Here is a 54,091-nt window from a genome sequence, read left to right on the forward strand (position 1 = left end):
CGCCCGGTTCTTCTTCCTCAAGGGCGTCGGTGCGCGCCTCCAGCTCGGGCTGCTGAACATGGCGATCCAGCAGGCCGTCGAGGCCGGCTTCACGCCGATGATCACGCCCGTGCTGGTCAAGCCCGAGGCGATGGCCGGCACCGGCTTCCTCGGCGCCCACGCGAGCGAGGTCTACCGGCTGGAGGCCGACGACCTCTATCTGGTCGGCACCAGCGAGGTGCCGCTGGCCGCCTACCACTCCGACGAGATCCTCGACCGGGCGTCGCTGCCGATGCGGTACGCCGGCTGGTCGTCCTGCTTCCGCCGCGAGGCCGGGTCGTACGGCAAGGACACCCGGGGCATCATCCGCGTCCACCAGTTCGACAAGGTGGAGATGTTCTCCTACTGCCGTCCGGAGGACGCGCACGAGGAGCACCTGCGGCTCCTCGCGTGGGAGAAGGAGATGCTGGAGAAGGTCGAGATCCCTTACCGCGTGATCGACGTGGCGGGCGGCGACCTCGGCTCGTCGGCGGCCCGCAAGTACGACTGCGAGGGCTGGGTGCCCACGCAGGGCCGCTACCGCGAGCTCACCTCGACCTCCAACTGCACCGACTTCCAGGCCCGTCGCCTGAAGGTGCGCTACCGGGACGAGGACGGCAAGCCCCATCACGTGGCCACCCTCAACGGCACGCTCGCGACCACCCGCTGGATCGTGGCGATCCTGGAGAACCACCAGCAGGCCGACGGCTCGGTGGTCGTCCCCAAGGCGCTGCGGCCGTACGTGGGGCTCGACGTCCTGGAGCCGCTGTCCCGGTAGACCCGCGGCCCTGATCGAGGACCTCCGGCGTGGTGCCGCCCACCACGTCCGGAGGTCTTCGTGTCTCACGGGGCGGTCAGCGGGCGGGTTCCCTCGGCGGCGAATGCCTCGGTTGTCGGACAGAAGTGCAATCTGCACCTTTGACGGCAGGGCGTCAGATGTGATGTAAATCTCTCGGTTCGGACGGCATCCGAGTGCGGAGAAGGGCTCCGCGCATGAAACTTTCATACGCGGAGGCTCGCCGCGGGTCCGCTCCCCGCGCCCGCGGCCGTACACCCCCGGGCATGCAAAAGGCGGGGCTCGCCACAGCGAACCCCGCCTTCGTCAAGTCAGGTCAGATGCCCCGGACGTTCGACGCCTGCGGACCCTTCGGACCGGCGATGACCTCGAACTCGACCCGCTGGCCGTCCTCGAGGTTGCGGTAGCCGCTGCCCGTGATGGCGGAGAAGTGCACGAACACGTCGGGCTCGCCGCCGTCCGGTGCGATGAAGCCGAAGCCCTTCTCAGCGTTGAACCACTTGACGGTTCCCTGAGCCATTACTGCTCTCCCTAAGGAAGTGAATCTTGGGGACCACACCTCGTGGACCCCGGGTGTGTCGCACAGCTCCCCGGGTGGCTCATACAGTCAAACTGGTTTTCGCTACGGGAACAGCTAATACAACGCCTTCACATCTAACACTATGTAGCCCGTTGGTGTTCCACGTCCGGGGGAGATTTCTCGCCCCGGGTGTGGCCGATGGCATGGCACGGCACGTCTCGGTGCACACTGGAACCTGTCATGACCTGCCCCCGCCTCGTCGCCACGGACCTCGACGGCACCGCCCTGCGCACCGACGGAACGGTCTCTCCGCGTACCGCCGCCGCCTTCGCCCGGGTGGAGGAGTCCGGCGGCACCCTCGTCTTCGTGACCGGGCGGCCGCCCCGGTGGATGCACACCGTCGCGGGAGCCGTACGGCACCGCGGGCTCGCGATCTGCGCCAACGGCGCGCTCGTGTACGACCTGCACACCGAGGAGATCGTCGAGTCGCATCTGATCGCCCCCGACGTGCTCGAAGAGTGCGTCGCCCGGCTGCGGCGGCATGTGCCCGATCTCGCGTTCTCCGTCGAGTACGAGGGCGGCTTCGCGCACGAGTCCGACTACGCCCTGGGGCGCTGGGACGCCCGGGAGCTGTCCTATGGGCAGATGGTGGCCATCGCGGCGCTGACGTCCCGGCCGTGCGCCAAGCTGCTCGCGCAGCACCCCTCGATGGACCCCGACGAGTTGCACCGCGGCGTGCTGGAGATCGTTGGCGACCTCGTGACCCCGACCCACTCCAGCGGGCGGGCGCTGATCGAGATGAGCGCTTACGGCGTGACGAAGGCCACGGCGCTGGCCACGCTGGCCGAGGAGCGGGGGATCAAGCCCGCAGAGGTGGTCGCCTTCGGCGACATGCCGAACGACCTGCCGATGCTGACCTGGGCCGGCACGTCGTACGCGGTGGCGAACGCCCACCCCGACGTGCTGGCCGCCGTCGATCACGTGACGGCGGCCAACAACGACGACGGTGTGGCGGTCGTGCTGGAGACTCTGTTCTGAGTCGGCGAGTACTGCGGGGGCGTCAGAGGTAGGGCCCGCCCGCGCGGTGGCCCTGGTCGTCCTGCGCGGCCTGGCTCATGCCGCCGGGGAGTGCGCGGCGCATCTGCTCCAGCTGCGCCCGGGCGGCCATCTGCTGGGCGAACAGCGTGGTCTGGATGCCGTGGAACAGGCCCTCCAGCCAGCCGACGAGCTGGGCGTGCGCGACTCTCAGCTCCGCGTCGCTCGGGGGTGTCTCGCTCTCGTCGCTGAACGGCAGGGACAGCCGTTCCAGCTCCTCCACGAGTTCGGGGGCCAGGCCCTCCTCGAGCTCCTTGATGGAGCTCTGGTGGATGTCCTTGAGCCGCTTGCGGCTGGCGTCGTCGAGGGGAGCCGCCCGCACCTCCTCCAACAGCTGACGGATCATGCTGCCGATCCGCATCACCTTGGCGGGCTGCTCCACCAGGTCGGCGACGGACCGCTCCTCGTGCTCGCCCTTACCGTTGCCGCCGGAGACCGAAAGGCCCTGCGGCCCCACGACCACGATCTGCGGCGTGCTCTCGTCTGCGTTCATCGATCGCTTACCACTCCTGATTGGCTTCGCTGGTGCACACCGTGCTCACCCGATCCAACCTAACTCACCTGACCAGCAGGAGCTTTCCGATGTGCTCACCCTCTTCGAGCATCCGGTGGGCGCGGGCGGCCTGGTCGAGGGGGATCCGGTCGTGCACCACGGGCCGTACGGCTCCGGCGGTGACGAGCGGCCAGACGTTGTCCACCACGCCCCGGCAGATCACGCCCTTGTCGTCGACCGGGCGGTTGCGCAGCCCGGTCGCGTGGATCGCCGCCCGCTTGGCCAGCAGTGTGCCGAGGTCGAGCTCGCCCTTCGCGCCGCCCTGCATCCCGATGACGACCAGGCGGCCGCCGGCGGCGAGGGCGCGCAGGTTCCCGGGCAGATACTTCGCGCCGATGATGTCGAGGATGACGTCGGCCCGGCCCTCGAACCGCTCGGCGAAGTCCTCATCGCGGTAGTTCACGCCCTCGTCCGCGCCGAGCTCGCGGCAGCGCGCGAGCTTGTCCGCGGATCCGGCCGTCACGAGCACGCGGGAGCCGAACGCCTTGGCGAGCTGGACGGCCATGGTGCCGATGCCGCTCGCACCCCCGTGCACGAGCAGGGTCTCGCCCTTGCGCAGGCGGGCGGTCATGAAGACGTTCGACCACACCGTGCAGGCGACCTCGGGGAGACCGGCGGCCTCGTCCAGCGCGATTCCCTCCGGCACCGGCATCACCTGCTGCCAGGGGACCGCCACCCGTTCGGCGTACCCGCCGCCGGCCAGCAGGGCGCAGACCCGGTCGCCCGGCGCGAGACGCGGGACGTTCTCGCCGACTTCGACGATCGTCCCGGAGCACTCGAGCCCGGGGATCTCGGAGGCTCCGGGCGGCGGCGGGTAGAAGCCGCGGCGCTGGAGCAGGTCCGCTCGATTGACGGCCGAGGCGGCGACCTCGATGACGACCTCACCTGCGCCGGGACGCGGGTCGGGCACTTCCTGCCAGGCCAAAACCTCAGGTCCGCCGGGTTCGGAAATCACGATCGCACGCATGTGACCTAAAGTAGCGTGGCGGAGAACTCGGCGGTTGCCCGCATTCACCGTATTACGTGGCGCTAATCTGCAATGTGTTTGCTACCCCATTAGCCCAGCCCGAGGGGGTACACGGTGGCGAGACATGATCGTGAGGATCCGCATTCTCTCGAGGACCAGCTGGCATGGCTTGACGCGATCAAGGAAATGCCCGACGAGGTGGAGATAGCGGTCAGCGCGGTCACCTCCGCCACGCTCGCCTCTCCACCGCCGCCACCGGCCGCCGAGCCCGAGCCCGCCTCGCCGTACCCCGCCGACCCCTGGAGCCTCGTCCCCTCCGAGCCCGCGTCCGGCGGGCTGCTCCGCGGCGCCGCCGACAGCGCCACCGGCTCCGCGTACGGCGCCCCGCCGCAGGAGGACGCGCAGACTTCGGAGGCGTCGTCCACCGGTCCCGTCCGCGATCCCCTCTTCGGCGCCAGCTATTCCGAGAGTTTTGGGTATGAAAGTGGCGGAAAGTCCGGATTTGGGTCTGGGTATGGCGCCGACTCGGCCTATGGCGAGACGAACTTCGGCGACACGACGAATGTGAGTGACACGGCGGCCTTCGGGGATACGACGGCCTTCGTGACCAGGCCCGAGCCCTCGCCCTCCGAGGAGCGTGAGGACGCGCCGCCTGCCGAGTCGCCTACCGCGAGCACCGCGTTCGGCACACCGCCGGAGACGAGGGGTGAGGAGTCCGCCACGTCGACCGGGCCGGTGAGCGCCCCGTCGTTCGGTTCGCCTTTCGGTTCGTCCTTCGGGGCGGCCTCCGAGCCGGCTTTCGGGCCGGCATCGGAGTCGCCCTTCGGCGGGTCTTCCGGCGCCTCTTCCGGCGCGGGCTCGGAGTCCCCGGAGGGGGCCTCGGACGCGACGCCGCAGACGCCGGGCGACGACCAGGAACCGGCGGAGGACGACGGCCGCCCCACCCCGCTCAGCGATCCCTCGCCCTTCACCACCCCTCTGTTCGGCGAACAGTCCTTCGGCGGCGGGGCCTTCGCCGGCTCCCCGGCGGACACCGACGCCTACAAGAACGTCGGCGCGTTCTCCGGCGGCGAGCCGGCCAAGCCCTTCGCCTCCCCGGCGTCCGGCACGTTGTCGCCGGGGAAGGAGCCGCTGCGGGGCTGGCTGGAACCCGCCGTGCCGGTGCCGGCCGCCCAGCAGGACCCCGCCGGCCCCGCCGAGCCGGAGGAGCCGCCCGCGCCCCCGGAGACCCCGTCTCCGTTCGCCGCCGCCCCACGGGCCGAGGCCGTGCCGGACTTCACGGACGACCGCTTCACCGGCTCGCTGCGGGAGGACTTGGCCGCCGAGGAGCGAAAGCCGTACGAGCCGGGTCCGGTCGCGGCACCGGCAGCGGCGCCCCTGCCTGCGCCTGCACCTACTCCCGCGCCCGAGCGTGCCCCGGCGCCTCAACCCGCGCCAGAGCGGGCTTCGGCGCCGAGCCCCGCACCGGACCAGGCGCCCGCCGTGGAACGGGACGCGGTGGCGGAGCGGGAGGCGTACCAGCCCCCGCGCCGGCCGGCTCCCCCCGTCTCCGCCTTCAGCTCGCCCGCGCGTACGACGGGGAGGTCGGCAGGCTCGAAGCCGACCGCCGACAGCCTCGACCCGGTCACCCTGCTGAGGGGGCGGCGGAACGCTCCCGCGACGGGCTGGCGGCGGCTGGTCTACAAGGCGTCCGCCGGGCTGATCAAGCCGGGTGAGGCCCCGGAGGTGCGGCGGCGTCGCGAACTCGTGCAGCGCGCCCGCACGCCCGTCGCCACCGGCCACCACCGGGTCGCCGTGCTCAGCCTCAAGGGCGGGGTGGGCAAGACCACGACGACCGTCGGACTCGGCGCCACGCTCGCTCAGGTGCGCGGCGACCGTGTCATCGCGGTCGACGCCAACCCCGACCGTGGAACGCTCTCCGACAAGGTCGAGCTGGAGACCGCGGCCACCGTACGCGACCTGCTGAACGAGCGCGCGCAGATCAAGCGGTACGTGGACATCCGGGCCTTCACCTCGCAGACGCCCTCGCGGCTGGAGATCCTGGCGTCGGACCGTGACCCGTCGGTGTCGGAGGCGTTCAGCGCCAAGGACTACCACGCGGTGGCGAACGTGCTGGAGAACTTCTACTCCATCTGCATCACCGACTGCGGCACCGGTCTCCTGCACTCCGCCATGTCGGGTGTGCTCGGCATGGCCGACCAGATCGTGCTGGTCAGCTCGCCGTCCGTGGACGGCGCCCGGGCGGCCTCGGCCACGCTGGACTGGCTGGAGGCGCACCACTACGGCGACCTCGTCCGGGCCGCCACCGTGGTGCTGTGCAGCGTACGGCCCCGGTCGAAGTCCACCGTGGACCTCGACAAGCTGGAGGCGCACTTCGCCGCCCGCTGCCGCACCGTGGTCCGCGTGCCGTACGACGCCCATTTGGAGGAGGGCGCGGAGATCGACCTGGACCGCCTCCAGCAGGCAACCCGGGACGCCTACCTCCGCCTGGCCGCCTCAGTGGGCGACGGCTTCGCCGGACCGCACGCACTGGCCGAGCCCAGGTTCTCGGAGATCCCGGACCACCTGTAGGAGAGGATGATCTCTTTCGCGGTCGCGGTCACGAGCCGGAGAGTGAGAGACTAGGCTGCTGCGTGGCGCTCCAGCATGGGGCGCCGGGGAGAGCTCGCCTAGTGGACGATGGCGGCGGTCTTGAAAACCGCTAGGCCGGGTGACCGGTCTCGTGGGTTCGAATCCCACGCTCTCCGCTCAACCAGCCAAAACGGCGTCTGGCCTGCGGGTTCACCCCGGTCGGACGCCGTTGATCGTTTCTGATATACGCCGATCGGCTGAGGGAACCGTCCCGGAGCCGCCGGGATCCGGCAGGGCAGGCCGGTGACGGTCCGGCCTGCCCGTGTCGCCCTGTAGGGCGGATTCAGTCGGCGGGCGAGTGCTCCCTGACGTAGCGGATCAGGCCGACGACGTCGTCGGGGACGAGGCGGCCGATCGCGCCGCTGGAGTAGACGCTGACGACGACCCGGCCGTCGGGGTCGAGCACGAAGCCGGTCGACTGGACATACCTGGGATCGTCGTTGACGAAAGCGCCGGTCGCGCGGGCCAGCAGGTCGGGGTCGGCGCTGTGGCCGACCGGGAAGTCCAGCCGGAGTGTGGCGGCCAGTTCCCCCGTCGTGGCCTCGTCGTCGACCGACAGGGCCACCACCTTGGCTTCCACGCCGCTGAGGGTGTCCAGTGAGCGCTGGAAGGCGCGCAACTGCGCCTTGCAGTAGGGGCACCACGAACCCCGATAGAAGAGCACGACGCCGAAGTGCCCGGCCAGCGCGTCGGGCAGGTGCAGGGTCTCCCCGCCGGGAAGGGTCACGGCCAGGTCAGGAAAGCGGTCGCCGGGGTGAAGCAGTGTCATGTCGATGTCCCTGTCGTCTCGGAAATCGGGTTTGTCACTGTCTTCGCGTCACCGCCGGCCGAGGTCTTACCTCCCGGGGGGTCAAATACCATCGGACGTATGGCGGCCGATCCCGGTCTCGGGGAGAACCAGGCCATCCTCGCCTCTGCCGACGCGGAGTCGGCCGAGTGGCTGCGTACGCTCGGCGGCGCCGGAGCGGAGCGGGAGGCGGCCCTGGAACGGCTGCACGCGATCCTGCTACGCGTGGCGGGCAACGAGGTGCGCAGACGCGCCCCGCGACTGCGCCTGTCCGGGCCCGAGTTGGACGACGTGGCTCACCAGGCCGCCGCCGACGCCCTGCTGGCCGTCACCGCGAAGCTCGGTCAGTTCCGCGGTGAGAGCCGGTTCACCACCTGGGTCTACAAGTTCGCCGTCCTGGAGGTGTCGGCCAAGCTCGGCCGCCACTTCTGGCGTGACCCGGGGGTGCCGCTGGAGGGTGAGGACTGGGAGCGCCTGCCCGACCGGTTCGGGTTCGACCCGGCGGAACGCCTCGAGCGGCACGATCTGCTCGTCGCGCTGCGCCGGGCCGTCGACGAGGAACTCACCGAACGGCAGCGCCGGATCTTCGTCGCGATCGTGCTGAACGGCGTCCCGTCGGACGCTCTGGCCGTCGAGCTGGGCACGAACCGCAACGCCGTCTACAAGGCGATGTTCGACGCCAGGCGGAAGCTGCGCGCCGCGCTCGTCGCGCGAGGCTATCTGGACATCGGCACTTCGAGGCGGTCATGAACGGCTGGGATGAGCTCGACCGGTTCCTGAGCACCGACCCGCGCGACGTGGGCTGCGACAAGGCGATGGACCTGCTCCACGTGTACGTCGAACTCGTGACGCGGCACCCGGAGGCCGCACGGCGGCGATATCCGGGGATCGCCGCTCACCTGCGCGCCTGCGGTCCCTGCAACGAGGATTTCGAGGGCCTGCTGGCCGCGGTGTCCGGCACCTCCGGCTAGCGCGACGCGTGGAGGCAGAGGTCGACCACGGCGGCGGCATCCGCGGCTGTCGGTGCAGGCGTTCCCCTCTCCCGGGCCCGGCCACCTCGACGCGGCGCTCGACCGCATCGGCCGATGGCACGAACGCACCACCCGGCCCGTCCTGATCGCCGACACCGGCAACCGGTGCCCGACGACGATGAGCCCGGGCCGTACGGGCTCCTGCCGGGTCCAGCGCGAGCCGCGGGCGTCTATCCACGCCGGCGCTTGGCCCGCAGCCGCACGGCGATCGCGGCGAGCGCCGTCACGAGCGCGACCAGGCCCAGGACGACGAGCAGGTTGCGCCCGTAGTCCAGCGGCAGGAGTGAGGGGTTGTCGGCCCGGCGGCCGAAACCCGTGACCATCGGCAGGGCGAGGAGGGACAGCACGGCCGCGACGGTCAGCCCGGCCCGCACCGGCGACGGCGCGCGCATCCTCCCGACGGCCACGCCCGTGAGCAGGACGAGCGGCACGAGCACCCCGTCGTGCGCCACGATCAGGCCGCCGAACCACAGGGCCCAGCCGAGCGGGTCGGTGAGGCGGGCGTCCACGACCAGGCCGGCGAGTCCGGTGACGATCAGGCCGCCGCCGAGTCCGTAGCCCAGCAGGCGCGGTGCGTTCACGCCGCCACCACCTTCGACACCCACTTGGTCTGGAGCACACCCGGCCGGTTCGGCGCGATCAGCCGTACGGGGAAACCGTGGTCGGGTGCGAGCGGCGCGCCGCCGATCCGCAGCGCCAGCAGCGTGAGCGGGTCGTTCCAGTGCGGCGGCCGCACCTCGCTCGACCGGTATCCCCCGCCCCTCTCCAGCGACTCGACCGTGAGTACGGCGTCCGGGGCGATGCCGGCCAGGGCGGCGAGATCACGCAGCCGGATGCCCGACCACTCGGCCTCGGCGCTCCAGCCCTCCACGCAGGCGATCGGCAACCGTACGGTGTGCTGGGGGAGCCGCAGCAGGTCGGCGTACGCCAGGGACAGCGGCGCGCGCACCGCGCCGGTCACGGTGAGCCGATATCCCGGATCGTGGATCACGGCGGTCACTCCCGCCGCCGCGGCGGACTTGTTGACCGGGAGGCCCTGCGGGCCGGTATGCGGGTCGCGTGGCGCCAGCAGGGCGAGCCCGGAAAGCGGCGCGTACGTCTCGCCCACCGTGAACAGGACGGTGAGGCCCGACGCGGCGGCCACGGTGCCGAGGAAGCGACGCCGCGCCGTCACCGCCTCCTGGGGTTCGACCTGCTCCCGTGTCCACAGCTGCCTGCGCACCTTCGCCCATTCGTTGACGACATGAATGATCAGTGCCCCGTACAGAAGATACGCCGTCCAGTAATGCGCGACCGGGAAAGAGAACGGCCACAGGTAAACGTACGAGACATTGAGCAGGCCGGTTATCGACTGGAACAGCGAAGCACCGACGAGAACGAGCACCAGGGCGCGTTCCACGGCGTGGGAGAGCGATCGGAAGGGCGGCCACTGCCACAGCTTCGGATAAACGGTCCAGAGCTTCGCGAGAAGCAGCGGAATCGTCGCCAGCCCGCCGATGACGTGGAGTCCCTGCGTGACCCGATAAAGCCCGACCGGCCGGGACGGCCACGCCAGGCGGCCGGGTGGATGCTGCGTGAAGTGGCTGAACAGGCCGGTGGCGAAGGCCACGGTGAAGCTGATCCCGAGCCACAGCCCGAGCCGGGCGGCAACGCGCTCGGAGTGCAGCACGCTGCCGAAACGGCCGGGCACACCTCGCAGAAGCGTTTCGACCCGTTCCCGCATGACAGAATCACGCACCATCGTCCGGCCTCTTTTCACGGCACGACGGCGAATCGCGATCCGCGCCGGAAAGGACATTCGGAAGCACAGTCGCGACCGTACCGCCGCCCGGCCCCGCGAATGCTTACGTATCCATGACGGGCCGGGAGACCGGCCGGCGCCGGTCCACCTCTTGGACGAGGACAACCCGCCGCACGTTATATGGCATTGTGCGGCGAACGGGGCCGCACTCGTGGAGTGCGGCCCCGTGCCTGTGTGCCGGTACGGTCAGTTGCGACCCGCGCCCGGGCCGGAGCGGTGCGGAGCGCCCGCGGCGAGCGCCAGGTCCTGCTGGAGCACGTAGTACTGCGACTTGGGCTGCAGGTTCCCGTCATACAGCAGGGCGGCGCCCTCCTGCGGGTCGTCGAACCAGCCGGGGATCCAGGAGTACGTGTCGCCGAATCCCCACGGGGTGAACGAGATGCACTCGCGCACCGCCAGGCAGGCCTGCAGGGCGCGGGACCAGTAGCTCTCCTGGGCGTACGAGGCCAGCGGGCTGGTCGGGGTGTTCACGTTCGGCGCGGCCTGCGTGAACGTGCGGACGTCCACCTCGGTCTCGGCCACCTTGAGGCCGAGATCCGCGAAGCGCTGCAGGTTGTTCTGCAGGTCGGGGAAGCCGTACTGGGTGTCCAGGTGGCCCTGGAAGCCGACGCCGTCGATGGGCACACGCTGCGCCTTCAGCGACCGTACGAGGTCGTACACGGCGTTGCTCTTCGCCCCGGTGAACTCGAGGTTGTAGTCGTTGTAGAACAGCAGGGCCTTGGGGTCGGCCTCGCGGGCCCAGCGGAAGGCGTCGGCGATGTAGCCGAGGCCGCCCCACGCCTTGTACCAGATGGTCTGGCGGGGCTTCCCGTCGTCGTCGAACGCCTCGTTGACCACGTCCCACTGCCAGATGTCGCCCCTGAAGTGCTTCACCTGGTCCTGGATGTGCTTCTTGAGCAGGGCCTTCAGCTCGTCGTTGGACAGGGTGGTCGTGTAGCCGTCGGAGGAGAGCCAGGTGGGCAGCTGGCTGTGCCACACCAGCGTGTGGCCGCGGACCAGCTGCTTGTTCTGCTTCGCGAAGGCCACCAGCCGGTCGGCGGCGGCCCAGTCGTACGTGCCGCGGGTGGGCTCCACCAGCTGCCACTTCATCACGTTCTCGGGAGTGACGCTGGAGAACTGCTCGGCCGTGATCCGGGTGTAGTCGGCGTTGCTGCCGAGTTCGTCCGTGTTCACGGCGGTGCCGATGCGCAGACCGACCCGGTCGCCGAGGGCGCGCAGCGAGTCCGCGGGGTACTTGACGGCCTGGGACTGTGCGGGGGCGGCGCCGGGTTCGGCCGAGGCCGAGCCGGTGAGAGCCACCCCGCCCAGCAGGACCGTGGCGCTCAGGAGGCCGATGGACAGTGCGGGACGAAGCAAAGGAACTCCTCGGGTTGAAAGGGGGATTTCGTGAGGTGGTGCGTTCAGGTCAGCCCCGGCGGGCGGGCAGCGACAGGTGCCATCCCTCCGACCGAAGCGCGGGGATGACCGTGTCGACGGCGTCGACGGTCTGACTCCGGTCCCCGCCGCCGTCGTGCATCAGGACCACCGCGCCCGGCGTGATCCCTTCTCGCAGGCGGCGGATCAGCTCGGCGGTGCCCGGCGGCTCCCAGTCGCCGATGGCCAGACGCCAGCCCAGCGCCTGCATGCCGAGATCGGCGGCGACGGTCGGCGTCTGCCCCCAACTGCCGTACGGGGCTCGGAAGTACGGGATGTGCGCCCCCGGCGCCGCCGCCCGGATGGCGGCGCTCGTCTCCAGCAGATCGGCGCGGATCCGCTCCGCCGGCCAGGTCGCCATGTCGTCGTGGCGCATGCCGTGATTGCACAGGGTGTGCCCGTCGGCGACGATCTGCCGGACGACCTCCGGGTGCTGCCGCACGTGATCGCCCCAGAGGCAGAAGACCGCCTTCACGTGGTGCTCCCGCAGCACGCCGAGCAGGCGCAGCGTATCGGGCGGATTCGGGCCGTCGTCGAAGGTGAAGCCGACCGACTGCCCCCCGCTGCGGGTCGAGTCGACGACCGTGGGGGTCGGGTTGTCCGCCAGGGCTGGACGGGCCATGCCCAGCAGCAGACCTATCGCGGCCAGCGGAACGGCGAGAAGACGTGGCCTGCGTGGGCGCCGGCTCCGGTTGACCACGATGACTCCATCTTCGACGAGAACGTCCGAAAGTTTCTGTGGCGTTACGAAAGTAATGCAGACCATAGGAACGTGTGTGATGTACGTCAAGAGGTCAAAACCACCCGTAAGTTCGCGCGAGGTGCGGCTGCTGGGATGCCGGACGCGGGAGCCGGCCCTCCTGCTGTCGAAAATCGAGCGCAAGCCCGTCCGAAACTTTTCGGCCTCTCCCTCCTCGCCGGGCAGGGAGGCGATCGTGCGAGGCGGCCTTTGGCGGGACCGCTGCGGCGTCCTGGCCGGGAAGGTGGAAGAGGCCCGGGAGGCCGGCGAGCGCCTCGAGGCCCACGTCCGTTGGCACCAGGGCGCGGGCGCCGCCCTGCTCGCGCCGGGGGCACGTGGTGATCCTCTTGGTCACCCCAGTGGCAGCCGAGCCTCAGGCTCACCGCAGGTGGTGAATCGTCCGTCGGTGAAAACCAAGTGACATTTCGGGTTACTTGCCGGGATGCTGGCTGCGGACGACGAGTTTTGTCGGTGGCGCCTGTCAGGCTCTCTATGACCGCAACTTCTTGGAGACCCGAGCTGGGGCCGGCATATGGCCTCGTCTTGTCCCGCCAACCCTGATCGAGGTGCCGTGTCCATCGCCCAGTCCGATACACCCGTGAAAACCGCGACGGCCGTCTCCCGCGGCACCCCGGCCGTGATCCGGCTGCTCGTGCTCGCCACGTTCGTGGTCGTCCTCAACGAGACGATCATGATCAACGCGATCCCCCGGCTGATGGACGCCATGCACATCACCGAGCAGACCGCGCAGTGGCTCTCGACCGCCTTCATGCTGACCATGGCCGCTGTCATCCCGATCACCGGATGGTTCCTACAGCGGGTGTCCACCCGTCGCGCGTACGCCACCGCGATGGGTTTGTTCCTGCTCGGCACGACGTTGGCCGCCGTCGCGCCGTCGTTCGAGGTGCTGCTGGGCGCCCGGATCATCCAGGCGTCCGGGACGGCCGTGATGATGCCGCTGCTGATGACCACGTTGATGCAGGTGGTGCCGGAGTCGGACCGGGGCCGCGTGATGGGCAACGTCAGCCTGGCCATCTCGGTCGCGCCCGCGATGGGCCCGGCGGTCTCGGGGTTGATCCTCCAATTCGGGTCCTGGCGGCTGCTGTTCGCCGTGGTGCTCCCCATAGCCGGGGTTATCACGTGGCGCGGCCTGAAGCAGCTCAAGAACGTCGGAGATCCCCAGACCGGCGCCATCGACTGGCTGAGCGTGGTGACCGCTGCCGCCGGCTTCGGCGGCCTGGTCTACGGGCTCAGCCGGTTCGAGGGCGGTGACGTCCGCGTCGCCGCCGCGATCGTCGCAGCGGGCCTGGTCGCCATCGCCGTCTTCGTCGTCCGCCAGTTGTCGTTGCAGAAGCGCGGGGTGCCGCTGATGGACCTGCGCACGCTGCGCCACCGCACCTACACGATCGCGCTGATCCTGATGTCGGTGGCCTTCATGGCGATGCTCGGTTCGATGATTCTGCTGCCGCTGTACCTGCAGAACATCCGTGAGCTCAGCCCTCTGGAGACCGGACTCCTCGTGATGCCGGGCGGCCTCGCGATGGGGCTGCTCGGCCCGGTCGTCGGTCGCCTGTTCGACCGTTTCGGCGGCCGGGTTCTGGTCGTTCCCGGCGCGATAGGGATCACGCTCGCGCTCGCCGGCTTCACGCAGGTCACGATGACCATGCCGTACTGGCAGCTCCTGGGTCTGCACGCGTTGCTGATGGTGAGTCTGGCCGCGGCCTTCACCCCCGTGTTCACCCTCGGGCTCGGAGCGGTTCCTCCGCCGCTCTACTCCCACGGCAGCTCGATCCTGAGCACGCTGCAGCAGGTGGCCGCGGCCTTCGGCACCGCGCTCGTGATCACTGTCATGAGCGCGCGAGCCGATGCCCTGAGATCCGCGGGAACCGCGGAGGTGCTCGCCAACCTCGAGGGCATGCGGCTGGCCTTCATCATCGGCGCGGTGCTGTCTTTGGCCGTGGTCGTCACCGCCGTGCTCCTGCCGGCCCGCGCGGCCGGCGTCGCCGAGATCGAGGAACCCGGCCGGTGAAAGGGGCGTGACGGCCGCCCGTCTCCGTCTCGTGTCACCCTCGGTGTTCACGCTGCCGTCCCCTCGGCCTGGGCCGGTGTGGGTTCGCGCAGCGTGCGTGACAGCAGCGTGCGTGACAACAGTCGCCGGGCAGCCGGGCCGTCGGCGGACCGCGTCTCTGCGCGTCCGGCTCCGGCAGGGTCAACCGCCGGGTCGTCGCCGGCCCCGGCGGATCGGCGGTGGCGGGCTACGAGAAGCTCACTGCGCCGACCTGCGAGACAACCGGTGGGAGAGGCACTTCGCCGCGGTCGGTTCTCGCGCTGTCACCTGACCAGGAATTCCGGCCACAATATAACGTGACGAAACAGTCGTGAATACGCCGAACGGATGAAACGACATTAGGTCTCTGGCCAGATTCCCGTATTGACATTGTTTGTCCATAATTGGCGCTCCATGGTGTCACCCCACAATGGAGGCCGTGTGCGAGCGCGAGCGCGATTAAGCGTCGTCGTCTCATCCCTCATCGCCGCCCTGCTTCCCCTCTCGCCGGTCGCCGCGGGCGCCGCCGAGCAGGGCGGAGGCGGGCCCACCCCATCCGTCACCTGGACGCCCTGTGCCGACGACCCCACGGCCGACTGCGGGACGCTGGCCGTGCCGATCGACTGGGCCCGGCCCCGCGGCGCGACCATCGACCTCGCGCTCGTCCGGCGCAAGGCGACCGACCCGGCGGCCAGGGTGGGGTCGCTCGTCATCAATCCGGGCGGCCCCGGCGGATCGGGCGTGGCGTACGGGCACTGTGGGCCGGCCTGATCGCCCGCGCCGACCGGGGCGAACTGCCGTTCCCCGGGGACCCGTCGGTCTCCCTCAACCGGATCTCCCTGCTGTCCCTGGTCTTCGGCGCCTTCTACGGGCCGGCCTGGTCGCAACTCGCGGATGTGCTCGTCGCGCTGGACAGCGGCGGCCGGCCCTCCGTGTCGCTGCCGGCCGAGCCGCGCCGGCAGGAGGACGAGGTGGTCGGGGACTGCACGACGGGGGCGTTCGACCGCTACCTGGTCGCGCGCACGCTCCCGGCCCGGGGCACCCGCTGCCCGGCGGTGCCGCCCGCCGAGGTCACGCTGCGTAGTGCCCCGTGGCCCGTGCCGTCCGGACCCATGCCCGGCCTACCCGGCTGGCGATTCCGGTCCTGACCGACGACACCGTCCCGGGCGCGGACCGTACGGCCCGCGCCGCCTGGGCCACGCGCAGCAGGGCTTGATTTGCCAGACACGACCTAGACTCGGTGAGGTGACGTTCGATCTTCACGGGCGGACGAGGCGGCTGGAGCTGGCCGACCAGGGCCTGCGGTCTTTCGAGGCCGTCGTGCTGGAGGCCACGCCGGACGGGATCGTCCTGGACCGATCGGCCTTCTACCCGGGCGGCGGAGGCCAGCCGCCGGACCAGGGCGTGCTGCTGTGGCAGGGCGTCGAGACCCGCATCGAGGGCGTGCGCAAGGGAGACGATCTCTATCTCGTCCCGGCCGCGGACGACCCGATCCCGCCGGCCGGCACGGTCGTGCGGGCGGCGGTCGCCGACGAGCGGCGCTCCGCGCTCATGCGCACCCACTCGGGCCTGCACGTGCTGTGCGGTGTCGTGTTCCGCGACTACGGGGCCCTGGTCACCGGCGGCAACATGGAGCCGATGACCGCGCGGATGGACTTCAACCTCCCCGAGGTGCCGCCCGGCTTCAAGGAGGCGGTCGAGGAGGCGTGCAACGCCGAGATCGCCGCCGACCGCCGGATCGACGTGCGGGTGCTGCCTCGTGCGGAGGCCTTCGCGATCCCCGACATCATCCGCACCGCGACGAACCTGGTGCCGGAGGACATCCCCGAGGTGCGGATCATCGACATCGTGGGCCTGGACACCCAGGCCGACGGGGGGACGCATGTCGCCTCGACCAAGCAGATCGGCAGGATCAAGGTCGCCAAGATCGAGAGCAAGGGCCGCGGGTTCCGCCGCCTCCGCATCGCGATCTCCGACTGACCGCGCCGAAGCTCGGCGGGGCGGTCAGAAGTCGATCCGCACGACGGCTCGCCTGAGGGTCGGCCTGCTCACCTCGGTGAACCCCGCGTCGAGGAAGACGTCGCGGCTGCCGACGTGGAGCTCGCCCCAGGTGATGTCGACGCCCGGCCGGGTGATCATCGGGTACGCCTCCAGGGCCCGGGCTCCCCGCTCGCGTGCGAAGTCGATCGTGGCGCGTGCGAGCGCGTACGTCACCCCACGCCGGCGAAAGCCCTTGCGGGTGACGAAGCAGGTCACGGCCCAGACCCCGTCGTCGGTCTCGTCCTCCTGCCGCCCGGTCCAGGGGACGCGGGTGCGCGTCAGCTGGGGGTAGGCCGTCCGGGGCTCGACCGCACACCACCCGACCGGCTCATCGTCCAGGTAGGCCACGAGACCGCTGGTCGACCGGGCTCCAGGGGTTCCGCAGCCGGTCTGCTCGCGCAGCCGCGCAGCACGCTCGGCGTCGGAGACCGAGCGCCACTGATAGGTGAAGATCTTGTAGCGCTGGCAATGGCAGTCGGTCGTGCCGAAGATCGCCTGCAGGTCGCCCCACGACGCCCGGTTGGCGGGGACGACGACGAGCCGATCGGCGGGAATGGGCTCGGTGTCGTCTTGCCTCATTCCGCCGGCTGGTCCTCTCCGACCAGGCCGTCGACGGACTCGCGGATGAGGTCGGCGTGCCCGACGTGGCGGGCGTACTCCTCGATCATGTCGATCAGTAGGCGGCGGAGGCTGGGCGACTCCCCGCGGGAGCCGGTGTACGCCGCGAGCCGCCCGAGGCCGCCCTCGGCCAGCGCCTGCCGTACGCCGGCCCGGGAGCGGGCCACCGCGTCCTGCCACAACGTCGTCAACCGCTCGGGAGTGTCGTCGGCGGCCGTGCGCCACTCCCAGTCGGGGTCGGCGTCGAAGTCCACCGTGTCCCACGGCGGCGCAGGCGGTCGCCCGAACAGCTTCTGGGAGAACATGTCGTCCTCCACCAGGGCCATGTGCTTGAGCAGCCCTCCCAGCGTCATGGACGAGGCGGCGGTGGTCGCCCGCAGTCCGGCCGCGTCGAGCCCGCCGCACTTCCACGCGAAGATCCGGCGCTGGCGGTCCAGGGAGCCCAGCAAGGTGTCGATCTCGTCGCCCGCGACCGGCGGCTCATGAAGGATGTTTTCGGTCATGGGGGACAGGCTACGGTGCATTTCGGACGATCCACTTCCGGAATGTGACGGGTTGCCGAATGACGCACGACCAGAGCCCGACCGCGCGGGCGCTCCTGCTCCTCGAACTGGTCCAGAGCAGCCCCGGCATCACGGCGGAACGGCTGGCGGGCCGGCTCGGCGTCTCCGAGCGGGCCGCCCGGCGATACGTCGGCATCCTGCGTGAGGCCGGCATCCCGATCGAGTCGGAACGCGGCCCCTACGGGGGATACCGCGTCGGCCGTGGGCTCCGGCTGCCTCCCCTGATGTTCACGCAGGCCGAGGCGCTCGGGCTGGTCATGGCCGTGCTGGACGGCCGCCATGACTCGGCGGACCCGGCCGATTCCGTGGGCGGCGCGCTCGGCAAGATCCTGCGGGTGCTTCCCGAGGAGGTCGCCGGGCCGGCCGCGGCGGTGCGGAGCCTGAGCACGAGACACCCCGAGCCCGGGGCCAGGACTCCCAGCCCGGAGACCACCGCCGTCCTCGTGCAGGCCTGCGCCGGGCGCCGCCGGTTGCGGGTCGGCTATCGCATCCGCCCCGGAGACGAGCGGGTCATGGAGATCGACCCGTGGGCTCTCGTCGTACGCCGTGGCCGGTGGTATCTCCTGTGCTGGTCGCACACGAAGAACGCCCGCCGGGTGCTGCGGGTGGACAAGGTGGCGGGCGTCGAGGTTCTCGACGTTCCGGCCGTCCCTCCGGCCGATCTCGACCCGGCGGAGATGCTGGAAGACCATTTGTCGGCGGGGTGGCGGCACCAGGTGGAGGTCGTCGTCGACGCGCCGGCCGAGGCCGTGGCCGAGTGGATCCCGCGCAGTCTGGGCCGACGCGAGCCGATCGACGCGACCAGCACGCGCCTGGTGGGCAGCACGGACGAACCGGACTGGTACGTCCGGCAGCTCACGGCGATCCGGGCGCCCTTCCGCATCGTCGGGTCACGCGAACTGCGGGAGGCCGCCGAGGCCCTGGGGCGCCGTCTCCTCCAGGCGGGAGCGTGACGCCGGCGTTTCAGGTCGGCATGACGATGGTGGACAGGATGCGCCGGGTGCGGCCCGGCGCGGGCTGGTTGGCGAGCCGCGCACCGAGCACTTCTCGCAGGTCGCGCAGGAGGTCCAGGAACTCCTCGTCGCTGAGATACATGGCGGCCTGCCGGAATCCCACGCCGTCGCGGCCGAGGTCGACGTCCTCGCGCGTGAGGTAGCGGTCGAAGTTGGCCAGCAGCGACGCGACGAACGTCATGAACGCCTGACGGTGCTCCTCCACGCCCAGCCCGGCCGCCTCCTCGGCACTGACGTTCGCGTTGGCCGTACGCAGCCGGTAGGTGCGTTCGAAGGTGCCCCGCACCTTGCGCTCCGCCGCGATCTCGAGAACCTCGCCCTCGACCAGCGCCGCGACCTGCCGATAAAGGGTCGCGGGCGGCACGTCGGGAAGCTCCGCGCGCAGGTCGGCCGTCGTCAGCATCCGCTCGCCCAGGAGCGCCTGGACGATGCGCAGCCGGATCGGGTGCAGCAGCAGCTCGGCCGTTGTCATGGCCTTACGTTCTCACATTTGACATCATTCTCATAATCGAGAACAATCGGCCTCACCACAGCGACGACAAGCGAGGAACGCCATGAGCACCGTGACCATCACCCCCGACGCCGTCGAAATCCGACTCACCGCCGCGGAGAAGGCCGCCGCTCTGCGCGCCGACCTACGCGTTCCGCGCTCGGTGGTCCGGTCGGCCGAGATCGTGGACGACGCGCTCGGCGCGGCCCGGGGCGTGCGCACCGGCCTCGGCGTGCCCGGATGGCGCAAGCTCGGCACCTGGCACAGCCGGTCGGGCAGGGAGTTCGTCGACGTGCGCCACGGCCGGCCGGCGGTGCGGATCCACCTCGACGGGCACGGCTACTCCTCGCTGCTGCTCAGCGTGGACGACCCGCAGGCCGTGGTCGCCACCCTCTCCGGCGCCTGAGACGACCGGCACGATGCGCGACATCGACCTCGCCTTCACCTCGGGCGGTGAGCGGCTCGCCGGCACGCTGACCCTGCCCGACGGCGACGGGCCCTTCCCGGCGGTGCTGCTGGTCCCGGGCTCGGGACCGGTCGACCGCGACTCCGACCATCGGCGCCTCCCCCTCGGCGTGACCCGTCAGCTGGCCGAGGCGTTCGCGGCCGCCGGGATCGCGTCGCTCCGCTACGACAAGCGGGGAGTGGGGGCCAGCACCGGTGGCTTCCTGACGACCGGGTTCCGCGACAACATGGACGACGCCGCAGCCGCGCTGGCCGCGCTGCGCCGGCGTCCGGAGATCGACCCCGGCCGCACGGCGCCGGTCGGGCACAGCGAGGGCGCCCTGATCGCGACGAACCTCGCGGCCCGCGACCCAGCGGTGGCGGCGGTCGTGCTGCTGGCCGGCACCGCCAGGAGCGGGGCGGAGACGCTGCGCTGGCAGGCCGCTCGCCTCGCGCCGACCATGCCGGCGTTCGTCCGCGCCGTGCTGCGCCTCACCCGCACCGACCTGGTCGCCAAGGTGACCAAGAACCACGAGCGCATCCGCCGTACGACGACCGACGTCGCCCGCATCGGCGGGGTCCGGGTGAACGCCCGGTGGACCCGCGAGTTCCTCGACTACGATCCCGCGGCCGATCTCGCCCGGATCCAGGCGCCGGTGCTGGCCGTCACGGGAGACAAGGACCTCCAGGTGAACCCGGAGGATCTGGCCCGCATGGCGGAGCTGGTGCCTGGACCGATCGAGACCCACGTGATCCCCGATCTCAGCCACATCCTGCGCAGGCAGCCCGGACCGCCGTCGCTGCGCGCCTACCGGAGTGAGGCGCGCGAGCCGATCGACGCGCAGGTCACGGAGCTCGTCACCGGCTGGCTCGCGCGAACGCTGCCGGCCCCGGCACGAGACGGCGTGCCGAACCCATGACGCCGGCCACATCCAAGGCCGGCGGGCTCCGGACGCGGCTTCAGCGCAGGCCGGCGAACAGGTCGTCTTCCTGGTCGGGCGCGGCCACCCGGGACGTCGTACGGATGAAGTACTCGCGGGAGAAGGCCTGGTGCTGGGCCTCCGGCGGCATCCTCAGGAAGGGGATGTTCTCGCCCTGGCTCGCGTGGGCCTGCAGGGCCTTCAGCTTGTTCTCCACATAGGGCGAGACGTCCACGACGCTGGTGATGAGCTCGTCCGGCGTGCCGAAGTCCTCGGGGAGCTCGAAGTCGTCCGGGGTCATGCCGTTCGCCCGCATGGACTCGAACATCTGCCGGATGCCCTCACGCGGCACGGCGGTGTAGTAGAACTTGTCCGGAATGCCGGTCTTCTCGGCCGCCGCGACCGCGATGCGGTGGGCCTGGATGTGGTCGGGGTGCCCGTAGTTGCCGTTCTCGTCGTAGGTGACGACCACCTGCGGGCGGTAGCGCTCCATCAGCGCGGCGAGCTTGGCGGCGGCCGTCTCGACCGGGACGTTCGCGAACGCGCCGGGGTGGCCGTTGCCGTCCCAGCCGTCCATGCCGGAGTCGCGGTAGCCCAGCAGCTCCACGTGATCGATGCCGAGGTGGGCGACCGACTCGCGCAACTCGGCCAGCCGCCGCTCGGCGACCGCGGCGTCGTCGTGGCCGGGCTCACCCGGCTTCACGCCGCCGGGGCCGTCCCCCTGCTCGCCGTTGGTGCACGTCACCAGAACCGTACGGATCCCTTCGGCGGTGTACCTCGCGAGGATCCCGCCGGTGCTGATCACCTCGTCGTCGGGGTGCGCGTGCACGGCCATCAGGGTGAGCTCTCGGTCCATTCCGTCCCCCGGGGTGTCGTTTACCGTCACCCGGACGACCCTATATCGCCCGTTGATCCTCGCGCGGGCGTGCGTCGTTTGAGGTGGCCCGGCCCGGTTAGGCGACCGCTATGGGGATTTATCGGGACATGGCGGCGGGAGTGGTCGCGGGAGCGGCCGGGACGACCGTGCTCAACGCGATCACCTACCTGGACATGGCGGTGCGCGCCCGGCCGGCGAGCTCGCTGCCGGAGCAGGCGGCCGGCGCGGTCAGCGAGCGCCTCCACGTCGACCTCGGCGAGGATGAGGACGCCCGCAACCGGGAGCAGGGGCTCGGGCCGATGCTCGGCATCCTCACCGGTGTCGGTGTGGGCCTGGCCTACGGCCTGTTCCGCCACGCCGTACGGCGGAGGGTCAGCCTCCCGGCCGCGGCGACCGGGGTGGGCGTGGCCGCCGCGGTCGCGGGCAGCGCGCCGATGACCGCCCTCGGGCTGACCGACCCGCGGGAGTGGGGCGTGGCCGGCTGGATGTCCGACCTGGTGCCCCACCTCGGGTACGGCCTCGCCACGGTCGCCGCGTTCGAACTGGCCAGGAGCCGCCGTTAGGAGGCGGTGCGGGGGGCCGGGTCCATGCGGCCCACCACCAGCCACCAGAAGAGCAGTTGCAGCAGGGCGAGCGCCACGGCGAAGGGCGGCAGCGTCCAGACCCCGACGCCCTGCGCGATCGCCCCGGCCAGCCACGGGAACACCGCGCCGCCGACCACCGACACTCCGTTCAGCAGTCCGATCGCCGTGGGCACCAGCCGCGTCACGGTGAGCCGCGGCGCGACGGCCATCGTCGTGGGGAAGATCGGCCCGAGCCAGAAGCCGAGCAGCACGAAGCTCACGCTGGCCATCACGCCGCCCGGCGCGATCCACGCCAGGACCGAGCTGACGGTGATGCCGGCCAGGCAGACGAAGGTCATCCCGGTCGCGGTCATGCCGAGCCTGGTGGCCGCCGGGCTGATCAGGAAGCGTCCGAGGGCGAGCCCGAGCCAGTATCCGGAGACGGTGTATCCGGCCAGCAGGCTGCCCTGCCCGTGCTCGTCGACCAGGAACGTGAACCCCCAGTTGCCCACGCTGATCTCCAGGCCGACGTAGACGGCCAGGAACACCGCGCCCAGCAGGACGGCGGGCTGCCGCGACGCGGTGGCCAGCAGGCCCGGACGCTCCGCCTGCTCCTCGGCCGACACGGGCGGCGGGGCCTCGCGGGCGGGCAGGGTCAGGTGGAAGCCGGCCAGCAGCGGCACGCACACCAGGGCCAGGACCAGCCACACGGCCGTCCACGGCAGGAAGGTCAGGATCCAGGTGGCCAGCAGTGGCCCGAGCAGCGCGCCGACGCCGAAGAACGCGTGCAGGCGGTTGAGCAGCGTGGTCGCCCCTGGCAGGTCGGTGAGGTAGGCGTTGAGCACCGATTCGAGGATGCCGGTGCCATATCCGGCCAGGATCTGGACCGCCACGAAGGCCAGGAACGGAGGGCGTACGGACGAGTAGAGGGCGGCCAGCACGAATGTGCCGCCGCCGAGAACGAGCGAGGCCCGGGTGCCGAAGCGGTGGATCAGCAGGCCGGCGGTCGACCCGGCCAGCATGAACCCGGCCGAGAAGGTGAAGAACTGCGTGCCGACCGTGGCCTTGTCGAGGCCGTAGTCGTCGATCTGCGCCGGCAGCAGCACCCCGCCCACGCCGGCGCTCAGGCCGACGAGGATGAAGGTGACGTAGGAGAGGGCGACCGGCGCCCACAGTCCACGCCGCAGTGCGGACACCTGACCTCCCGCGGTACGAGCAGCCTCCGGCCACCCGGTATGCGGGATCGGCCGTATCCGTGATCAACGGTGATCCCGTTTTCCGGCGTCATGGTACTTGGTGTCCCTAGTGCTCCCATAGGGGTTTATCGGGGGATATCGTCGCAATGTGACGGATCATGCGATGGTTCAGGCCAACGGCGTCGGGATCGCGTACCGGACGTACGGCCCGGACGGCGCCCCGCCGCTGATCCTCCTGCACGGTCTGGGCGAGGGCCTGGCCGGCTGGGACGGCGTGGCCGGCGCGCTGGCCGCCCACCGGCACGTGTACGCCCTGGACCTGCGCGGCCACGGTGCCAGCGACTGGCCGGGAGACTACGGCCTGGAACCGATGCGCGACGACGTCCTCGCCTTCCTCGACGCGCTGTCGCTCGACCCGGTGGACGTGATCGGGCACTCGATGGGCGGCGTCGTGGCCTACCTGCTCGCCGCCGAGCGGCCGGACCGGGTCCGGACGCTGGTCCTGGAGGACGTGCCGCTCCCGGTGCCGCGTGACCCGCCCCCGCTCGTACGGCCGGAGGGGCCGCTGTCGTTCGACTGGGCCATGGTGGAGGCGATCAGGCCGCAGATCGACCATCCCGATCCGGCCTGGCTGGAGCGGCTTGGCCGGATCGCCGCACGCACGCTCGTGATCGGCGGCGGGCCGGACAGCCACATCCCTCAGGACCGGGTCGCCGAGCTGGCCCGCCGCATCCCCGGCGCCGCTCACGTCACGATCCCGGCCGGGCACCTGGTGCACGAGAACGCCCCCGACGCCTTCGTCCGCGAGGTCGCGGCCTTCCTCGGCCAGAGCGAGGCCGCGGCCTTCCTCGGCTAGAGCACTACTAGGCCGTGGGCGGCAGCGAGAAGACGGCGAACAGGGCGGGGTCGCCGAACACGACGTTCCGCGCGATGCCGCCCTCGGCGATCGTGAGCACCTGGAGCGAGTGGGCCCGGAAGACGCCGTCGCCGCCGTCCAGGTAGGCCGCGAGCGCCGGCTGCCCGTTGGCCCGCGTGGGGACCATCCGCCAGGGGCCCCGGGTGGCGCAGACCCAGCGGATGAAGCGGCCGAACATCTCCCGCCCGGAGAACCACGACAGGAACGGCGGCATCTCCAGGACGGCGTCCTCGCGCAGCAGCCGCTCCAGGGCCACGACGTCGGCCTTCTCGAACGCCGCGACGTACCGGTCGAGCAGGTCGCGGCAGGCCGGGTCGTCCGGCTCGGCCAGGTCGTCCTCGGCGGGGGCCACCCGGGCGAGCTGGGCGCGGGCGCGCTGCAGGGCGCTGTTGACCGCGGCGACCGAGGTCTCCAGCAGGTCGGCGACCTCGCTCGCCCGCCAGGCCAGCACCTCGCGCAGGATGAGCACCGCCCGCTGCCGCGGCGGCAGGTGCTGCAGGGCCGCGACGAACGCGAGCCGGATCCCGCCCCGCGACGCGACGACCGCGGCGGGGTCCACCAGGGCGTCGGGGACGGGCTCCAGCCAGGTCACCTCCGGCAGCCGCCGTTGCGGTCCCGCCTCCGGGTCGTCGTCCGGGCCGGTGAGGCCGGACGGCAGGGCCCTGCGCCCGCGCTGTTCGAGTGCCGTGAGGCAGGCGTTCGTCGCGATGCGGTAGAGCCAGGTGCGCGGCGAGGCCCGCCGCTCGTCGTAGTCGCCGGACGCCCGCCACGCCCGCAGCATGACCTCCTGCAGCAGGTCCTCGGCGTCGTGCACCGAGCCCAGCATCCGGTAGCAGTGCGTCATCAGCTCACGCCGGTAGGGCCCGGTGATCCGCTCGAACTCCTCGTCACTCCACATGTGTTCTCCCGCGTCGCCTCGCCGTCACCGGTATCTACCGCGTCGCCGCCCCGAACTCATCGGTCGCCGATGAGTTGTCCGCCCGGCCCCGGTACGTACCGGCGAACCCACTGCGGAAGGACAAGAAGTGACACTCAGCCATACCGTCCGCCCCGCCCCGGCCCGCGCCGGGCGGCCCTGGCCGATGCTGGCGGTGCTGCTCGCCGGCCAGTTCATGGGACTGCTGGACCTCTACATCGTCAACGTGGCGATCCCCAGGATCGGCGCCGACCTGGGGGCGTCCGGGGCCGCCCTGCAACTGGTCGTCGGCGGCTACATCATCGCGTACGCGACCCTGCTGATCACCGGCGCCCGGCTCGGCGAGCTGTACGGCAGGCGCAGGATGTACGTGATCGGGGTCGCCGGCTTCACCGCGGGCTCACTGCTGTGCGGGCTCGCGCCGGACGCCGGGACGCTGATCGCCTTCAGGTTCGTCCAGGGGGCCGCGGCGGCGGTGATGGTCCCGCAGATCATGAGCGTGATCCAGACCAGGTTCACCGGCAGGGCCAGGGCGACGGCGCTCAGCGCGTACACCGCGGTGCTCTCGGCCGGTTCGGTCGTCGGGCTGGCGCTGGGCGGGGTGCTGGTCGGCGCCGACGTGGCCGGCACCGGCTGGCGGCCGGTGTTCCTCGTGAACGTCCCCGTGGGCGTCCTGCTGACGCTCGCGGTGCCCCGGCTGGTGCCGCAGGACGCGCCGTCGGACCGGCCGCGCGGATCGCGCCGGCTCGACCTTCGGGGCCTCGTGCTCGCGCTGCCCGCCACGCTGCTGGTCGTGCTTCCGCTCGTGCTGGGCCGGGAGGCCGGCTGGCCCGCCTGGACGTACGCCTCGATCGCCGCGGGGGTCGCGCTCGCCGCCGTGTTCGTCGTGACGCAGCGCCGTACGGCGGCCCGGGGCGGCGACCCGCTGCTGAACCTGGACGTGCTGCGCGCGACCGGCATGCCGTCGGGCCTGACGACGCTGATCGCGCTGATGGTCGCCTACGGCGGCTTCCTGTTCACCTTCGCGGTGCACCTGCAGGGCGTTCTCGCGGAGAGCCCGCTGCGTGCCGGGCTCACGTTCCTGCCCATGGCGGCGGCGTTCGGGCTGGGCAGCTTCTACTGGCGCGCGCTGCCGGGGCGGATCCACCACCTGCTGCCACCGGCCGGGCTGGTGCTCAACGTCCTCGGCACGTCGGCACTGGCCGTCTCGGTGACCGGTGGCCCCGTGATGTGGGCCGCGCTGGTCGTGTACGGCGCGGGGCTGGGGGTCTCGACCAGCCTGCTCACCCACGCCCTGGTGCACGTGCCGCCCGCCCGCGCCGCCGACGCGAGCGGCCTGCTCACGACGGCCATGCAGTTCGGGCAGCTCACCGGTGTGGCGGTGTTCGGCGCGGTGTTCCTCGCCCTGGCCGACCCGCCGCGGCCGGAGGCCATGGGCGCGACCGCCTGGTGGCTGGCGCTGGCCGCGGCCGCCGGAGCGGCGGGCGCGGTCGCCCTGGCCCGCGCCGCACGGCCCCGGCCCGCGTGACCCGAGGCCACACGGACCCGAGGCACGCGGGCGCCGAGGCACGCGGGCTTCGTGGGATCGGCGCCGGAGCACGGCGCCGATCCCACCGGCTCACTCCGCCGGGACCGCGGCGAGGTTGAGCACGGTGAACGTGTCCCCGGGTTGGGTGGGCGTCACGGCGCAGGCCTGCTCGCCGTCCCGGCAGACCTTCCGGGACTTCAGCGGCAGGGAGTTCCAGTAGAACACCGAGGGCGGCGAGGACGAGATGCCCTGGCCGTACGAACTGGTCTTACCGTCCTCGTCGGCCGCCGCGACCAGGGCGGCTCGCCCGGTGGAGATGTCGTACATCTCGCGGCCGACCATCACGAACCGGCCGCCGAAGATGTGCTGATCGGACATGCCGCCGGACAGTTCACGGGTGACGGAGCCGTCGAGGCGCTGGGCCACGAGGTGCTCGCCGGACCGGCCGACGCACCACTCCACGGCGCAGCGCAGCCGGTGGACCCCGGCGGCGGCGGTGACCGGGCGGCGCTCGCCGGTCTCCAGATTCACCAGCAGACGCTGGTTGCGGTCCGAGGTGTCCGCGGCGTACACGCCGACGTGGACGTCGGCGGCCCAGGGCCAGGCCAGCAGCCACATGCCGTCGGTGTCCGGCATCTTCTCGGCCTCGCCGCCGCCGATCGGGATGCGGTAGACGCCGCCGGAACGCGGCGACCACACCACGTGGTCGGCGCTGACGCCGATCGTCTCCACCTCGGAGAGGGCCCCTGTGACCTCTCCGACGCGGACCGCCGGGCCGCCCTGGATCGGTGCGACCCAGAAGTCCGCCCACTTGTCGTCGGTGTTGGGCCGCGTGCCGTACCAGGCGACGTGACCGGAGCCGGCCTCGACGCTCTGCTCGTAGTAGCCCTTGCCCTGCGGGACCATCTCGGTCAGCACGCGGCTTGTGTTGTTCGCCAGGTCGTAGATCTCCACGCGGCCGGCCTTCTCGAACGACGACTCCGCCGTCACGAGGATCTCGGTCGGGCTCAGCGCGGTCACCGGGCGGTACGCGGACCCGTCGGCGGCCTTCTTCGGCAGCGTGAACACCGCCTCCGGCCACACCTCGCGCGCCGGCTTCACCGGTCCCGTGCTCGTGGCTGTGGCTGTGGCGGTGGCCGTGGTCGTGGCGGTGGCCGTGACCGTGCTCTCGGCGGTGGCCGTGCTCGTCGCGGAGGGCCGGTTCCCGACGGCCGTCGCCACGTGGCCGCCCCTGACCACGGCGGTGCCGCCGACGGCGACCGCGACGACGCCGGCCGCCGCCAGCGCCGTACGGTAGCGCTGCCGCGTCCGCCGCCTGCGGCGCTCGCCCAGCCCCGCCAGGAGGTCCGCCGGGTCGGGCGCGTCGTCCGCGGCCCGGCGCAGCACCGCCGCCAGATCCCGCTCGCTTCTCATACTTCCTCCATCTGGCTCGTACGGCGCCGCACACGCAGCTTGCCGAGAGCGCGGGCGGCCTGGCTGCGCACCGTCCCCTCGGAGATGCCGAGGATCCGGGCGATCCGCGCGTCGGGCAGGTCCTCGTAGTAGCGCAGCACCAGCACCGCCCGCTGTTTCGGGGGCAGGCCGGCGACCTCGGCCCACAGCCCGGAGTCGCCGTCCAGGCGCACGTCCGTGTAGGCGGCCTCGGGCGCGTCGGCCACAAGGCGTTCGCGCCGCCGTCGCCGCCACCAGCTGATGTGCTGACGGGCCATGATCGTGCGGACGTACCCCTCGGGGTCGTCCTTGCGCACCACGCGGCGCCAGCTGTCGCCGAGGCGCAGCAGCGCCTCCTGCACGAGGTCCGCCGCGTCGTCCGCGTCGCCGGTCAGCACGTACGCGTAGCGGTACAGCGCTCCGCCGCGCGCCCGGACGAAATCGTCGAAGGTGTCGTCCACGATTCCAGGGACGCCGCAGGCGCTTCGCGCGTTGCATCCGGCGGTGTTGCGTCTCCTGCGGACGGCCTTTGCCATGGCGGCGTTACGGTGGGTGTACGCCCTGGGGGTGATCCGCCATGCCTGACGGCCGACAGCTCGCGGACCGCGTGCTGGACGCGGTGAACGCTCATGACCTGGACCGGCTGTCGGGGTGCTACGACCGGCACGCCGTCCTGACCACCCCCTTGGGCGTGTGCGAGGGGCGCGAGCAGATCGTCCGATACTGGGAGAGCCTGTTCAGAGGTTTCGCCGACATCGCTATGACGGCCTGGAACAGGGTGGAGTGCGCCGACCCCGGCTTCAGCGAGTGGACGATGACGGGCACGCACACCGGGTCCTTCCCGCTGGCGGACGGCGCTGTCGCGGGCGCGAGCGGCCGGCGGATCACCGTGCGCGGCTGCGGGGCGTGTCACGCGAAGAACGGCCTCGTGGTCGCCCACCGGGACTATTTCGACCTGCTGGAGCTGTACTCCCAGCTCGGGTTCTCACTCGTCGCCGGCTAGTGCCCTCCCGCCGATCTTCGGCCCGTGGGCGGCACTGGTAACCGCCCCCCGCTTTCGGGTGATTTGTGGTGGTTTACGTAGCCTGAAAGTCTGGGGAGAGGGGAGGCGTCATGCCCGATCCAGCGGACGCGACCGTGTTCTTCGTGGGAAACGCCACCATGATCATCCGTTCTCACGGGTTCACTGTGCTGACGGATCCGAACTTCCTGCACCGGGGGCAGCGTGCCCATCTCGGCTGGGGGCTGAGCACGCGCCGCCGCACCGAGCCGGCGATGGAGATCTCGCAGCTTCCGCCCCTGGACCTGGTCGTGCTGTCGCACATGCACGGCGACCACTGGGACAGGATCGCCAGGAACGGCCTCGACAAGGACGTGCCGATCGTCACCACCCGCCATGCGGCGGCCCGGCTGCGCCGCCAGGGATTCGACCACGCCGTCGGCCTGGAACCCTGGGAGTACCACCACGAGCGCCACGGCGACGGCACGCTGACGGTGACCGCCACGCCCGCCCGGCATGCGCCCGGCCCGGCGAACGGGCTGATGCCGCCGGTCATGGGGAGCGTGCTCGACTTCGCCCACGCCGGCGAGGTGGACCTGCGCCTGCACATCAGCGGCGACACGATCATGGACGAGTGCCTGTCGGAGATCCCGCGCCGCTTCCCCGACATCGACGTCGGCATCGTGCACCTCGGCGGCACGCGGATCCTCGGCGTCACGGTGACCATGGACGGCGCCCAGGGGGTGGAGTGGCTCAGGCTGATGCAGCCGGAGTCGGCCCTGCCCGTCCACTACGACGACTACGAGGCGTTCGCCTCCCCGCTCAAGGACTTCCAGCAGCACGTCAGGCGTGCGGGGCTGTCGCACCTGGTCCACTACCTCATGCGCGGCGAGACCTACCGCCTGCCCGTACGGCAGGCCGGCGTACGCCCGCACCGCCCGGTCATCGGGCCCGGCTGACAGGTGCAAGTAAGGCCTATTGACAGCCCGCGCCATAAGGGTGTTGCATCTTAATTCAAGCTCTAAAGCTTGACCGAAGCGCTGGACACGCCGGCGCGCGCCCTCGCTCACGGCGGCGGCGCGGGCCGCAGATCCTGCTGGCATCCCCCCACCAACCGGAGATCTCCATGCGCAAACCCCGGCTCCTCATCATGGCCGCGGCCATGGTCGTCGCGCTCACCGGCGGCCTGGTCGCCGGCACGGGCGCCGACCGCGCCGAAGCCGCAATCGGCCCCGTCACCTGGTCGGACGAGTTCAACGCCGCCGCGGGAACGCCCGTCGACGGCTCCAAGTGGAAGTTCGACATCGGCGGCGGCGGCTGGGGCAACAACGAGCTGGAGTACTACACCAACTCGACCAGCAACGTGTACCACGACGGGCAGGGACACCTCGCCATCACCGCCCGGCGGGAGAACCCGGCCAACTACCAGTGCCACTACGGCACCTGCCAGTACACCTCCGGCCGCATCCTGACCGCCGACAAGTTCAGCCAGGCGTACGGCCGCTTCGAGGCGAGCATCAAGATTCCCAAGGGCCAGGGCATCTGGCCGGCGTTCTGGATGCTCGGCGGCGGCAACTGGCCGAACACCGGCGAGATCGACATCATGGAGAACGTCGGCAAGACGCCCAACACGGTCTACGGCACCGTGCACGGCCCCGGCTACTCCGGCGGCAGCGGCGTCGGCGGCAGCCGGACGATCGGCGCGCCGCTCGGCGACGCCTTCCACACCTACCGCGTCGACTGGTCGCCCAACCTCATCGTCTGGTACCTGGACGGCTCGGAGTACTTCCGCGTCACTCCGGCCGACATCCGCGGAAACCAGTGGGTCTTCGACCACCCGTTCTTCCTGATCCTGAACGTCGCGGTCGGCGGCTACTGGCCGGGCAACCCCGACTCCACGACCTCGTTCCCGCAGACGATGCTGATCGACTGGGTCCGCGTGTCCGCGTGGACCAGCGACGGGGGAGGCGGGACCGGCAGCGCGCTGAAGTCCAACCTGAACGGCCGCTGCATCGACATCCCGGGCGCGAACCCCGTCGACGGCGCCCGGCTGCAGATGTACGACTGCAACGGCACCGCCGCCCAGCAGTGGACGATCAACGGCGACGGCACGGTCCGCGCGATGGGCAAGTGCATGGACGCGGCGGCGGCCGGCACCGCCAACGGCACGCCGATCCAGCTCTACACCTGCAACGGCACGGGCGCCCAGCGCTTCACGCTCACCTCGGCCGGCGACCTCGTCAACACCGCGGCCAACCGATGTGTGGACATCGTGGACGTGAACCCCGCCAACGGCGCACGCCTCCAACTGTGGGACTGCACCGGCGGGGCCAACCAGAAGTGGACCCGCGGCTGACCGCGTGACCGGGGTGGGAGGCCGGGCGTCGTCCGGCCTCCCACCTGGCCGGTCACTCCCGGCGTACGGCGAAGGCGATCACCAGGTAGGGCAGGGCCGCGACCGCGAAGAGCGGCCCGGGGCCGGTCCACACCGACCCGGCGGCGTAACCGCCGTAGACCGCCAGGGCGACGACCTCGATGCCGACCCCGGCCATCGACGTGACCGTGGCCCGGGCGCCGTCGGAGATCCCCTCCTGGAGCCGCGCGTCAAGCACCGCCGTCGCCCAGTGGAACAGGCCGTAGGCCGCGGCCACCAGGGTGAGCGCCTCGGGGTGGCGCGCCGCCGCCCCGGCGGCCCCGGCCGCCATGCAGACGGCGGCCAGCACCAGGGCGGGGGCGAGGGCGCCCTGGCCCCGCCCGGCGAACCATCCGCCGATCATGCCGCCCGCGCTCACCAGCAGCACGAGCAGGGGAATCCGGCCGGCGGTCACCCCGGTCGACTCCGCGAGCAGGGGGACGTACTCGTCCATCACCCCCGCCACCGACATCGCCGAAAGGACCACGATCGCGCGGCGGACCGCCGGACCCCGGCGCACCTGGGCCAGGCCCTCGCGCAGGACGCCGAAGTATCCGCCGGTGACGCCGGACCGGTCGCGGTCGCCGCGCGATTCGGGGAACGACAGCCCCACGGCGGCCCCGAGCAGCGTCACGAACACGCTGGCCAGGCCCGCCGCGCGCATGCCGCCCACGGCGAGCACGGGAGACGCCAGCGCGGTCGCGGCCATCACCGCCGTCGTGCCGAGGGCGGCCGAGCGCCCGATGAGCGCCGGGTAGCGCTCGGCCGCGCCCCGCCGGTCGAGTTCCTCGTACACGAGGGCCTGGACGGTGCCGGAGCGCAGGGAGCCCCCGGCGCCCCACAGCACGAAGCCCAGCGCGAACGACCAGTAGGAGGGGACGAACGTCCACAGGGCATACCCCGTGCCCGTCAGAAGGGGCGCGACGGCGAGCAGCCGACGCCGTGAGACGAGGTCGGCCCACACCCCGGACGGGACCTCCAGCACGAAGCCGGTGACCGACCAGATCACGAACAGCGACGAGATCTGGGCGGGCGAGAGCCCGTTCTCGGCGAACAGCAGGGCGTACACCGGATAGAGGACGATGAAGTCCTCGAGGAACGCGTAGCCGTACAGGCGGGCCGCGAGGGCCCGTTCAGGTGAGCGTCAATGTCGCCATTTCACACGCGCACCCTACGTGCCCGCCGATCTTTCCGCATCATATTTCTTCACGGGCTCACGGCCAGGAGCAGGAAGGCGGCGCACAGTGTGAGATGGACGCTCGCCTGCAGGAGGCCGGCCCGGCCGGGCACCACGGTAAGCGTCGCCGCGACGACCGTCAGGGCGAGCAGCACGATGTGGGTCGGCCCGAGGCCGAGCAGCAGCGGCCCCTTCAGCCACAGCGACGCCACGGCGATCGTCGGGATGGTGAGCCCGATGCTGGCCATGGCCGAGCCGAAGGCGAGGTTCATGCTGACCTGGACCCGGGCGCGCCGGGCCGCGCGTACGGCGGCGAGGGTCTCCGGCAGCAGCACCAGCAGCGCGATCGCGACGCCCACCGCGGACTGGGGGAGGCTCGCCGCGCGTACGGCCGCCTCGATGGCAGGAGACTCGATCTTCGCCAGGCCGACCACCGCGATCAGCGCGCTCAGCAGCAGCGCCAGGCTGGCGACGGCGGCGCGCGTCGTCGGCGGGTCGGCGTGCTCGGCGACGTCCGCGTCCTGGCCGCCGGGTTCCACCGGCAGGAAGTAGTCGCGGTGCCGCACGGCCTGGGTGAGCACGAAGAGGCCGTACAACGCGATCGAGGCGAGGGCGGCGAACGCGAGCTGGGCCGGGGTGAAGGCGGGCCCCGGCCTGCTCGTGGTGAACGTCGGCAGGACGAGACTCAGCGTGGCCAGCGTGGCGACGGTGGCCAGCGCGCCTCCCGTCCCCTCCGCGTTGAAGACCGCCACCCGCCGGCGCAGCGCCGCGACCAGCAAAGACAGGCCGACGATCCCGTTGCACGTGATCATCACGGCGGCGAACACCGTGTCGCGGGCGAGCGACGACGCGGCCGGGCCTCCGGACGCGGTGAGGCTGATGATCAGCGCCACCTCGATCACCGTGACCGCCACGGCGAGCACGAGCGATCCGAACGGCTCTCCCACGCGATGGGCGATGACCTCGGCGTGGTGCACGGCCGCGAGCACGGAAGCCGCGAGGAAGACCGCCGCGATCACCACGACGACGGGGGGAATGCTCCGGCCCCACGCCAGCGCGAGCACTGCCACGGCGAGGATCGGAACGATCACGGTCCAGGTGGCCAGTCGGCGGAGGAGCAGGATCACATGCTTCATCCTGCCCAAATAGGACTAACGGTATAGAAAGCCCCGAATTCGGAGCTGGTTGAGCAGTCGGTACGGGTCGGGGCTGCCTGAGTAGCCGACGTGGGTCGGAGCCGCCTGAGCGGCCGGCGTGGGTCAGAGCTGCTTGAGCAGCCAGCGAGGACCGGCGACCAGGGCGCCGAGGGCGGTCACCCGCTCGCGCAGCCCGCGGTCGGCGGTGACGACGAGGGCGGTCTCCCAGGGCCGCACGTCGCGCACCGCCTCCACGATCGCGTCGTCTCCGCTACCCGCGGCCACCATGACCGTCAGGTCCCCGGTCACCGGCCCGGGGTCGGCGGCGCCGGCCGCCGCACCTTCGAGCACCGCGACCATGCGCGGGAACCATCGGGTCAGGGCGGGCACCCCTTCCGGCATCTCGCCGAGGCCCTGCCCGCAGAGCGGGACCAGCTCGTTGAGCAGGCGGTTCGCGGCGCCCGCGCGGTCCTTCCACCAGCCGTGCTCGGCCCGCGCGCCGATGATGTTGGCCATGTCGAGGACGACGACCACCGGGCTCAGCGCGGGCCGGATCCTCGGCCACGAGTCGGCGAAGCCCGGATGCAGTTCCTTCGACGCCACCTCGTCGGCCGCCACCCAGCGCATGTCCGCGCTCTCGCCGTTGGCGGGCGCGGCGTCGAGCAGGCCCTCGGCATCGGCGATCACCGTCTCGAACGACCAGCCGCCGTGGTCGTCGACGTAGAGCCCGCGCACCCGGACGAGACCGGGGTCCAGCGCCGCCTCCTCCCGGGCCTCGCGCAGCGCGCCGGTGATGGCGTCCTCGTGACTGTCGCGCGCGCCGCCCGGCAGCCCCCACGTCCCGCCGTGATGGCTCCACCAGGCGCGCTTCTGCATCAGTACGTACGGCATGCCGTCGAGTGTGTGGTGCACGGTGAGCAGGCCGGCGGCGCCGTACAGTCCCCAGTGCTGGTGCCCCAGCGCGCACAGGGCCCAGCCGTCGCCGTCCTTCGCCGTCATGCACCCATCTTGCCGCAGCCTGCCGGCGCGCTCTGATGGTCACCAGTGTTCGAGGGGAACCTCCACCCCGGCGACCAGGTCGAAGAGGGTCACGCCGTCCTCGATGCGGACGACCTGGATCTGTGTCGCGAAGCGTACGTCTCTAAGGCGCGTGGCGGCTTCGTGGGCGGCGTGCGGGAAGTGGTAACGATCCGCCGCGCCGCCGTCCGGGATGGGCCGGGTCGAGCGGACCTCGAACCGGTCCGGCGGCCATGTGGGGGGAAGGGGAGCGGAGTGCTGCCAACCGGACATGTCTCTCCCGTCAGCCGTCTTCACAGCAGTTGACCCGTGGAGCCCGGTTGATCGCCAGTGCGTGATGGCCTCGTAGGCCGATCGTTATTAACCGGTAAGCGATCCTTTCCGACCCGGAGTCCGAAGCCCGTTAGCGTTTGAGCCCTCACTCGTGATTCCCCCTTTGTCTGGAGAATCAGGAGATGTCATATCTGGAGAGACGCCCGCTTCCTGCGGCCGGAGGAGCGGGCGTTGTCCTCCCTTTTCTCTCCGCTTTCTCGCGCCGTTCCCGGTGCGGGTGGTGGTGGCTGTTGCCCGATCGCCGTCTCCCGCGGCTTCGGATGTCTCCCTGCCGGTGTACGGCACCGGCAGGGACGCCGCCCTGACGGGGTTGTGCGGGATGGCGCCCGCGGTCCGGCGGGATGGCGCCCGCAGTCCGGCCGGGCAAGGTATTCGACGGCAGCCGCCCGGCGAACGCCGAGTCCACCGGCGGCTGTCGCTCTGTTTCCGAGTTCTCGCCTGAACGTTTCACTCGATCCCGGGTCTCGTTCGTCGTCTCCGGCAGTCCTTGTGCAAGTGAGAGCCGTCGTACGCGAAAAGCCGCCGCGGCGCGTCGTTGACCGGCGATCGATCGGCTCGTAGCTTGATGCGCGATGTTCCTGTAGATGAACGTAGTTCAGGTGCATGAAAACCCTTGTGGGGCCAGGAGTGATTCCTCGGTCAGGGGCCCTGCACGACCTGCAAGGAGCTCGGGTTTGAAAAGCAGAACCAGAACGGGTGCCGGGGTGATCAGCGTCCTCGCCGGAGTCGCCGCCCTGGCCGGCGTGGCCACTGCCGGAACGGCGCAGGCCGCGACCGGGTGCGCCGTGACCTACACGACCAGCGACTGGCCGGGTGGGTTCACCGCCGCCATCACGATCCAGAATCTGGGCAGCGCGATCAACGGCTGGACCCTCGATTTCACCTTCCCGAACAGCAGCCAGAAGGTGGACACCGGGTGGTCGGCCACCTACAGCCAGAGCGGTCAGAACGTCACGGCCAGGAACGTGGACTACAACGCCGCCATCGCCACCGGCGCGTCGGTGTCCATCGGGTTCAACGGCAGCTGGTCGGGGTCCAACCCCACGCCGGCCTCGTTCACCTTGAACGGCGTCACCTGCACCGGCTCCACCACGACCTCGTCCCCCACGCCGACCGCCAGCCCCACGCGCTCGCCCTCGCCGTCACCCTCGCCCACGCGCTCGCCCTCGCCTTCCCCCAGCCCCACACGCTCGCCGTCGCCCTCGCCCACACCGTCGAGTGGTGCGGTGTACGTGTCGCCGAACGGCAGAGACGGCGCGGCGGGGACGCAGTCGGACCCCACGACCCTCACGTCGGCGATCACCCGCGTCGCCCCCGGCGGGACGATCTACCTGCGCGGCGGGCGGTACGACTTCGCGCAGACGGTCACCATCGCGCCGGGCAACAACGGCACCTCGAGCGCACGCAAGACCCTGTCCGCCTACCCGGGTGAGACTCCGGTGCTGAACTTCTCGGCCCAGAGCGAGTCCTCCTCGAACCGCGGGCTCACCGTGAACGGCTCGTACTGGCATGTGTACGGCATCGTCGTCGAGCGTGCCGGCGACAACGGGATCTACGTCGGCGGCAGCAACAACATCATCGAACGCACGGTGACGCGGTTCAACCGCGACACCGGGCTGCAGCTCGGGCGGATCGCCTCCGACACCCCCCGCGACCAGTGGCCGTCCAACAACCTCATCCTCAGCGCGGAGTCGCACGACAACGCCGACTCCGACGGCGAGGACGCCGACGGCTTCGCCGCCAAGCTCACCACCGGCACAGGCAACGTCTTCCGCTACGACGTGTCCCACAACAACATCGACGACGGCTGGGACCTCTACACCAAGACGGACACGGGAGCCATCGGCCCGGTCACCATCGAGGACTCCCTGTCGTACAACAACGGCACCCTCACGGACGGCAGCCAGGCCGGCAACGGCGACCGCAACGGCTACAAGCTCGGCGGCGACAGCATTCCCGTCAACCACGTCGTCCGGCGCAACATCGCTTACCGCAACGGCCACCACGGTTTCACCTACAACAGCAACCCCGGCACGATGTCGATTTCGGACAACCTCGGCATCGACAACAGCGAGCGCAACTTCTCCTTCGACGCCGGCACCTCGGTGTTCCGCGGCAACACCTCCTGCCGCAGCGGCAGCGGGTCCAACGACAAGATCGTCGGCAACGCGGACAGCTCCAACCAGTTCTGGTCCGGCTCGAACGGATCCCGGTGCTCCTCCTACACCGGCGCCCTGGGCTGGTCCTACGCCTCGGACGGCCACCTCGTCGTGACCTTCGGCGGCAGGCCGGTCACGCCGTAACCGGCCGTCTCCTCACCCCGCGTGCGCTCCCCGGCGGACTCACCCCTCCCAGGGTCCCCGCCGGGGAGCCGGCGGAGTGATCGGCCCCGGTCTCAGCGGCCGTTCACCGAGAAGTGCTGGTAGTCCTTGGCGCCCGACCAGGAGCCGCCCCAGCCCCAGCCGATCTGCTCGAAGGCCCGCACCACGCGGTCTCCGCTGTTGATCACGCCGGGCTTCTTGAGCGGCCGGTCCACGAACGCGTCCGCGTTGCGGTGGGCGTGGGAGCCGTCCGCGTAGACGTACGGGTTCTCCCGCGGGTTGATGTCCACCGCCAGTCCGTACGCGTGGTTGGACCAGCTGCCGGAGCCGGTGGCGGTGCGGCAGTTGAAGGCCGAGGTGTTGTCGGCGTCGATGGAGTCGGAGTCGCTGCCCTTGTAGACGTCGACGGGCTCCATCCGGCGGATGGGGTAGCGCATGTCGTAGAGCTTCCCGAAGACGGAGGCCACGTCGTCGGCCACCTTCTTGTTGACCACGAGTGTGCCGGTGTGCGCCTGGTCGTCGAAGCCCCAGTAGGTCATGGTGATCTTGCGCAGCCCGCTCAGCGGAACCGGGCAGCCCGGACGCCAGGAGTGCCGGACGTCGTCGCGGGACACCTTCTCGATCTTCGCGGAGAAGGGGGGTGGTCCGCTCGGGCTCGGCGTGGGCCCGTCGCCGGGCACGGGCGACACCGGCACGGACGAGGGTGTGGCGGGCGACGGGGTGGCGGAGACGGAGGAGGCCGGCGCGGCGGAGGGAGCGGCAGGCGTGGACGAGCCCGGTGCCGGCGCCGCCGGGGCGGGCGCGGTCACCCGGGTCCGGGCCGTGGCGGACGCGCCGGCGTCGCCGACCCCGGCGCAGCCGGTCATCCCGACGAGAGCCGCCATCACTACCGCTGACCTGCGGTTCCACAAGGAGGTCATAGGCGCAGGTTACCCGCGGCCGAGGCGTGCGCAGGCGGTCGCCCACGCTCCTGTGGACAACGGGGCTCCTGTGGACAGAGCCCCGGCGGATTGGCCGGAATCGCCGTACAAAAGGGGTGCAAGCCGTACGAATTGACGATCGGAATCGCCGGGGTCCGCCGCTAGGGTGGCGTCGTGCTTGAGCAACTGCGTTTCGGCGGGGTGAGCGTGCCGACCCACGCGTTTTTCGTGGGTCTCGGCGTGCTCCTCGCGAGCGTGGTGTTCGTCCTGGAGGCGCGGCGCCGGGGGGCTTTGCGGGAGGAGTCGCTCGTCGCCGTCACCGGCGCCTTGGTCGGCGGGGCGATAGGCATGCGGCTGTCCGGCTGGGCCGAGCATCTCGACCCCGCGCTCAACCCCGGCCTTCTCGAGGCGTGGATGTTCGGCGCCCGGAGCATCCTCGGCGGCCTGACCGGCGCGTACGTCGGGGTGCTGGTGGCGAAGCGGCTGATCGGCTACCGGGAGCGGACCGGTGACCTGTTCGCGCCCGCCGTCGCGCTCGGCATGGCCGTCGGCCGAATCGGCTGTTTCCTCACCGAGGCCCCCGGCCGTCCCACGAGCCTTCCCTGGGGCGTCCACGCGCCCGCCACCGTTCCGGAATGCCCGGGCTGCGTGTCCGGACAGCCCATGCACCCGTCGTACCTGTACGAGACCGTCTTCCAGCTCGCCGCCTTCGGCGCGTTGCTGTGGGCGCGGAGCCGGGTCGACAGGCCGGGCGAGCTGTTCACCCTCTATCTGGGCGCGTACGCCGTCTTCCGGTTCCTCGTCGAGTTCACCAGGGCGAACGAGACGGTCTGGCTCGACCTGACCCGCCCGCAGTGGTTCCTCGTCCCGGGGCTCGCGCTCCTCGCCGTCCGCCTCGGGCTCGGATATCGCAAGGGGTTCTACGATCGGCTGCTCCCCCGGCGGGGCGAGCGGCGACCGCTGTTACCGGCCGCCCGGCTGTCGCCCGCGGGCGAGGAGGAGAGATGAGCACACCCCCCGAGCCGCCCGAGCGGCCGCACGACCCGCAGTCGCACGACCCGCAGCCGCCCGTGCCGCCGCCTCCCGGCGCGCCGCACGGCCCGGCAGGCCCGCCCCCGTACGGCCCGGGTGGGCCGCATGGGCCAGGTCCCGGCGGACCGTACGGCCCGGGCGGGCCGCCGCGCGCGTGGCCGCCGCCTCCGGCCCCGAACACGACCGGTGTGGTCGTCGCGATGACGATCGTGGGAGTCGTGGCCTACGTGGCCGTCAACTTCGTGCTCTTCCTCGCGACCCTCGCGGCGGCGGACGGAGTCGCGAGTGAGCACAAGAACGTCGCGCTCATCGGCGGATCCGTGATCCTGGCCGTGATCGCCTTCGGCGGCGGAACGTTGCTGCTCCTCCTCCGTAAGCCCTGGTCGCGGGGGCTCGGGCTGGGTTTGATGATCGGCTGGGCGCTCATGACGATCTTCACCGCCGGCTTCTGCACCGGCGTCAACCCCTCGCTCTACACGGACGGTGCCCTGTGACCACCGGAATGCCCCTGCGGGGAGATCGCATCCTCCGCTACGTCAACGCGTTCTGCCCCCGCTGTCACGACGAGCGGCCGGACCGTCCGCTGGCGGAGGTGCCGCGCCTGTCCGGCTGGCTCGCGGCCCGCGACGGCCGGGTCTACCTGGAGCGCGGCTGCCGCACGCACGGCATGGTGAGGACCCTCTACGACGAGGACCCGGAGATCCTCGCCTACCTGGAGGAGTGGACCGCTCCCACCAAGGCGCATCTGCCCGACGTCGCGGGCAACTTCGACCCGGTGCCGGAGGCATACCTGCGGGGGCTGCCGGAGATGCAGACCCAGCACACGTGCATTCTCCTTGAGGACGTGGCCGAGGCGTGCAACCTGCGCTGCCCGACCTGCTTCACCGACTCCTCGCCCGACCTGCGGGGAATCGTGCCGGTCCGGGAGGTGCTCGCCAACGTCGACCAGCGCCTGGCCCGCGAGAACGGCCGTCTCGACGTGCTCATGCTCAGCGGTGGCGAGCCGACCCTCCACCCCGGCCTGCCCGAGTTGCTCGCCGAGCTGACGGCCCGGCCCGTCACCCGCATCCTGATCAACACGAACGGGCTCCTGGTGGCCCGGGACGACGCCCTGCTCGACCTGCTCACCGAGCATCGCGAGCGCGTCGAGGTCTACCTGCAGTACGACGGCCTGTCGGCCGAGGCGTCCCGGCACCACAGGGGCGGCGACCTGCGGCGGCTCAAGGCGGAGGCGCTGCGGCGGCTGTCGGAGCGGGAGATCTTCACGACGCTGGTCATGACGGCCGCCCTCGGAGTGAACGACGGCGAGATCGGCGACGTGGTGCGCCTGGCCCTCGACACGCCGTACGTCGGCGGGGTCTCGATCCAGCCGCAGTTCGGCTCGGGGCGGTCCGGTGTGATCGACCCGATGGACCGGCTCACCCACACCGGCGTGCTCAAGCGCCTCGGCCCCCAGACGGACGGCCTGGTCACCTGGCGGGACCTGACCGCCCTGCCGTGCTCGCATCCGCACTGCTGTTCGGTCGGCTACATGGTCAAGGACGACGCCGACCGCTGGCGCTCGCTGACGGCGTTGATCGGGCACGACCGCCTCAAGGAGAACCTCGGTATCGTCTCCAACCGCATCGCCGACGCGGAGATCCCCCGCCAGCTCCGCATGGCCGTGCAGGAGTCGCTGCTCGGCCTGCTGTCGGAGCAGTCGTCGCTGTCGCACCCCGAGATCGGCAAGGTCTGGCGCGACATCTGCGAGAACTGCGACCTCGGGCTGACGACCCTGCTGACGCTCGCGTCCTCGGCCCTGCCCGGCCGCAGGCGGCGGCTGCGCCGGCTGCTGGGCGAACGGGTCGTACGCATCACGATCAAGCCCTTCATGGACATGTCCACGATGCTGGAGGAGCGCCTGGTGCAGTGCTGCGTCCACGTCGGCACCCGCTCCGACCAGGACCAGTGCGCGCCGTTCTGCGCGGTGCAGGCCTGGCCCGCGCTCGCGCGTCAGCGCCTGTCCGCCGTCGCCGCGGCCGACGCCGGCGTACGGCTCCCGCTGCTGGAGATCACATGACAGGCGTGACGTGGCGGTGACCGCCGACGGGGGAACGGCATCTCCTGGTGACCGGCCGACCGGCGTCGCGTACGAGCAGGCGCGCGCCGCCGAGTCGGCCCAGGCGTCCGACGGCGGGCAGGGCAGGCCGTACGACCCGCTGAAGCTGTGCGTCTACGCGACGGTCGCGCTGCTCGCCTGGCTGTTCGGGGCGTGGGCCGTGCTCGGGTTCGCGGCCCTCGGGTTCGCCGGATACTGGCGGGCCCGCCGCGCGGGGCTGACCAGGAGCAAGTGCTATCTCAGGGACACCCGGCTCGTCCTGGCCTACCTGGGACTGATCACCCTGGTCGCCGCGGCGGCCCTCGTGCTGCCGCACGTGCCCGGGTAGCGGTTTTGTCGGTGGGTGTCGCCATGATCGGCGTACCTACTCACCGAGGGAGCGTCATGGCTGTCGCCCACGAAGCGGACTGGTCCGGCATCGGCTGGGACTCCTGGAAGAGCCTGAGGGTGATCCGTGCCCGGCTCGACGCGGGCGCCGATCCCAATCGCGGTGCCTTCTTCCACGGACGGCCGTTGCACGCGGCGGCCGAATGCGGCTCTCCCGACGTGGTGGCGGAGCTGGCCGCCCGCGTCGACGACGTCGACGCGGAGCACGAGGGTCGTACGGCGTTGTGGAGCGCCGTCTTCGCCAACCGACCGGACAACGCCCGGGTCCTGGTGGAGGCGGGCGCCGACCCGTGGCGGCCGATGATGAACGGGTGGTCGCCCGGACGGCTCAGCCTGGCCACGCCGGCCCCTGACCTGTTCGGCGATCCCGCCGGCCGGCCCGGTCTCTCCGATGCCGAGGCCGCTGTCGTGGCCGAGGCCCGGCGTCTGATCGCGGCCGTGGGGGATTTCGATCACGACGGCATGGGGCTGGCATGCGTCGCCGGGATCGCCGCGGCGGAAGCGGTGCGCCGCCTGGAGGCGGTCTCGGTCGATGCCGCCGAGGCCGAAGAGATCGCGGAGGATCCCTGGTCCTTCATGGACGAGAGCTTCGGCGTCGTCGGCGTCACGGACGTGCCCGGCGGCTGCGTCGTCAGCCAGCCGTGGGGATACGGGCCGTCGATGCCCGGCGTCACGGAGCTCCTGTCGGCGGGCACCGTCTGCTACGCGATGTTCGCCAACCCCAAGAGCGGCAACCAGGGAAGCGTCACCCGGAACGGCGAGATCGTGGAATGGGACACCCACCCCGGCGGCGGCAGTCCCTATCCGGAGCAACCGGCCGATGAGATTCTCCTCGAATACCTCTATCAGGGCGAGGCCATGGCGTACTGCTGCGCGGGCGCGGGCCTCCGGCTGGACGACGCGAGAGCGATCACCGGGGAGCCCGACATGTGGGTGAGGCTCCCCGAACGCGACTACTGGGGCTGACCGCCCCGCCCGCATCCCGGCGACAGCGGAGGCGGGACTGCCGGTGAACGACGGCGTTTGACGGAGCTTTCGTGGAAAGCTCGCGCAGGTGTTCGATGACGCGCTACAGTCATGGCCATCGGATCGAACACGGGTTCGGTCGAGTCTCGGCAGGTAAGGGGTGTGTGATGACTGTGCCCACGGTGTCCGCCGCCCCTGTTCCGGCCGTCGCGGTTCCCGTGGCCTTCGATCCGGTCGTGCCCTCCCCGGCTCCGCCCGTCGTCGTCCCGGTCGTCCCGGTTCAGGCTCCGCCCATCGCCGGGCGGTGCGTGCCGCGGCCGCGCCGGGCGACACGCCGTAGCGCTCTCTACGGAAATCTACGACGGCCGCTATATCCCGTCATAAAGTCCGAGAGCGTGGACCCCGTGCGCAATCCCTACGCCCCCGGCGCCGGCCAGCGCCCCCCGGAACTCGCCGGCCGCGACCGCGAACTGCAGCAGTTCGAGATCGTGCTGGAGCGGGTGGCCCGGGGCCGCCCGGAGCGGAGCATGGTCCTCACCGGCCTGCGCGGCGTGGGCAAGACCGTCCTGCTCAACACGTTCAAGTCCATGGCCATGCAGCGGCTGTGGGGCACCGGCAAGATCGAGGCCAGGCCCGACCAGTCGATCCGCCGTCCGGTGGCCGCGGCGCTGCACATGGCCATCAGGGAGCTCGCTCCCCGGCACCGCGCCCCCGAGCGCATCGAGGATTTCCTCGGCGTGCTCAAGGCGTTCGCGATGCGCGATCCCGCCGCGGCGAAGGGCACCTCGCACTGGTCGCCCGGCATCGACGTGCCCGCCGCGCGCGGCCGGGCCGACTCCGGCGACCTGGAGATCGACCTGACCGAGCTGTTCGTCGACGCCGCGGGCGTGGCGACGGACCTCGGCGTCGGCATCGCGCTGTTCATCGACGAGATGCAGGACGTGCAGGCGCCGGACGTCTCGGCCCTGTGCGCGGCCTGCCACGAGCTGTCGCAGAACGGCGGCCCGCTGATCGTGGTCGGCGCCGGCCTGCCTCACCTGCCGAGCGTGCTGTCGGCGAGCAAGAGCTACTCCGAGCGGTTGTTCCGGTACGCCCGCATCGACCGGCTCGACCGGGACGCCGCCGACCTGGCGCTGATCGCCCCGGCCGCCCGCGAGGACGTCGAGTTCACTCCCGACGCGCTCGACGCGTTGTACGAGGCGGCCGACGGCTACCCCTACTTCGTCCAGGCGTACGGCAAGGTCGCCTGGGACCTCGCCCCGCGCAGCCCGATCACGGCCGAGGACATCAGGGTGTCCGCCCCGGAGGCCGAGGAGGAGCTCGCGGTGGGCTTCTTCGGCAGCCGGTACGAGCGGGCCACCCCCGCCGAGCGGGACTACATGCACGCCATGGCCCAGCTCGGCGACGACCCGGTGCCGACCGCCGAGGTGGCCGAGACGCTGGGCCGCAAGCCGTCGAGCCTGTCCCCGGCCCGCGACAGCCTGATCAAGAAAGGCCTGATCTACAGCGCCGAGCGCGGTGTGATCGGGTTCACCGTTCCGCATTTCGGGAGGTTCCTCCGTGCGCAGCCGCTCTGAGCGGTGCGCCCATCGACCTCTCTACGGCTTTCTAGAGGGGAAGCTAGAGAGCCGTAGAGAGTTGAAGTGAAAGTCCTCGATGCGGGAATCTACGCGTGTATAGCGTCAGGCCGATACAGGCGTAGATTCCCGCAGAGAGGCATCGCCGCGGTCGTCGGGCGCGGCCACCCGGCCGTCGGCTCCGACCACGACGGCGCGTACGGCCGGACGCCGGTCGCCGAGATGCACGGCGAACACCACCTCCGCGTCGCCCTGCGCGGAGAAGACGAAGAAGCGCCAGCACAGTTCACGCCACATGTCGGACGGCTCGTCCGTCAGCAGCGACCCGGCGTGCGCCCGCCACGCCGCGCTCGCCCGCAGGTGCGACAGCGCCCGCCCGGGCGGCATCGGCCGCTGCTCGCACGGCGCCCGGTGACGCAGGCGGGAGACGACCTCGTCGATCTCGGGTGAGCAGGCGAGCAGCAGAACGACCCCGCCGCCGATCCAGGGCGCCGTCGCCGCGGTGACAGCAGGAAGTCCCGTGACGCCCACGGCCGCGACGAGGGCCGCCATCGCGGTGAGCGCCGCGGCCCGGCCGATCGACCGGAGCCCGACCGGCGCGTCGCTCACGTCTCCGAAGCAGCCGCAGCCGACGTCCGGCCGCCGCCTGCGCAGGTCCCACAGGACGTATGTCGCCATGGCGAAGAACGCGACCGGCAGCCACCGGGCGATCGGATGATCCACGACCAGCAGACCGGCCGCCAGCACGAGCTCGACCAGCGAACAGGCGTACATGGCGGGCCTGGCGAAGCGCTCGGGCATGAGCACCGCCGGGCCGAGCCGGGCCAGCGCGCCCGGAGACGTCTCGCGCCCGACGGTGGCCAGCTTGGCGACGCCGCCCAGCGCCAGGGTCACCACGAGGATCGGCAGCGCGGCAGCCGCGATGGTCGAAAGCACCGGTCACCCCAATCCGACGCGGGCATTGAAGCAGCCCTTGGTCAAGTCTCCACCGAGCGCGACGTACGAGCACGCGGTCAGCTCCACGATCCTGCCGCGCGGGGACGTGCCGCATTCCAGGCATCGGTCGCAGAACCGGCCGGCCAGGCATCCGCAGGCGACGATCGGCAGTGCGTCCGCGCGGCCGTCGCACACGTTGCGTACGCGCAGCAACGAGCCCAGCGCGAGGTAGGGCAGGCCGGCGCAGGAGACGCCGGCGTCGTCGCAGCCGGTGTCCTCGCGTTCGAGCATGGGATAGGCGAGGCCCTCCGTGATGCCCTCTTCTGCCAAGTCCGTGAGGTCCGCCCACACCGCCGTGCCCGAGATGCCCGTATCGCTTCCTCCGTACGTCGCCTGAGGCGGGGGCACGGCCGCGGCCCGGTAGGGCGGCTGCGAGGTCGCGGGGAGATGCGCGAACGACGTGCCCTGGTCGAGCAGCCCGATCGCGTCGAACAGATAGCCCGGCTCCAGCTTGGGATGCCGCACCCGGATCCGCCCGGACGAGCGGTAGGGCACGACGATGGAGCGTTCCCGGCGATGGGGACCGCAGTCGAGCTCGACGGTGAGGTCGCGCCGGCCGCCGACCTCCCGGATGACGCCGGTGATCCGGGTGATGTCGGCCCAGATGCGCTCGGCGACCGTGCCGCCGCGCAGCGCCCGGACGACGACCCGGGCTCCGGCCGGCAGATCGCCGGGCGCCACCGTGCCCCCGCGCCACGCGGTCGCCCACGGCGCGATCACCAGGCGCCGCTGCTCGCCGTCCGCGGTCTCGAGGATGATCAGGTGCGGGCTCACGTCGAGGAGGTCGCCGCTGACCACGTCGAACGGCTCCGTCTCCTCCGGCGACCGCGGCGCGGGCCGGGGGTCGCGGCCGAGAACCGCCGCCGCCAGCTTGCGCCTGCGCTCTCCGGCCCGGTACGGCATCGCCCCTTCCACGCTCTCCAGCCTCACATGCCGGACGGGGATGGAGAGGCGTTTTTCCGGGCGATGGTGGCGTCCGGGATCAATATTCCTCCTCCCGGTGCAAGGCGTTGCCACCCGTTTCAGGCAAACCACTGCCCGACAGGACGTACGGCAAGGGCGACGGGCCGCCACCGGCTTGCCCGGTCTTTGCCCAGGCGGGTGCGAAACCTGGATTTCGGTTCAGCCGGATCCGGGGGCACGGCTGCGATTCTGGCACGAGATGCCTCTCTGGCCGGGTTGGTGATCCCTGATCGTGAACCATGAGGAGTTCCGCACGTACGTCCAGTCTCGCGGGGCGGCCCTGCTCCGCGTGGCCAATCAGTTGACCGGCAACCCCTGCGACGCCGAGGACCTCCTGCAGACCGCCCTCGCGCGCACGTACCTCGCGTGGGACCGCATCCGCGACCGGTCGTCGCTCGACGGCTACGTGCGGCGGGCGATGGTGAACATCAACATCTCCTGGTGGCGGCGGCGCAAGCTGGAGGAATACCCCTCAGAGGAGCTTCCCGACGTACCGGTGCAGCAGGACGCGCGGCACCGGTACGACGAGCTGGAGCAGGCGCTCGACCGTCTCCCCGCGCGGCAGCGTACGGCGATCGTGCTGCGCTACTACGAGGACATGACCGAGCCCGAGATCGCCAGGACCCTCGGGATCAGCGTGGGCACGGTCAAGAGTTCGGTCTCGCGCGGCATGGCCAAGCTGCGCGGCGATCTCGTCGTGCCCGACGCCCGCAAGAGCGTCAACTGACGCGTCGGTCAGCTGCCGGGGCTCGGACTCGGGCTGGGGCTGGGGGTCGGAGAGGGGCTGACCGCGACCGATCCGGCGGTGCCTCCCTGCGGGATGGGCTCGGGAGAGTACGTCGTGCCGGGCGGGGCCGGGGACGCGTCCGCCGGCTCGATCGGCGCCGGAGTGAGGGCGTCGCCGGTGCCCGGCGGCACCTGGACGCCCGAACGCCTGTCATAGGTGTCGTCCGCCCAGCAGCCCGACCACAGTCCCAGCTTGTCCATCTGCGCGCGGACCTGCTCGTTGTACTGCCACAGGGTGTAGCTGTGCTCGGGGAAGGAGTTCACGGCCTGGGCCAGGCCGGTCCTGACCATGTCGCCGTTGACGTAGACGCCCGTGGACGACCACAGGTAGATGAGGATGCGCCCCTTCTCGGGCACCTGCTCGGCGGCCCGCACGTACGCGGGCTTGCCCGGCGGGAGCAGGCTCATCAGCCGGGCGAACGCCTCCTCGGACCAGCAGACGCCCTTGGCGGGGGCGTCCGCCTCCAGCAGGCCGATCCGTACGGTCCTGCCGCTCGCGGTGACGACATCCGCGGTGTCGCCGTCCACGACCTTCTTGACGGTCACCTGGACGGCGTCCTTCGGCACGGATTTCGGTCGCGTGGTCGTCGTCGTCTTGGTGGGCTTGGCGGTCGGCTTCGGGGTGGCGCTGGGGCTCGGCGTCGCCGCGGCGGGGGTCTGCGTCTGCGTCTGAGACGGGCTCGGGCTCGGGCTCGGGGTCGCCGTGACCGCGGCGAACGCGGAGGTGGAAGCGGCGACGGGCACCGCGAGGGCCGCGGTGGCGAGGACGGCGAGTGCGCGTGAGGGGAAACGCACGGGCGCTCCATGGGCTCGGGTACGGGGGACTGCGTCGGCTGTCGTGGAGCCGTTTCCTGAATTACGGAGTCCACCAGAAATCGATCGTTTACGCCAGTCCGTCCGGTCGGTTCCCTCGAATCACGTTCCGGCGGGACTCAGCCCGTCTTGGCCCGCGCCGCCCTGCTCGCCTCCCGTACGCCGGCGGTCGCGCAGGGCCGTACGACGTCGCGGATCACCCGTAGCGCCTTCAGGAAATCGGCGAGCTGGTTCTCGGTCAGCAGCCCGGTGAACCAGGTCTCGATGTCCTCGACATGTCGGGGGAGCACCGCCCGCAACCGCTCCGCCCCCGCCTCGCTCAGCACGGCGTAAGAGGCGCGGCGGTCGCTGGCGCAGGCGTGCCGCTCGACGAGCCCGTCGCGTTCGAGGCGGTCGACCACGCGGGTGATCCCACTCGTCGACAGCGACGTCTGGGCGGCGAGGTCGCTCATCCGCAGTCGTCGTTCGGGGGAGCGGGCGAGGCGGATCAGGGTCTCGAAGTCGACCTCGGAGAGTCCGGCGGCGGCGAGGGTCGGGCTGGTCTTGCTCGACAGCCCGACGAAGACCTCCGCGAACAGGCCCATCGCCGTGAGCCGGGGGTCGTCGAATGGGTCCATGACCCAAGTCTACGGCACGATAGTTGACGCGAGGAATATTTCTCCGGTAGACATTTGCTTAGTGAGACATCCGCACAGCAACAATCTGGGGAGCAGCCATGAGCATCCGTGAGTGGGAGGGCCTGAAGGTCCCGACGGCCGGCGAGTTCGCGCTGGACAAGGCCCACACGCGCGTCGGTTTCGTCGTCAAGCACATGATGGTCAGCAAGGTCCGCGGCCACTTCGCCGACTACGAGGGCAAGATTGTCATCGCCGAGAACCCGCTCGAGTCCAGCGTGGACGTCGTCATCAAGGCGGGCACGATCGAGACCGGCGCGGCCGACCGCGACGGCCACCTGCGGAGCGACGACTTCCTGGGCGCCGACAAGTTCCCCGAGATCACCTTCCGCAGCAAGCGGGTGAGCGGCCTGTCGGGCAACGAGTTCACGCTCGTCGGCGACCTCACGATCCGTGACGTGACCAAGGAGGTCGAGCTCAAGGTCGAGTTCAACGGCGCCGCCAACAACCCGTGGGGCCAGGAGATCTTCGGGTTCGGCGCGGAGACCGAGATCGACCGCGAGGAGTACGGTCTCACCTGGAACCAGGCCCTGGAGACCGGCGGCGTCCTCGTCGGCAAGAAGGTAAAGATCGAGATCGAGGGCGAGGCCGTCCGCCAGGCGTAGCCTGTGCCGACGCTGAGGCGGGTTATCCACACCGTGTGCACAGCCCTTGTCCACATCCTGTGGACAAGGGCTGTGCATCGATCCAAAAGCCCCGTAGCGTGGATCTCCAGCACAGTGGGCGAGCTTCACCCGGCAATCCGCTTTGCCGCCTTGGACGATCGCCGGTACGCTGTGCTGAGCAACGCGCTACCAGGAGGCTTCGCCTAGTCAGGTCTATGGCGCCGCACTGCTAATGCGGTTTGGGTCTTAAGCCCATCCGGGGTTCAAATCCCCGAGCCTCCGCAGTTCAAAGCCCCTCTCGTCCTAACCGACGAGAGGGGCTTTTTGATCTCCAAAGGGCCTCTAGTTGCAGTTCTAGTTGCAGTTCTAGTTGCAGTTGCCCTCAGTCCTCGCCCCACAGGGCCGCCCCCATGCGCTCGCTGGCGTCCTTCACCTGGGGACTGGCGATGTGGGTGTAACGCTCAGTGGTCGTCACTCGCGCGTGGCCGAGGATCTCCTGTACGACGCGGATGTGGACGCCCTGCTCGACGAGGAGAGTCCCCGCGGTGTGCCGAGCGTCGTGGAGTCGGGCTTCCCTGACCCCGGCCTGGCGCAGGAGTGCCTTCCACATCTTGTAGTCCTCGCTGCGCTCCATCGGCCGGCCCCGGCGGGTCGGGAAGAGAAGGTCGTGATCCTCCCAGAGCTCCCCGGCCTCCGCACGTTCGGCGTCCTGGAGCTTCTTGTGCTCGCGCAGGATCGGAAGCAGCTCGGGAGGGCACTGGAGGGTCAGCCGACTCCGGCCCTTGCGTTGCCGAAAGACGATGCCGCCGCCCGTGCGCTTCGGGCACCGGTCGGCGTGCCCCGTGCAGTCCTTCGCGCACGTCCGCGTCGGGCAGATGTGGCCGCGCTTCGTGCAGCTCTGTGGACAGTCGGGATCGTGCTTGTGGATCCTGCACCGCGGCTTGCACGGCCAGCGGTGCCACTCCTTGCCGCACTCGTGTGGGTCGTCGCAGCCGTGCTTCCACGGTGCTCGCTGCGCCTGGTACCAGGCTTTGATCACGCCGGTTCCGAGGTCGACGAACGACCAGCGGAGGCCGAGCGCTTCGCCCTGGCGAATGCCGAGGGACAGTGCCACCGACCAGCGAGCCGCGTTCCGCCGCGACTTAGCCGCCTCCAGGATCTTGCGCGCCTCGTTCCGCGTCAGCGGCTCCAGATCAGGGTCAGCAGCGACCGGCGCGTCCACAAGCGTGGCGATGTTCCTGGTGACCTTGCTTCGCCGTACGGCGATCTTCAGAGCGCGGGACAGGATGCGATGCACTTTGAGGACGGTGCTCGACGAGCGGCCCTGCTCCAGCATCGTCGCGTACGCCTTGTCGAGGTGCTCAGGGGCGAGCCGGTCGAGGCGGTGACGGCCAAGCAGCGGAATGATCCAGTGACGGGTCTTGGACCGGTAGTCGTCGAGGGTCCGAGGCGCCATCTTGCCCGAGGCCACGAGCCGTTCGCAGATCACGTCGAGGTATTCAGTCATCCACTCGGCGACGGCCGGAACCTTGCCCGGCTTGGCTACCTGTCCGGTCCCGCGCTTGCCCTCCAGCTCTTGGACCTTGCGCGTGACCTCCGCCTCCGACTTCCCCATCCGGTGACGTCGATCAGGGGAGCCATCCGGCTTGATGCCCACGGTCACCCAGCCATGCCAGTAGCCATCCTGGCCCAGGTAGATGGACGAGCGCCCGTTCGGTTTGCGGTCGGCCATCACGCCGCCTCGTTCAGACGCCGGGCGAACTCCTGGAGGGCGTCAGCCGGGACGAGGCGGTACCCGTCGTACTTGATCGAGCGAAGCTCACCGCTCTTGATCAGCCGGAAGACCGCCGTACGGCTCATGCCGAGGATGACCGCCGCGTCCTTGGGTCGGTAGAAGAGTCTGTCCATCACGCTGCCCTCCCTTCAGTTGCCGAAAGATCTTGGCCGTCTGCCTCGGCCTGGAGCCGATCGAGGTGGTTGCGCCACCGCTGGCGCTCATGAACCGAGCGGAGCAGTCGGACGCCGATCATGGCCAGGTCGGGATCACCGGGCTTGACGGGTCGCCAGATGTAGCGGTGAGGGTCGACCGGCTCGTCTGGCAGGCCGAGGGCTTCCAGGACCCAGGTGCGGCGGTCCTGCTTGTGCTCGGTCAGGGTCTTGTTCGACCACTTGCGGGACACGAGGACGCGGCGGCCCGCGTAGCCGAGGTGATCGGGCTTGTGCGCCTTGCCCTTGCACCGGCCCGGAGCCATCCCCGGCTTGGCGCCCTTCGGCTGGATGCCGTATCGGAGCCAGTTCGGGCAGGTCGGAGAGCACGGCTCGAACCGCAGCGCCTCCAGCAGCTGTTCGGCGTGAGCCTTCCGGCGAGGGTCATCGGTGCCGAGGGCATCGCCGAGGCTCTTGGTCAGGTACTTGGACAGGTACTGAATGAGCTGGTCGGCATCCGGCGTCCCGGCAAGGACGCTCTGAATGTCGAGCTGGTCGCCGAAGCGAAGCACGTGAAGCGGTTCGGCGTCCTCGTCAGCGTCGAGCTGGTCGAGGGCCTGTTCCCAGGTGGGCAGCACTTCCCCCGTTTCGGGGTCGAGGTAGCCGGCCCCGTCCTCCCACACAGGCAGGTGGTCACCCTCGAACCGCACGACATCAGTGGGCGGCCACCACACTTGGTGATACGTGGCCGCGATGATCTGCCGCAGCTCCGCACGGGGCAGGGTCCCGCGGATCGCCATGTGCAGGTGCGGAGCGAGCCGCTTCTGAGGCTCGACGGTGGCGAAGTACTGCACGTCATAGCCCGCCACACGACGGAGGTTCTGCACGAACCGATCGACCAGCTTGGAGAAGTGCAGCGCATCGCGAGCCGCCCGCGCGTAGTCGTAGGCGTCCGGGTCGAGGGGCGCGCCCTCCAGCACGCGGCCATAGGACGGCAGGGTGAGCGTGACGAACATCGACGGCCGGTAGACCTTGCCGTCCGAGCCGGTGAAGGTCCGCCCGAGCGTGGTCTTGGTCATCTGTCGCTTGGGCAGGTCCGGGGCGTCCTGCCGCCGCTTGGTCGAGCGGGACCGCTTCCTGCTGGTCCGGCCGAGGACGTTGCCGCGCATCCCGGCGGCGTTGATCTCCTCGTCCAGCTCGACGATGGCGGCGTCCAGGTCGGTGGTGTCGCCGCCGGCCTTTTCGGTCTCGTCTCGCCAGGCTTGGACGTCGGCCCGCAGCTCCACGAGGTGACGCTGATACTCATCGGCGTTGTCGGGCAGGTTCACGGGCTCGTGGTCGAGGTGCCAGCCCTCCCGGCACTGCGCCCTACGGAGTTGCCGGTTGCGCTTGGCGCACGGCGGGCACTTGCTCTCCAAGGTGGCCCCGCAGGGAACGTCGATGACCTCAACCTGGCCGGTGAGGATGTCCTGCCGCCGCAGCGGCACGGGGCGGATGCACACGCCGTATTGCTTGGCGATCTCCTCGACGACGTCCCGCGCGAGCGGTTGAGCCATGCGGACGGCCCGAGGCGTGGACCGGTCGCTGAGCCGAGCGGGGGAGGTCGGCTGCTCTCCCCCGGCCTGTTGGGCGTCGGTGAGGTCGATCAACTGTCCTCCTCTGCGGTCTCGGGGATGGTGAGGGCGGTCTGGCCGCATTCGTGGCACTCGACCAGGCCGCGCAGGGGGTCGAGCCACAGGACGTTGAGCGCGCCGCAGGTGGAGCAGCGCAGCCCGTCGAGGAAGTGCGTCAGGCCGTTCATGCGGCCTCGCTTCGACCGCCGTATTCGGCGACCATCTGCCCAATGTCGGCGTCAGAGACGTAGGCGGCCCGGACCCGCACCGGATCAGGGGAAGTTTCGAGGCGGACGTAGCCGATGCCCGCGCCCCGTTCCGGAATCGGTGAGATGTGGTCGGCGAGTGCTCCCCGGTCGCGTGTGCCGTCGCCGAGAACCATGTCCACCTGTTCGGACTCATCGAGACGGAGGGCGATCTTGTCGGGGAACAGGTTGCGGATGTTCATGACCTCCTTGCGGGGGTCCTGGAGTGCGGCCCTGACGCCGACGCCGACCGCCCGGCCTTGTGTGGTGAGCGTGGCGAGGGCCGCCGTGATGCGCTGACGGAGTTGCTTGTCGGACTGGTAGGCGGTCAGGAAGGCGACCTCGTCGACGAGCACCAGGACGAACGGGTCATCGACGGTCGGCGTGTGCGAGCGCTGGAGGCCGGCGAACCGGTCGGCCCGCTCCTGCATCACGCACACGGCCTCGTCGAGCAGGTCGGCGCACTCCTTCGGATCGGCCGCATATCGCCTGCCGAAGAGCGCCCGGCCGAAGGACAGCTCCATCCGCTTGGGATCGAGCGCCCACACCTGCACCAGACCCGCACGCATCGCGGGGAGTAGGCTGCGGATTGTCGACCACAGCCACGAGCCCTTGCCGGCCCCGGTCGCTCCCGCGATGAGGACGTGCGTGCCGTGGACCTTGAGCCGGTACGGAGTGCCGTCCTCGCACCGTCCGACCTCCACCGGCCTCACCTCTACCGCCTCGGGAATCGGGACGGCGGGCAGGGGTTCGGCGAGCGGGTCGCGCCGGGGGAAGGTCAGCACGAGCAGCCCGGCCTTCGCGATGGCGACGCGGCAGGAGGGGGAGCCGAAGCCGTGGGCGAGGTGGTCGGTGCGGTCGGCCCAGTCCTTGACGGCCTGCCCTGACAGCATGCGCACCGTGACGCGGTCGGCCCAGCCGTCGCACTCGACCCGGAGCAGGCGGGGCAGGTAGTCGCGGCCCTGGAGGTGACGGCCGAGCCCGGACACGATCATCACCGGTTGCCAGTGCCGCCGGTAGATCCAGAACCGGCGCCAGAAGGCCAGCAGCCGCCAGCCGATCCAGCGGGCGAACGACGCCCGGTCGGCCAGCACCCAGCCGAACAACAGTGAGACGGGGATGGTGACGGCGGCCACCGCGACGGGCCAGCCGTACCGGACCCAGATCACCCGGGCACTGC

58 protein-coding genes and 2 tRNA genes (2 of these 60 running past the window's edge) are annotated in these 54,091 nt (G+C 71.0%); 29 read left to right on the top strand and 31 right to left on the bottom strand.

The window, feature by feature from the left end; translation table 11 throughout:
• Positions 1-796, top strand: the 3' portion of a protein-coding gene (gene serS, locus ABZ860_RS00545) for a serine--tRNA ligase (RefSeq protein ID WP_357212993.1). Its footprint begins 470 nt before the window's first position; 796 of the gene's 1,266 nt are visible here — the last part of the coding sequence; the start codon falls outside the window, past its left edge; it ends in the stop codon at positions 794-796.
• Positions 797-1,130: 334 nt separating this feature from the next.
• On the opposite strand, the gene ABZ860_RS00550 is transcribed toward serS, so the two are convergent.
• A complete protein-coding gene (locus ABZ860_RS00550; protein ID WP_030511000.1) occupies positions 1,131-1,334 on the bottom strand; it encodes a cold-shock protein in 204 nt (67 codons plus the stop codon).
• A gap of 240 nt (positions 1,335-1,574) precedes the next feature.
• Between ABZ860_RS00550 and ABZ860_RS00555 the strand changes: the two genes are divergently transcribed.
• Entirely contained in the window at positions 1,575-2,372 is a 798-nt protein-coding gene (locus ABZ860_RS00555) for an HAD family hydrolase (protein WP_357212997.1), read from the top strand.
• Positions 2,373-2,394: 22 nt separating this feature from the next.
• Here the strand turns inward: ABZ860_RS00555 and ABZ860_RS00560 are convergent, their stop codons facing one another.
• Together ABZ860_RS00560 and ABZ860_RS00565 are read right to left on the bottom strand one after the other, a co-directional pair.
• The gene (locus ABZ860_RS00560; RefSeq protein ID WP_357213000.1) at positions 2,395-2,922 is read right to left on the bottom strand and encodes a bacterial proteasome activator family protein; all 528 of its coding nucleotides are present in this window, start codon (positions 2,920-2,922) and stop codon (positions 2,395-2,397) included.
• A gap of 64 nt (positions 2,923-2,986) precedes the next feature.
• Entirely contained in the window at positions 2,987-3,949 is a 963-nt protein-coding gene (locus ABZ860_RS00565) for an NAD(P)H-quinone oxidoreductase (protein ID WP_357213003.1), read from the bottom strand.
• Between the two features lie 186 nt (positions 3,950-4,135).
• On the opposite strand from ABZ860_RS00565, the gene ABZ860_RS00570 reads away from it, so the two are divergent.
• Both ABZ860_RS00570 and ABZ860_RS00575 read left to right on the top strand, forming a co-directional pair.
• Complete coding sequence (locus ABZ860_RS00570) at positions 4,136-6,520, top strand: AAA family ATPase (protein ID WP_357213006.1); 2,385 nt, start codon at positions 4,136-4,138, stop codon at positions 6,518-6,520.
• Positions 6,521-6,607: 87 nt separating this feature from the next.
• A tRNA-Ser gene (locus ABZ860_RS00575) sits at positions 6,608-6,696 on the top strand.
• Positions 6,697-6,863: 167 nt separating this feature from the next.
• On the opposite strand, the gene ABZ860_RS00580 is transcribed toward ABZ860_RS00575, so the two are convergent.
• Entirely contained in the window at positions 6,864-7,349 is a 486-nt protein-coding gene (locus ABZ860_RS00580) for a peroxiredoxin family protein (protein ID WP_357213008.1), read from the bottom strand.
• A 99-nt stretch (positions 7,350-7,448) separates the two neighbouring features.
• On the opposite strand from ABZ860_RS00580, the gene ABZ860_RS00585 reads away from it, so the two are divergent.
• Both ABZ860_RS00585 and ABZ860_RS00590 read left to right on the top strand, forming a co-directional pair.
• Positions 7,449-8,117, top strand: a complete 669-nt coding sequence (locus ABZ860_RS00585; RefSeq protein WP_357213011.1) for a sigma-70 family RNA polymerase sigma factor — start codon at positions 7,449-7,451, stop codon at positions 8,115-8,117.
• A complete protein-coding gene (locus ABZ860_RS00590; RefSeq protein WP_357213013.1) occupies positions 8,114-8,338 on the top strand; it encodes a hypothetical protein in 225 nt (74 codons plus the stop codon). Before ABZ860_RS00585 ends, ABZ860_RS00590 begins: the two co-directional genes overlap by 4 nt.
• A 230-nt stretch (positions 8,339-8,568) precedes the next feature.
• Here ABZ860_RS00590 and ABZ860_RS00595 read toward each other — a convergent pair whose 3' ends face one another.
• The 4 genes from ABZ860_RS00595 to ABZ860_RS00610 form a co-directional block, all read right to left on the bottom strand.
• Positions 8,569-8,979: a hypothetical protein gene (locus tag ABZ860_RS00595; protein ID WP_357213016.1), complete on the bottom strand. Its 411-nt coding sequence runs from the start codon at positions 8,977-8,979 to the stop codon at positions 8,569-8,571.
• Positions 8,976-10,139, bottom strand: a complete 1,164-nt coding sequence (locus tag ABZ860_RS00600; RefSeq protein WP_357213018.1) for a molybdopterin-dependent oxidoreductase — start codon at positions 10,137-10,139, stop codon at positions 8,976-8,978. Before ABZ860_RS00600 ends, ABZ860_RS00595 begins: the two co-directional genes overlap by 4 nt.
• A 246-nt stretch (positions 10,140-10,385) precedes the next feature.
• Positions 10,386-11,555 (bottom strand): endo-1,4-beta-xylanase, encoded by a 1,170-nt coding sequence (locus tag ABZ860_RS00605; RefSeq protein WP_357213021.1) that lies wholly within the window; start codon positions 11,553-11,555, stop codon positions 10,386-10,388.
• Between the two features lie 49 nt (positions 11,556-11,604).
• Positions 11,605-12,234 carry a polysaccharide deacetylase family protein gene (locus tag ABZ860_RS00610; RefSeq protein WP_357213024.1) on the bottom strand — a complete coding sequence of 210 codons (630 nt, stop codon included), beginning with the start codon at positions 12,232-12,234 and terminating at the stop codon, positions 11,605-11,607.
• A gap of 715 nt (positions 12,235-12,949) precedes the next feature.
• On the opposite strand from ABZ860_RS00610, the gene ABZ860_RS00615 reads away from it, so the two are divergent.
• From ABZ860_RS00615 to ABZ860_RS00630, 4 genes are all read left to right on the top strand, one after another.
• Complete coding sequence (locus tag ABZ860_RS00615) at positions 12,950-14,380, top strand: MDR family MFS transporter (protein WP_357213027.1); 1,431 nt, start codon at positions 12,950-12,952, stop codon at positions 14,378-14,380.
• A 459-nt stretch (positions 14,381-14,839) separates the two neighbouring features.
• Complete coding sequence (locus ABZ860_RS00620) at positions 14,840-15,169, top strand: hypothetical protein (protein WP_357213030.1); 330 nt, start codon at positions 14,840-14,842, stop codon at positions 15,167-15,169.
• Positions 15,170-15,294: 125 nt separating this feature from the next.
• Positions 15,295-15,546, top strand: a complete 252-nt coding sequence (locus tag ABZ860_RS00625) for a hypothetical protein (RefSeq protein ID WP_357213032.1) — start codon at positions 15,295-15,297, stop codon at positions 15,544-15,546.
• Positions 15,547-15,643: 97 nt separating this feature from the next.
• Entirely contained in the window at positions 15,644-16,378 is a 735-nt protein-coding gene (locus ABZ860_RS00630; protein ID WP_357213035.1) for an alanyl-tRNA editing protein, read from the top strand.
• A 24-nt stretch (positions 16,379-16,402) separates the two neighbouring features.
• Here the strand turns inward: ABZ860_RS00630 and ABZ860_RS00635 are convergent, their stop codons facing one another.
• Together ABZ860_RS00635 and ABZ860_RS00640 are read right to left on the bottom strand one after the other, a co-directional pair.
• Complete coding sequence (locus tag ABZ860_RS00635; protein WP_357213037.1) at positions 16,403-17,017, bottom strand: GNAT family N-acetyltransferase; 615 nt, start codon at positions 17,015-17,017, stop codon at positions 16,403-16,405.
• Positions 17,014-17,559: a DinB family protein gene (locus ABZ860_RS00640; RefSeq protein WP_357213040.1), complete on the bottom strand. Its 546-nt coding sequence runs from the start codon at positions 17,557-17,559 to the stop codon at positions 17,014-17,016. The genes ABZ860_RS00635 and ABZ860_RS00640 overlap by 4 nt, the downstream gene beginning before the upstream one ends.
• Positions 17,560-17,618: 59 nt before the next feature.
• On the opposite strand from ABZ860_RS00640, the gene ABZ860_RS00645 reads away from it, so the two are divergent.
• Positions 17,619-18,572, top strand: coding sequence for a WYL domain-containing protein (locus ABZ860_RS00645; RefSeq protein WP_357213042.1), 954 nt, complete (start codon positions 17,619-17,621; stop codon positions 18,570-18,572).
• Between the two features lie 10 nt (positions 18,573-18,582).
• Here ABZ860_RS00645 and ABZ860_RS00650 read toward each other — a convergent pair whose 3' ends face one another.
• The gene (locus tag ABZ860_RS00650; protein WP_357213045.1) at positions 18,583-19,104 is read right to left on the bottom strand and encodes a helix-turn-helix domain-containing protein; all 522 of its coding nucleotides are present in this window, start codon (positions 19,102-19,104) and stop codon (positions 18,583-18,585) included.
• A gap of 82 nt (positions 19,105-19,186) precedes the next feature.
• Here ABZ860_RS00650 and ABZ860_RS00655 point away from each other — a divergent pair, with 82 nt between their 5' ends.
• Positions 19,187-19,528, top strand: coding sequence for a hypothetical protein (locus tag ABZ860_RS00655; protein WP_357213047.1), 342 nt, complete (start codon positions 19,187-19,189; stop codon positions 19,526-19,528).
• Between the two features lie 13 nt (positions 19,529-19,541).
• Positions 19,542-20,486, top strand: a complete 945-nt coding sequence (locus ABZ860_RS00660; RefSeq protein WP_357213050.1) for an alpha/beta fold hydrolase — start codon at positions 19,542-19,544, stop codon at positions 20,484-20,486.
• 40 nt (positions 20,487-20,526) lie between these two features.
• Here ABZ860_RS00660 and ABZ860_RS00665 read toward each other — a convergent pair whose 3' ends face one another.
• Complete coding sequence (locus ABZ860_RS00665; RefSeq protein WP_357213052.1) at positions 20,527-21,372, bottom strand: PIG-L family deacetylase; 846 nt, start codon at positions 21,370-21,372, stop codon at positions 20,527-20,529.
• 80 nt (positions 21,373-21,452) lie between these two features.
• Between ABZ860_RS00665 and ABZ860_RS00670 the strand changes: the two genes are divergently transcribed.
• A complete protein-coding gene (locus tag ABZ860_RS00670) occupies positions 21,453-21,926 on the top strand; it encodes a hypothetical protein (RefSeq protein ID WP_357213055.1) in 474 nt (157 codons plus the stop codon).
• Here ABZ860_RS00670 and ABZ860_RS00675 read toward each other — a convergent pair.
• Positions 21,923-23,122: an MFS transporter gene (locus ABZ860_RS00675; protein WP_357213058.1), complete on the bottom strand. Its 1,200-nt coding sequence runs from the start codon at positions 23,120-23,122 to the stop codon at positions 21,923-21,925. The two genes, ABZ860_RS00670 and ABZ860_RS00675, sit on opposite strands and share 4 nt — an antisense overlap.
• Before the next feature lie 148 nt (positions 23,123-23,270).
• Between ABZ860_RS00675 and ABZ860_RS00680 the strand changes: the two genes are divergently transcribed.
• Positions 23,271-23,978: an alpha/beta hydrolase gene (locus ABZ860_RS00680; RefSeq protein ID WP_357213060.1), complete on the top strand. Its 708-nt coding sequence runs from the start codon at positions 23,271-23,273 to the stop codon at positions 23,976-23,978.
• A gap of 7 nt (positions 23,979-23,985) precedes the next feature.
• Here the strand turns inward: ABZ860_RS00680 and ABZ860_RS00685 are convergent, their stop codons facing one another.
• Positions 23,986-24,936, bottom strand: a complete 951-nt coding sequence (locus ABZ860_RS00685; RefSeq protein WP_357213063.1) for a sigma-70 family RNA polymerase sigma factor — start codon at positions 24,934-24,936, stop codon at positions 23,986-23,988.
• A 127-nt stretch (positions 24,937-25,063) separates the two neighbouring features.
• On the opposite strand from ABZ860_RS00685, the gene ABZ860_RS00690 reads away from it, so the two are divergent.
• Positions 25,064-26,482: an MFS transporter gene (locus ABZ860_RS00690; RefSeq protein ID WP_357213066.1), complete on the top strand. Its 1,419-nt coding sequence runs from the start codon at positions 25,064-25,066 to the stop codon at positions 26,480-26,482.
• Between the two features lie 90 nt (positions 26,483-26,572).
• Here ABZ860_RS00690 and ABZ860_RS00695 read toward each other — a convergent pair whose 3' ends face one another.
• Positions 26,573-27,895: a hypothetical protein gene (locus ABZ860_RS00695; protein WP_357213069.1), complete on the bottom strand. Its 1,323-nt coding sequence runs from the start codon at positions 27,893-27,895 to the stop codon at positions 26,573-26,575.
• Complete coding sequence (locus ABZ860_RS00700; RefSeq protein WP_357213072.1) at positions 27,892-28,449, bottom strand: SigE family RNA polymerase sigma factor; 558 nt, start codon at positions 28,447-28,449, stop codon at positions 27,892-27,894. The genes ABZ860_RS00695 and ABZ860_RS00700 overlap by 4 nt, the downstream gene beginning before the upstream one ends.
• A 41-nt stretch (positions 28,450-28,490) precedes the next feature.
• Here ABZ860_RS00700 and ABZ860_RS00705 point away from each other — a divergent pair, with 41 nt between their 5' ends.
• From ABZ860_RS00705 to ABZ860_RS00715, 3 genes are all read left to right on the top strand, one after another.
• The gene (locus ABZ860_RS00705; RefSeq protein ID WP_357213075.1) at positions 28,491-28,916 is read left to right on the top strand and encodes a nuclear transport factor 2 family protein; all 426 of its coding nucleotides are present in this window, start codon (positions 28,491-28,493) and stop codon (positions 28,914-28,916) included.
• Positions 28,917-29,026: 110 nt separating this feature from the next.
• Positions 29,027-29,872, top strand: a complete 846-nt coding sequence (locus ABZ860_RS00710) for an MBL fold metallo-hydrolase (protein ID WP_357213077.1) — start codon at positions 29,027-29,029, stop codon at positions 29,870-29,872.
• 167 nt (positions 29,873-30,039) lie between these two features.
• The gene (locus ABZ860_RS00715; protein ID WP_357213080.1) at positions 30,040-31,269 is read left to right on the top strand and encodes a family 16 glycosylhydrolase; all 1,230 of its coding nucleotides are present in this window, start codon (positions 30,040-30,042) and stop codon (positions 31,267-31,269) included.
• Between the two features lie 52 nt (positions 31,270-31,321).
• Here ABZ860_RS00715 and ABZ860_RS00720 read toward each other — a convergent pair whose 3' ends face one another.
• The 4 genes from ABZ860_RS00720 to ABZ860_RS00735 form a co-directional block, all read right to left on the bottom strand.
• Positions 31,322-32,440: an MFS transporter gene (locus tag ABZ860_RS00720; protein ID WP_357214685.1), complete on the bottom strand. Its 1,119-nt coding sequence runs from the start codon at positions 32,438-32,440 to the stop codon at positions 31,322-31,324.
• A gap of 92 nt (positions 32,441-32,532) precedes the next feature.
• Entirely contained in the window at positions 32,533-33,639 is a 1,107-nt protein-coding gene (locus tag ABZ860_RS00725) for a hypothetical protein (protein ID WP_357213083.1), read from the bottom strand.
• Between the two features lie 123 nt (positions 33,640-33,762).
• Positions 33,763-34,638 carry an NUDIX domain-containing protein gene (locus ABZ860_RS00730; RefSeq protein ID WP_357213086.1) on the bottom strand — a complete coding sequence of 292 codons (876 nt, stop codon included), beginning with the start codon at positions 34,636-34,638 and terminating at the stop codon, positions 33,763-33,765.
• Positions 34,639-34,677: 39 nt separating this feature from the next.
• The gene (locus ABZ860_RS00735; protein ID WP_357213089.1) at positions 34,678-34,929 is read right to left on the bottom strand and encodes a hypothetical protein; all 252 of its coding nucleotides are present in this window, start codon (positions 34,927-34,929) and stop codon (positions 34,678-34,680) included.
• A gap of 734 nt (positions 34,930-35,663) precedes the next feature.
• Here ABZ860_RS00735 and ABZ860_RS00740 point away from each other — a divergent pair.
• Positions 35,664-37,292 carry a cellulose-binding domain-containing protein gene (locus ABZ860_RS00740; RefSeq protein ID WP_357213092.1) on the top strand — a complete coding sequence of 543 codons (1,629 nt, stop codon included), beginning with the start codon at positions 35,664-35,666 and terminating at the stop codon, positions 37,290-37,292.
• A 92-nt stretch (positions 37,293-37,384) separates the two neighbouring features.
• On the opposite strand, the gene ABZ860_RS00745 is transcribed toward ABZ860_RS00740, so the two are convergent.
• Positions 37,385-38,230: a M15 family metallopeptidase gene (locus ABZ860_RS00745; protein ID WP_357213095.1), complete on the bottom strand. Its 846-nt coding sequence runs from the start codon at positions 38,228-38,230 to the stop codon at positions 37,385-37,387.
• A gap of 174 nt (positions 38,231-38,404) precedes the next feature.
• On the opposite strand from ABZ860_RS00745, the gene ABZ860_RS00750 reads away from it, so the two are divergent.
• The 6 genes from ABZ860_RS00750 (at position 38,405) to ABZ860_RS00775 (ending at position 44,290) form a co-directional block, all read left to right on the top strand.
• Positions 38,405-39,238, top strand: a complete 834-nt coding sequence (locus ABZ860_RS00750) for a prolipoprotein diacylglyceryl transferase family protein (RefSeq protein WP_357213097.1) — start codon at positions 38,405-38,407, stop codon at positions 39,236-39,238.
• On the top strand, positions 39,235-39,756 hold the full coding sequence (locus ABZ860_RS00755; RefSeq protein ID WP_357213099.1) for a hypothetical protein: 522 nt from the start codon (positions 39,235-39,237) through the stop codon (positions 39,754-39,756). The genes ABZ860_RS00750 and ABZ860_RS00755 overlap by 4 nt, the downstream gene beginning before the upstream one ends.
• The gene (locus tag ABZ860_RS00760) at positions 39,753-41,321 is read left to right on the top strand and encodes a radical SAM protein (protein ID WP_357213101.1); all 1,569 of its coding nucleotides are present in this window, start codon (positions 39,753-39,755) and stop codon (positions 41,319-41,321) included. Before ABZ860_RS00755 ends, ABZ860_RS00760 begins: the two co-directional genes overlap by 4 nt.
• A 10-nt stretch (positions 41,322-41,331) precedes the next feature.
• Positions 41,332-41,688: a hypothetical protein gene (locus ABZ860_RS00765; protein WP_357213104.1), complete on the top strand. Its 357-nt coding sequence runs from the start codon at positions 41,332-41,334 to the stop codon at positions 41,686-41,688.
• Between the two features lie 56 nt (positions 41,689-41,744).
• Positions 41,745-42,713 (top strand): ankyrin repeat domain-containing protein, encoded by a 969-nt coding sequence (locus tag ABZ860_RS00770; protein WP_357213106.1) that lies wholly within the window; start codon positions 41,745-41,747, stop codon positions 42,711-42,713.
• Between the two features lie 395 nt (positions 42,714-43,108).
• Positions 43,109-44,290, top strand: coding sequence for an ATP-binding protein (locus tag ABZ860_RS00775; protein ID WP_357213109.1), 1,182 nt, complete (start codon positions 43,109-43,111; stop codon positions 44,288-44,290).
• 105 nt (positions 44,291-44,395) lie between these two features.
• On the opposite strand, the gene ABZ860_RS00780 is transcribed toward ABZ860_RS00775, so the two are convergent.
• Both ABZ860_RS00780 and ABZ860_RS00785 read right to left on the bottom strand, forming a co-directional pair.
• Positions 44,396-45,226 (bottom strand): MauE/DoxX family redox-associated membrane protein, encoded by an 831-nt coding sequence (locus ABZ860_RS00780; RefSeq protein WP_357213112.1) that lies wholly within the window; start codon positions 45,224-45,226, stop codon positions 44,396-44,398.
• A gap of 3 nt (positions 45,227-45,229) precedes the next feature.
• On the bottom strand, positions 45,230-46,216 hold the full coding sequence (locus tag ABZ860_RS00785; RefSeq protein ID WP_357213115.1) for a hypothetical protein: 987 nt from the start codon (positions 46,214-46,216) through the stop codon (positions 45,230-45,232).
• A gap of 259 nt (positions 46,217-46,475) precedes the next feature.
• Between ABZ860_RS00785 and ABZ860_RS00790 the strand changes: the two genes are divergently transcribed.
• Entirely contained in the window at positions 46,476-46,976 is a 501-nt protein-coding gene (locus ABZ860_RS00790; RefSeq protein ID WP_357214688.1) for a SigE family RNA polymerase sigma factor, read from the top strand.
• Positions 46,977-46,984: 8 nt separating this feature from the next.
• Here the strand turns inward: ABZ860_RS00790 and ABZ860_RS00795 are convergent, their stop codons facing one another.
• Positions 46,985-47,830: a thermonuclease family protein gene (locus ABZ860_RS00795; protein ID WP_357213118.1), complete on the bottom strand. Its 846-nt coding sequence runs from the start codon at positions 47,828-47,830 to the stop codon at positions 46,985-46,987.
• A gap of 137 nt (positions 47,831-47,967) precedes the next feature.
• On the bottom strand, positions 47,968-48,465 hold the full coding sequence (locus tag ABZ860_RS00800; protein ID WP_357213121.1) for a MarR family transcriptional regulator: 498 nt from the start codon (positions 48,463-48,465) through the stop codon (positions 47,968-47,970).
• A 98-nt stretch (positions 48,466-48,563) separates the two neighbouring features.
• Here ABZ860_RS00800 and ABZ860_RS00805 point away from each other — a divergent pair, with 98 nt between their 5' ends.
• Positions 48,564-49,127, top strand: a complete 564-nt coding sequence (locus ABZ860_RS00805) for a YceI family protein (RefSeq protein ID WP_357213124.1) — start codon at positions 48,564-48,566, stop codon at positions 49,125-49,127.
• Positions 49,128-49,319: 192 nt separating this feature from the next.
• Positions 49,320-49,409, top strand: a tRNA-Ser gene (locus ABZ860_RS00810).
• 100 nt (positions 49,410-49,509) lie between these two features.
• Here the strand turns inward: ABZ860_RS00810 and ABZ860_RS00815 are convergent.
• The 6 genes from ABZ860_RS00815 to ABZ860_RS00840 all read right to left on the bottom strand — a co-directional run.
• Positions 49,510-50,859 carry a site-specific integrase gene (locus ABZ860_RS00815; RefSeq protein ID WP_357214691.1) on the bottom strand — a complete coding sequence of 450 codons (1,350 nt, stop codon included), beginning with the start codon at positions 50,857-50,859 and terminating at the stop codon, positions 49,510-49,512.
• Positions 50,859-51,035: a helix-turn-helix domain-containing protein gene (locus ABZ860_RS00820; protein ID WP_357214693.1), complete on the bottom strand. Its 177-nt coding sequence runs from the start codon at positions 51,033-51,035 to the stop codon at positions 50,859-50,861. Before ABZ860_RS00820 ends, ABZ860_RS00815 begins: the two co-directional genes overlap by 1 nt.
• Positions 51,035-52,609, bottom strand: coding sequence for a replication initiator (locus tag ABZ860_RS00825; RefSeq protein ID WP_357214696.1), 1,575 nt, complete (start codon positions 52,607-52,609; stop codon positions 51,035-51,037). The genes ABZ860_RS00820 and ABZ860_RS00825 overlap by 1 nt, the downstream gene beginning before the upstream one ends.
• Before the next feature lie 89 nt (positions 52,610-52,698).
• The gene (locus tag ABZ860_RS00830) at positions 52,699-52,854 is read right to left on the bottom strand and encodes a hypothetical protein (protein WP_357213126.1); all 156 of its coding nucleotides are present in this window, start codon (positions 52,852-52,854) and stop codon (positions 52,699-52,701) included.
• Complete coding sequence (locus ABZ860_RS00835; protein ID WP_357213128.1) at positions 52,851-54,080, bottom strand: FtsK/SpoIIIE domain-containing protein; 1,230 nt, start codon at positions 54,078-54,080, stop codon at positions 52,851-52,853. The genes ABZ860_RS00830 and ABZ860_RS00835 overlap by 4 nt, the downstream gene beginning before the upstream one ends.
• On the bottom strand, positions 54,077-54,091 hold the 3' end of the coding sequence (locus ABZ860_RS00840) for a hypothetical protein (protein WP_357213130.1). 186 nt of this gene lie beyond the right edge of the window; only the last 15 of its 201 coding nucleotides appear in the window; the start codon falls outside the window, past its right edge — the gene reads right to left on this strand; the stop codon is at positions 54,077-54,079. Before ABZ860_RS00840 ends, ABZ860_RS00835 begins: the two co-directional genes overlap by 4 nt.

The organism is Microbispora sp. NPDC046973 (assembly GCF_040644495.1).
In the GTDB taxonomy this organism is placed as follows: domain Bacteria; phylum Actinomycetota; class Actinomycetes; order Streptosporangiales; family Streptosporangiaceae; genus Microbispora.

What these genes read in the sequence shown, in the direction of transcription:
- ABZ860_RS00550 (WP_030511000.1), bottom strand. Translation starts at nt 1,334, where the DNA reads ATGGCTCAGGGAACCGTCAAGTGGTTCAACGCTGAGAAGGGCTTCGGC.
- ABZ860_RS00555 (WP_357212997.1), top strand. Translation starts at nt 1,575, where the DNA reads ATGACCTGCCCCCGCCTCGTCGCCACGGACCTCGACGGCACCGCCCTG.
- ABZ860_RS00560 (WP_357213000.1), bottom strand. Translation starts at nt 2,922, where the DNA reads ATGAACGCAGACGAGAGCACGCCGCAGATCGTGGTCGTGGGGCCGCAG.
- ABZ860_RS00565 (WP_357213003.1), bottom strand. Translation starts at nt 3,949, where the DNA reads ATGCGTGCGATCGTGATTTCCGAACCCGGCGGACCTGAGGTTTTGGCC.
- ABZ860_RS00570 (WP_357213006.1), top strand. Translation starts at nt 4,136, where the DNA reads ATGCCCGACGAGGTGGAGATAGCGGTCAGCGCGGTCACCTCCGCCACG.
- ABZ860_RS00580 (WP_357213008.1), bottom strand. Translation starts at nt 7,349, where the DNA reads ATGACACTGCTTCACCCCGGCGACCGCTTTCCTGACCTGGCCGTGACC.
- ABZ860_RS00585 (WP_357213011.1), top strand. Translation starts at nt 7,449, where the DNA reads ATGGCGGCCGATCCCGGTCTCGGGGAGAACCAGGCCATCCTCGCCTCT.
- ABZ860_RS00590 (WP_357213013.1), top strand. Translation starts at nt 8,114, where the DNA reads ATGAACGGCTGGGATGAGCTCGACCGGTTCCTGAGCACCGACCCGCGC.
- ABZ860_RS00600 (WP_357213018.1), bottom strand. Translation starts at nt 10,139, where the DNA reads ATGGTGCGTGATTCTGTCATGCGGGAACGGGTCGAAACGCTTCTGCGA.
- ABZ860_RS00610 (WP_357213024.1), bottom strand. Translation starts at nt 12,234, where the DNA reads ATGGCCCGTCCAGCCCTGGCGGACAACCCGACCCCCACGGTCGTCGAC.
- ABZ860_RS00635 (WP_357213037.1), bottom strand. Translation starts at nt 17,017, where the DNA reads ATGAGGCAAGACGACACCGAGCCCATTCCCGCCGATCGGCTCGTCGTC.
- ABZ860_RS00640 (WP_357213040.1), bottom strand. Translation starts at nt 17,559, where the DNA reads ATGACCGAAAACATCCTTCATGAGCCGCCGGTCGCGGGCGACGAGATC.
- ABZ860_RS00645 (WP_357213042.1), top strand. Translation starts at nt 17,619, where the DNA reads ATGACGCACGACCAGAGCCCGACCGCGCGGGCGCTCCTGCTCCTCGAA.
- ABZ860_RS00650 (WP_357213045.1), bottom strand. Translation starts at nt 19,104, where the DNA reads ATGACAACGGCCGAGCTGCTGCTGCACCCGATCCGGCTGCGCATCGTC.
- ABZ860_RS00655 (WP_357213047.1), top strand. Translation starts at nt 19,187, where the DNA reads ATGAGCACCGTGACCATCACCCCCGACGCCGTCGAAATCCGACTCACC.
- ABZ860_RS00660 (WP_357213050.1), top strand. Translation starts at nt 19,542, where the DNA reads ATGCGCGACATCGACCTCGCCTTCACCTCGGGCGGTGAGCGGCTCGCC.
- ABZ860_RS00670 (WP_357213055.1), top strand. Translation starts at nt 21,453, where the DNA reads ATGGGGATTTATCGGGACATGGCGGCGGGAGTGGTCGCGGGAGCGGCC.
- ABZ860_RS00685 (WP_357213063.1), bottom strand. Translation starts at nt 24,936, where the DNA reads ATGTGGAGTGACGAGGAGTTCGAGCGGATCACCGGGCCCTACCGGCGT.
- ABZ860_RS00695 (WP_357213069.1), bottom strand. Translation starts at nt 27,895, where the DNA reads ATGAGAAGCGAGCGGGATCTGGCGGCGGTGCTGCGCCGGGCCGCGGAC.
- ABZ860_RS00700 (WP_357213072.1), bottom strand. Translation starts at nt 28,449, where the DNA reads ATGGCAAAGGCCGTCCGCAGGAGACGCAACACCGCCGGATGCAACGCG.
- ABZ860_RS00705 (WP_357213075.1), top strand. Translation starts at nt 28,491, where the DNA reads ATGCCTGACGGCCGACAGCTCGCGGACCGCGTGCTGGACGCGGTGAAC.
- ABZ860_RS00710 (WP_357213077.1), top strand. Translation starts at nt 29,027, where the DNA reads ATGCCCGATCCAGCGGACGCGACCGTGTTCTTCGTGGGAAACGCCACC.
- ABZ860_RS00715 (WP_357213080.1), top strand. Translation starts at nt 30,040, where the DNA reads ATGCGCAAACCCCGGCTCCTCATCATGGCCGCGGCCATGGTCGTCGCG.
- ABZ860_RS00725 (WP_357213083.1), bottom strand. Translation starts at nt 33,639, where the DNA reads ATGAAGCATGTGATCCTGCTCCTCCGCCGACTGGCCACCTGGACCGTG.
- ABZ860_RS00730 (WP_357213086.1), bottom strand. Translation starts at nt 34,638, where the DNA reads ATGACGGCGAAGGACGGCGACGGCTGGGCCCTGTGCGCGCTGGGGCAC.
- ABZ860_RS00735 (WP_357213089.1), bottom strand. Translation starts at nt 34,929, where the DNA reads ATGTCCGGTTGGCAGCACTCCGCTCCCCTTCCCCCCACATGGCCGCCG.
- ABZ860_RS00745 (WP_357213095.1), bottom strand. Translation starts at nt 38,230, where the DNA reads ATGACCTCCTTGTGGAACCGCAGGTCAGCGGTAGTGATGGCGGCTCTC.
- ABZ860_RS00755 (WP_357213099.1), top strand. Translation starts at nt 39,235, where the DNA reads ATGAGCACACCCCCCGAGCCGCCCGAGCGGCCGCACGACCCGCAGTCG.
- ABZ860_RS00770 (WP_357213106.1), top strand. Translation starts at nt 41,745, where the DNA reads ATGGCTGTCGCCCACGAAGCGGACTGGTCCGGCATCGGCTGGGACTCC.
- ABZ860_RS00800 (WP_357213121.1), bottom strand. Translation starts at nt 48,465, where the DNA reads ATGGACCCATTCGACGACCCCCGGCTCACGGCGATGGGCCTGTTCGCG.
- ABZ860_RS00805 (WP_357213124.1), top strand. Translation starts at nt 48,564, where the DNA reads ATGAGCATCCGTGAGTGGGAGGGCCTGAAGGTCCCGACGGCCGGCGAG.
- ABZ860_RS00815 (WP_357214691.1), bottom strand. Translation starts at nt 50,859, where the DNA reads ATGGCCGACCGCAAACCGAACGGGCGCTCGTCCATCTACCTGGGCCAG.
- ABZ860_RS00820 (WP_357214693.1), bottom strand. Translation starts at nt 51,035, where the DNA reads ATGGACAGACTCTTCTACCGACCCAAGGACGCGGCGGTCATCCTCGGC.
- ABZ860_RS00825 (WP_357214696.1), bottom strand. Translation starts at nt 52,609, where the DNA reads ATGGCTCAACCGCTCGCGCGGGACGTCGTCGAGGAGATCGCCAAGCAA.
- ABZ860_RS00830 (WP_357213126.1), bottom strand. Translation starts at nt 52,854, where the DNA reads ATGAACGGCCTGACGCACTTCCTCGACGGGCTGCGCTGCTCCACCTGC.